Raw genomic sequence first — 57,671 nt, forward strand, 5'->3', positions numbered from 1 at the left:
GTTGGCCCGCTCGATCGGGTGGCCGCTCTCCGGGCAGACGAACGAGTCGTCGTGCCAGCGCTGGCCGGCGCTGAACCAGGTGACCTGCGGGCTGGTGCTCGCCGCCCAGACCACCATCGGGTCATCGGCGTTGGCGACCACCCGGATGTCGGGGTGGCCGGCGAGTGCCGCTTTCCACAGCTGCGCCATCATCGCCACCTCCTTCGCCCGGTCCAGCTGGTCGCGGGAGAGGTTGAGCAGCGCCACCACCCGGGGGTTCGTGGCGTCGATGACCTGAGCCAGGTAGTGCTCGTCGACCTCCAGCACGGCGAACGGGGTGTGCCCCTCCTTCGCCAGCGCCGAGGTGTGGCCGGTCGGCATGTTGGCGCCGAACGAGTTGGTGGCGACCCGGCCGAGATAACCGACAGCGGCCGCGGTGAGCCGCGTCGTGGTGGTCTTGCCGTTGGTGCCCGAGACGAGCGCCACGGCCCGGCCCGACGCGAGATGCTTGAGCAGGTCGGGGTCGATCTTGAGGCCGATCCAGCCACCGATCACCGAGCCGTCGCCGCGTCCCGCGGCCCTGGAGAGCGCCGCAGCGGTCTTCGACACGGAGGTCGCGACCTTGGCGATGAGAGGCAATTTCCCGTCCGTCACGCCAGCGAGGGTACCGGACGCGAAGGTTACGACCAGTTGCCAGACCATCAAGATCATCGCACGGTCGGTGTTTTGGCCGGTCCGGGCGTTTCGGTCATGTTGCGAGACGGGGCGAGACTATTTGTGTGTTCTGTTTCACCCGTAACCTTCTACCTTCTGTGCCCGAGTGACCGCATTGAGTAATGGCATTTGTCTCGCGGAGGTAACAAACTGGACATGACCGTTTATGCCAATTACTCAGGGTGACGATGCGCACGGTGACGATCACGCCCGGATTCAGGTAGCAAGGTTGGGCCGGGAGCAACCGCTCACCGGTCGCGCCGGACTGGTTCACGCCGAGCCCTGCCCCGTTCCGGACGGCGCGATCACCCCAAGCACGAAAGCATCAGGCATCAGGGGGCAGGGACGGGGAACCCAATATCGGTCCTCCCGCACCGCGGCATTCCGCGTGGTGCATTGGGGGACCTCGGGGTGAAGCCGCTTCGGCGGCCGGGCAACCTTCCCGCCCGAACCCGACAGCTAACCTCGCAGGCGTGCCGGAGGGAATTCTCTACCGTGCACGAACACAGTTCGCGCCGGGGCCGTCGCATGTCCGTCGGTACCGGCACTGTCGCACTGTCTCTGGGTCTCTGCCTCTGCGCCGGTCAGTTGGTGGCCACTTCGGCCGCTTCTGCCGCCGCTCCCACCCCGGTGGCCGCGGCCGCCGCGGTGAAGGTCACGCCCAAGCTGGCCGCTACCAAGGTCAGCACCCGGAGCCTGAAGTGGGGCTCCACCCTCAAGGTCACCGCCAAGGTGATCGACCCGCGTACCGGCAAGATCGCCAAGGGCACGGTCCGGCTCCAGGGCTACAGCAAGGGCGCCTGGCGGACGTGGGACACCGAGACCGTTCGCAACCAGAACGGGACGGTCACGCTCAGCGCGAAGCCCCAGGCGACCGCGTGGACCCGGACGATCTTCACCGGGAACGGCTTCAACCAGGTGACCACCAATAAGATCAAGGTCTCCGTGAAGGCCAGCGGCGCCAAGGTTCTCGCCGAGGCCAAGAAGCACAAGGGCGCGCTGTACAAGTTCGGCGCGTCCGGGCCGAAGCGTTTCGACTGCTCCGGCTTCACCAAGTACGTCTACAAGAAGGCAGCGGGCAAGAAGCTGCCGCACAAGGCGAACTCGCAGCAGCGGTACGGCAAGTCGGTCGCCAAGAGCAACAAGAGGGTCGGCGACCTGATCGTCTTCCGCAACGGGTCCTACGGCTACCACGCCGGGATCTACGCCGGAAACGGCTACGTGTACGACTCGCCGCACACCGGTGCCCGGGTCGGCAAGCACAAGATCTGGAACAAGAACTATGTGGTACGCCGCCTCGTCGCCTGATTCGGCGCGCGTGGCAAGCACGTAGTAAGCAAGCACGTAGTAAGCAAGCACGTAGTAAGCAAGCACGTAGTAAGCAAGCACGTAGTAAGCAAGCACGTAGTAAGTAGGACAGCGCACGTAGTAGGACATGAGCACAGCGCACCTAAGTAAGTAAGGTGTAGCGCGACGGTGTGGTGGCATCGTCCGCTGAGCAAGAATCGACGCCTGTGGGGCGTGACCCGAGTCCGGGTCACGCCCCACAGGCGTTCCTGCGTTCGGCGGTCCGCCGGCCCCACTTTCCTCCCCGCGACCCTCCCCGAGGCCCCCACTTTCCTCCCCGGCGGGCGAAAAACGGTCCGCGAAGCCCGGAATCGGCGGACTTTTCGGCCCTCGTGCGCCCGATGTCGGAAACCGGACCTCGTTGATCATGCTCTGACCCTCCACTGCGCCCCACCGCCCTTGAACTGGGCTTTCGTCCGCGAAAACGGCTCGCGAGCGTTCGCTTTCGGGTTGCAGGTGGAGGGAAGTGGAGTAGAGTGGAGCGCAGTGGCAGGGCAAGGAAGTTCACCGAGGCCTGCCGGCCCGAGTTGACAGGCGGACCGTCTCCACCGCGAAGGAGCGGGCGCCACGGCAAGGGGGGAAGGGCCGATGTTCCTCGGCACGCACACCCCGCGCCTCGACGAGAAGGGCCGGCTGATCCTTCCGGCGAAATTCCGTGATGAGCTGGCGGGAGGTGTCGTGATCACCAAGGGGCAGGAGCGCTGTCTTTATGTGTTCCCGATGCCGGAATTCCAGCGCATCGCCGGTCAGCTGCGTGAGGCGCCGGTGACGAACAAGGCCGCCCGGGCTTACAGCCGGGTGTTCTTCGCCAGCGCGCACGACGAGGTTCCCGACAAGCAGGGCCGGGTCACCATCCCGGCGCACTTGCGGGATTACGCGAGCCTCGGGCGCGACCTCGTGGTGATCGGAGCCAGCACCCGGGTCGAGATCTGGGACAAGCAGTCCTGGGACGACTACCTCTCGGCCAGCGAGGAAGACTTCGCTGACATCGAGGAGGGGGTGCTGCCCGGCGGACTGTAGGGCGTGGCACCTCGGTGGGCCGCCGGCGCGGCCCGGACGCCACTGCCGCCGTACTGCGAGATCTCCAGCCGCTCCCGCTCCTGGCGCCTCTTCCCCGGCGCCAGGCGCGTGTCCGGGGCCGGGCAAGTCCGGGCCGGGACATGAGCGGATGGGGATCTGGCGGTACGGATGGGCGGCCGGGCCGGTACGGCAGGGAAACAACCGGGTGAGACGCATCAAGTGGGGCAGTGGGGGTCGTCATGGGGGAGCCGCGGGGCATACACGTTCCGGTGCTGCTCGAGCGTTGCCTCGAGCTGCTCGGTCCCGCCCTCGCCCTGCCGGGTTGCGTCCACGTCGACTTCACGCTCGGGCTGGGCGGGCACGCCGAGGCGGTGCTGGAGCGGTTCCCTGACGTGGTCCTGATCGGACTCGACCGGGACACCGAGGCACTCGCGCACTCACGGCACCGGCTGGCCCGCTTCGAGGACCGCGTCCACCTGGTGCACGCGGTCTACCACGAGTTGCCGCGGGTGCTCGGCGAGCTCGGCATCCCGGCGATCCACAGCGGACTGTTCGACCTCGGGGTCTCCTCGTTGCAGCTGGACGAGGCGGATCGCGGCTTCGCGTACTCGCAGGACGCGCCGCTGGACATGCGGATGGACCAGTCCCGCGGCGCGACGGCCGAGGAGGTCGTCAACTCGTACGAGCCGGGTGAGCTGGTTCGGATCCTCCGGCAGTACGGCGAGGAGAAGTTCGCGCCGCGGGTCGTCTCGGCGATCGTGCGGGAGCGGGCGAAGGGCCGGATCACCTCGACGGCGCGGCTCGCCGAGCTGGTGAAGGACGCTATACCAGCCGCCGCGCGCCGAACGGGTGGAAATCCCGCAAAAAGGACGTTTCAGGCACTACGCATTGAGGTGAACGGCGAGCTCGAGGTCCTCGAGTCAGCGGTTCCGCATGCTTTGGACGCTCTGGCGCCCAAGGGGCGACTTGTGGTGATGAGTTATCAATCACTGGAGGACCGGATCGTCAAGCGCGCGCTCACCGCGAGGTCGCGCAGCACCGGGCCGATCGACCTGCCGGTCGAGCTGCCCGGAACCGGTCCGACGCTGCGGCTGCTCACCAGGGGATCCGAGCCGCCCAGCGAGGCGGAGGTGGCGGAGAACCCGAGGGCGGCCTCGGTGAAGCTCCGCGCGGTGGAACGGATCGGCGAAGAGCGGATCGGCGAAGAGCAGGGACAGGCGTTCAACCGGGCATCGGGGGCCGGCCGCGAACGGCCCCGGGTGTCGGGGCCCGCGCGGGAGGGGAAACCGGAGCAGCCCCGGGAGACAACGCGTGGGGGACGAGGGCGGTTACGCCCGGGGGCGACTCAGCAGGGGGAGGGATGAGCATGAGCGAGCGTTACGACGCGCCGCGGTCGGGGGGCCGAGCGGCGCAGTCGCGTAACACCGGGGGCGGCCGCGATGCGCAGAGCGGGGAAGCGGGCGCCCGGGGGACTGGTGCTCGGGGAAAGAGCGCTCGGGGAGCTGGTGCACAGGAGGCGAGCGCCCGGGGGACTGGCGCTCGGGTGACTGGCGCCCGGGGGGCGCGTCAGTCGGCGGGCCGGGCCGACACGCGCCGGTCAGGGATGCGGAGTGACGAGACCGGGCCGGTGGAGGGTACCGCCGCGCTGGCGCTCGAGGTCAGCGATCTGCGGGTCACCGCCGACACTCCGCGGCCGGGGGATCGGCCGAAGCTGTGGGTGGCGCCGCCGCTGCCGATCCGGGCACCGCGGGCGACCTTCGCCGCGGCCGTGATCGCCGTGGTGCTCATCGGTGTGCTCGGCATCCTCTTCATCAACACCAAGACGATGGAGCAGTCCTTCCGCCTGAACGCTCTGCGCAAGGAGAAGGCCGCTCTCGACAAGCAGCACCAGAGCCTGCAGCAGCAGCTCATCCAGGCGTCCAACCCGGGCAACCTGCATGCCGCGGCGCGCCGGCTCGGCCTGGTGATCGCGGACGCGCCCGCCATGATCCGGCTGCCGGACGGGAAGATCGTCCGCCCGCCGACGCCGGGTCGTGGCAAGGTCGCGGTGACCGCCCAGGATTACCTGAGTGCCACCGTGTCGCCGTCCGCGGGTACCGGGCAGTAGGCCGCCGTGGCGCCGCGAGCCGACGACGATCCGCGCCGGGGGACGACACCCCGGCGCGGTTCCGCGCGTGATCTGCCCGGAGAGCGCGACCGTCACGGAGAGCGCGACCGTCACGGAAAGCGTGATCTGCCCGGGCAGCGGGACCTTCCGGGGCAGCGTGATCTTCCCGAGCAGGGTGAGCAGGACGAGCGTGAGGACGGGGCGGGACGGCGTGGGCGGTCCAGCATCGGGGATGCACGTGCCTACACCCCGCGGGGCAGGACCGTCGCGGAGCGGGGGCGGCTGCCGCGGTCCGGGCGCACCACTGATCCGTTCCGGCCGGCACTGCAGGTCCTCGACGGCGGTGAGACCGGTCAGCGGTCCCGCGGGCGGGGCGGGCGCGGCGCGGAGCCGGCCGACGGCGCTGAGACGCGCAAGCAGAGCGAGAACAAGGACACCAGCGAGCGGACCCGAGGGCGGAGCGCGCCCGAGGAGCCTTCCAAGCCCTCATCGCGCACGCGAGAGCCGGACCGCGGGCGCCCTTCTGCCGCCGGTGACGGGAGGGGGACGTCTTTCCGGAAGGGTGGCGGCGCTTCTCGTACCGAAAAGGGATCAGACGGACCACGGCGGAGCGCAACCGGCCGCACGGACCGCAAGCCCGAAAGACAGCGGCCGGAACGACGGCCAATCCCCGCTGAGCCGCCGAAGCTCGCCAACAGCACGCGGCGTTTGCGTTTGGGGACCGTGCTGGCGCTGTCGCTGTTCGTGACGATCGGTGTGCGGCTGGTCGTGTTGCAGGTGGCCACCTCGCCGGCGGAGGCGCACAGCCTGATGGAGCTGCGCGAGAAGCGGCTGAGCACGGTGAAGCTACCGGCGCCGCGCGGCAGCATCCTGGACCGGGACGGCAACGTCCTCGCGCACAGTGTCGAGGCGCGCTATGTGTCGGCCGACCCGGAGAACGTCAGGCTCCAGCAGAACATCCCGGCCATCGCGAACCGGCTCGCGCCGCTGCTGACCGTCGCGCGGTCCGAGCTCGAAGCGAACATGAAGCGCAAGAAGGTGCTGGGTGGGTGGACGCAGTTCCGCTACCTGGCGCGTGGTGTCGACGTGGCCACCGCCGACGAGATCGAGGCGATGAACCTGCCGGGCATCAACACGCACAGCGATGAGCGGCGTGATGTGCCGGGCAAGGATCTGGCCGCGAACCTGATCGGTTTCACCGGCGACGACCACCACGGCCTGGAGGGCCTGGAGGCGCGCTACGACGACCTGCTGCACGGCACCGACGGCAAGCGGGTCTTCGAGATCGGCCGGGGCAACCTGAACGCGCCGATCCCCGGCGGGTACGAGCGGGAGACGGCCGCGAAGCCGGGCAACTCGCTGAAGCTGACCATCGACCGCAACCTGCAGTACAAGGTGCAGCAGATCCTCGACGCCGAGGCGGAGCAGCGCAACGCCGGCATCGCCGGTGCGGTGGTGCTCGACGCGAAGACCGGTGAGGTGCTGGCGCAGGCGAGCTATCCGGCCTACAGCGCGGCCGAGCCGGACAAGGCGGACGCGGAGGACCGGGCCGACGTGCCGACCAGCGTCGTCACCGACCCGGGGTCGACGCACAAGGCGTTCATCTTCGGTGCCGCGCTCCAGGAGGGGCTGATCACGCCCGAGTCGACGCTGACGATCGGGCCGGCCATCGAGCTGGGCGGTACGCCGTTCACGGACACCCACCCGCAGGACAAGGGCACCGAGATGACGATGCCCGGGCTGCTCGCGTACTCCTCCAACGTCGGCACCATCCTGATCGGGAAGATGCTCGGCAAGGAGAAGATCTACGAGTACCAGCAGAAGTTCGGGCTTGGTACGGCGACCGGGGTGGGCACGCTCTACGAGGCCGACGGTCAGCTGCTCAAGCCTGAGGACTGGAGCGGTTCGGCGCCGGGTTCGGTGCCGATCGGGCACAGCGTCTCGGCCACGCTGATGCAGATGGCCGCCGGGTACAACGCGATCGCCAACGACGGCACCTGGATCCAGCCGCACCTGGTCAAGGAGACCATCTCCGGCGAGACCGGCAAGGTGACCCCGGCCCCCGCGCCGGTGACGCGCAAGGTCCTCGATCCGGGTATCGCCGCGCAGCTGCGGACGATGATGGAGGCCGTGGTGGACGTCAAGGGCGGCACCGGTGGCGCGGCGGCGGTGGGCGGTTACCGGGTGGCGGGCAAGACCGGCACCGGCGCGATGCTCATCGACGGGCAGTACACCAGCCACAACGCCAGCTCCTTCGTCGGCATGGCACCGGCCGAGGACCCGCGGTTCGTGATCGCCGTGTCGATGGACGTCTCCAGCGGCGGCGGCGGTGTCGTGGCGGCACCCGCATTCAGCCAGATGATGTCCTACGCACTGCTTCACTACCGTGTGCCACCATCCGGTACGAAGCCGCCCAACTTCAAGATCCATCCATGAAGTCGAGCCGCATGGCGTTGACAGCAACCGGGGCGGCTAGGGGTAGGGTCTGACGCCGTGTCCGGCATTCCCCGCCCCGAGACCGTCGCGCCGTTCCCGTTGCAGCAGCTCGCCGAGTTGCTGCCGGCAGCGCAGGCGGGTGGTGACGCTGAGGTCACCGGGGCTACTCACAGTAGTGGCGCGGTTCGTCCTGGCGACCTGTACGCGGCTCTGCCCGGTGCCAACCGGCACGGCGCCGAGTTCATCGCGGACGCGGCGCGCTCCGGAGCGGCGGCGGTGCTCACCGATCCGGCCGGGCGGGAGGCGGCGCTCGCCGCGGGTCTGCCGGTGCTGATCGCTGACGACCCGCGGGCGGTGCTCGGCGCCGCGGCCGCCGCGATCTACGGCGAGCCGTCGCGGCGGCTGACGATGATCGGCATCACCGGTACGGCGGGCAAGACGTCGACGTCGTACCTGGTCGAGGCCGGGCTGCGCGCCGCCGGGCTGGTGACCGGGCTGGTCGGCACGGTGGAGACCCGGATCGGCGACCTGGTCGTGAAGAGCGTGCGGACCACACCGGAGGCGACCGACCTCCAGGCGATCCTGGCCGCGGGGCTGGAGCGCGGGGTGCGGGCGGTGGTCATGGAGGTCTCCAGCCACGCGCTGGTGATGGGCCGGGCCGACGGGATCCGGTTCGCGGCCGGTGGCTACACCAACTTCGGCCAGGACCACCTGGACTTCCACCCCACCACCGAGGACTACTTCGCGGCGAAGGCGCGGCTCTTCGACGGCCGGTCCGCCGCCGAGATCCTGAACTTCGACGACGCCGCAGTCATGCGCCTCGCCCGCGACGAGACGATCACCTTCTCGGCCCTCGGTGACGAGCGTGCGACCTGGTGGGCCTCGGACGTCGCGCCGGCCGCGTTCGGGCAGCGGTTCGTCGCGCACGGGCCGGACGGTGTCACCGTCGAGACCGGCGTCGCCCTGCCGGGCCTGCACAACGTGGCGAACGCGCTGCTCGCGCTGGCATTGCTGGTCGCCGTGGGCGTCGACCCGGCGGTCGCCGGGCGGGGCATCGCTGCCTGCCGCGGCGTACCGGGGCGGCTCGAGCAGGTCGAGGCGGCCGGTGACGTGCTGGGCGTCGTCGACTACGCGCACAAGCCCAACGCCATCGTGGCGGCGCTGGCCGCGCTGCGGGAGCTGGCAACGGCGCGCGGCGGGCGGCTGATCTGCGTGATCGGTGCCGGCGGCGACCGGGACCGGGGCAAACGGCCGCTGATGGGTGAGGCCGCCGCGCACGGTGCCGACCTGGTGATCATCACCGATGACAACCCCAGGACCGAAGACCCTTCTTCCGTACGGGCAGCCGTGCGCCTCGGCGCCGAAGAAGCGTCCCGGGGCGCTCTCTCGCCCGCCAAGGTCATCGAGGTGGGTGGCCGCCGGGCGGCGATCGACGAGGCGGTCCGGCTGGCCTCGGCCGGCGACGTGATCGCGGTTCTGGGCAAGGGCAACGAACAGGGCCAGGAGGTCGGCGGCGAGATCCTGCCGTTCGACGACCGCATCGAGCTGGCCGCAGCACTGGAGGGCCGACCATGATCCGCATGACGCTGGCGGAGATCGCCGAGATCACCGGCGGGCGGGTCGTCAACGCCGGCCCGGACGTGGCGGTCACCGGCGAAGTCGAGTACGACTCCCGCAAGGTCGGGCCCGGTGGGCTCTTCGTCGCGTTCGCCGGTGAGAAGGTGGACGGCCACGACTTCGCCGGTGCCGTGATCGAGGCCGGTGCGGCGGGCATCCTCGGCACCCGCGACACCGGGTCGCCGGGAGTTGTCGTCGCGTCGCCGCTCGAGGCGCTGGCGGCACTGGCCCGGGTGGTGCTCTCCCGGCTGGACAAGCTGACAGTCGTCGGGCTGACCGGGTCGTCGGGGAAGACCACGACCAAGGACTACATCGGGCAGCTGCTGTCCCGGGTCGGGCCGACCGTGGCGCCGGCCGGGTCGTTGAACAACGAGCTCGGATTCCCGTACACGGTGCTCCAAGCGACCACCGAGACCCGCTTCCTGGTGCTGGAGATGGGCGCCCGCGGTGTCGGCCACATCCGGTACCTGACCGATATCGCCCAGCCGCAGATCGGCGTGGTGCTCAACGTCGGCGCGGCGCACATCGGCGAGTTCGGTTCGGTGGAGGGCACGGCCCTCGCCAAGGGCGAGTTGGTCGAGGCGCTGCCCGCAGACGGGGTCGCGGTACTGAACGCGGACGATCCGCTGGTCGCCGCGATGGCCTCGCGCACCTCCGCCCGCGTCGTGCTCACCGGGGAGTCGGCGGCCGACGTGCGGGCGACCGGCGTCATCCTGGACCGTTCCGGCCGCGCGAGCTACGTGCTGCACGTCGGCGACCGGTCCGGGAACGTCGGGCTGGCGGTCGCCGGGCGGCACCAGGTGGCGAACACCCTGGCCGCCGCCGCGGTGGCCCTCGCCGCAGGCATGGACTTCGACGAGCTGACCACCGCCCTGAGCCACGTCGGCATCGTCTCCGGCCGCCGCATGGACGTCTTCGACCGGCCCGGCGGGGTGACGGTCATCGACGACTCCTACAACGCCAACCCGTCGTCGACCGAGGCCGCTCTCCGAGCCCTCGCCGCGATGGGTGAGGGGCGGCGTACCACCGCTGTACTCGGCTACATGGCCGAGCTCGGCGAGTTCGAGGTGTCCGGTCACGCCGAGGTGGGGCGGCTCGCCGCCGAACTCGGGGTGGACCGGCTGATCGCGGTAGCCGGGAACGCCCGGCCGATCCTGGACGGTGCCGCCGGCTTCACGGGGTGGCCGGGCACGGCGTACTTCGCCGCCGACCAGGCAGCCGCGATCGAGATTCTGCAGCAGGACCTGCGCGCCGACGACGTCGTGCTGGTCAAGGGTTCCCGGTACCGCACGTGGGACGTTGCCGACTGGCTGCGGCGTCCCGAGGAGGTTTAGCCCCGTGAGGGCAGTAATCGTCGCGGCCGCGGTCGCCTTTCTCATCTCGCTGTTCGGCACCCCGCTCGCCATCAGGGTCTTCTCGGCCCTCAAGGCGGGACAGCCGATCCGCTCCCTCGGACCTGCCAGCCACCAGGGCAAGAAGGGCACCCCGACGATGGGCGGGGTGGCGTTCATCATCGCCACCGTCTTCGCCTACGTGGCCGGGCACCTGGCACTGACCACGCTGCCGGACCGGCAGATCGCCCAGGAGAAGCCGACCATGACCGCCCTGGTCCTGCTCGGTGTCTTCGTCTTCTGTGGCGCCGTCGGCTTCCTCGACGACTTCCTCAAGGTCCGCAAGCGCAACTCCGACGGCCTCAGCGCCAAGGGCAAGCTGCTCGGCCAGCTGATCATCGGCACCGGGTTCGGCGTGGCCGCGCTTTACTTCCCGAGCACCAACGGCCAGACCGTGGTCAGCGAGAACATCTCGTTCATCCGCGACGTCAGCTGGCTCGACGTCGGCAAGGTCGGCTCGGTCATGGTGTTCGTCTTCGTCATCATGGCGATGTCCAACGGGGTGAACCTCACCGACGGTCTCGACGGTCTCGCCACCGGTGCGTCGATTCTGGTGCTCGGTGCCTACTCGCTGATCGGCTTCTGGCAGTACCGGCACTGGTGCGGTGACGACGACTATCGCACCACCAGCGCGCTTACCGAGCAGCATTGCTATCAGGTTCGAGATCCACTGGAGATCGCGATGATCGCGGCGGCGGCTGCTGCTGCCTGTGTCGGCTTTCTCTGGTGGAACACGAACCCGGCTCGGATCTTCATGGGGGACACGGGGGCGCTCGCGCTGGGCGGTTTGATCGGCGGGCTGGCGGTGGCTACGCGTACGACGCTGCTCTCGGTGATCATCGGTGGGCTCTTCGTCATCATCACGATGTCCGTTGTCATCCAGATCATTTCGTTCAAGACGACTGGTAAACGGGTTTTCCGCATGTCGCCGCTTCAGCATCATTTCGAGTTGGCGGGGTGGAGTGAGGTCAACATCGTGGTCCGGTTCTGGATCATCGCTGGGATTTGTGCGGCTATCGGGCTCGGGCTGTTCTACAGCGATCACCTGGCGGTAATGGGCTGACGGGCTCGGTGGGGGCGCGCCTTATCCGGCGCCCCCACTCCGTCCGCCCCCCGTCACCTCGCCCGCCCGGCCCGTGTCGCCCGGCCCGTGTCGCCCGGCCCGTGTCGCCCGGCCCGTGTCGCGCCGCTTCGGGGTCGCATTGCGCCCTTCCAGCGGATGTAGGCGCACACAGAGGCCGTCCGTGGGTGTCTACATCGCCTATGGCGACCATCAGCGCGCACACAACCTCAACGTGTGCGCCCACCACCCCCAGGCGCAGCCGCGAACGCTTGGACTGGCCGTCCACCGCCGAGATCTTGTGAAGTAGGGGCGCTGCGTTGCCGCCCAAGGCCACAAGATCGGGGCGCGCGGCGCAAGGGGGAGGGGCGCGGGCGCAAGGGGGAGGGGTGGGAGGTGGAAGTCTCGTGCGACACGCCATCGATGTGACGGGGTGGGATGTGGACGGCGGACGATGATGGGGGTATGGCGGACGACCGTACTTCCATGGCCCGCCCGTCACTGAGCCGGCAGCTGCTGCCGGCGGTGCACGGGTTGCTGGCGCGGCCCCTGTCGTCCTACTACCTGCTGATCGCGAGTTCCGGTCTGTTGCTGTTGATCGGGCTCACCATGGTGTTCTCGGCGACCAGTGTGGAGGCGTTCGCCGCACACGGTGACGCGTTCTCGGCGACGAGCAGTCAGGCGCTCTACGCGCTGCTCGGCCTCGTCGCCTTCTGGATCTGCCAGCGGCTGCCCGCGCTGACCCTGCGCACCCTCGGCAAGTATCTGCTGGGTGCGGCGATCGTCCTGCTGACGCTGCTGGCGGTGCTGAACGCATTGAGGTCGCTGAAGGTGCTGGACGACGAGGCCACGCTCGGGCCGCTCAAGGCGAACCTGAACTGGCTGATCGTCGGACCGGTCAGCGTGCAGCCGGGTGAGCTGGCCAAGCTGGGCATGGTGCTGTGGGGCGCCGACGTGATCGCCCGTAAGGGGCCGACCCTCGGCTACTGGCGTGAGCTGGCCATGCCGCTGTTCCCGGTGATCGGGCTGCTGTTCGTGCTGGTCGGCTACAACGACCTGGGCACCATGCTGGTGCTGCTGGCGCTGATCGTCGGGCTGCTCTGGGCGGCGGGGGTACGCCTGCGGGTGTTCACCGCGCTGGGTGTGCTCGGTCTGGCCGGTGTCGGCCTGCTGATCGCGGCGGCCTCGCGTGGTGCCGGCTCGGGTTCCGAGGACGCGCCGAACTATCGGCTGGAGCGGCTCACCAGCTTCCTCACCCCGCTGGACCAGTGTGACCCGGCGAAGGAGTGCTACCAGGCCATCCAGGGGCGGTCGGCGATCTTCGAGGGCGGCTGGTTCGGCGTCGGCCTGGGGGAGAGCGCGCTGAAGTGGGGCTGGGTGCCGGAGGCGGAGAACGACTTCATCTTCGCGATCGTCGCCGAGGAGCTGGGTGTTGTCGGGTGCGCGGTGGTGCTGGCGCTGCTGTCGGTGCTGGCGTACACCGGTTTCCGGATCGCGCGCCGGGTCAACGATCCGTTCCGCCGGCTCGCCGCTACGGCGATCACCACCTGGCTGGTCGCCCAGGCCGTGATCAACATGGGGGGCGTGGTCGGGCTGCTGCCCATCACCGGCCTGCCGCTGCCGTTCATCTCCGCAGGTGGCAGTGCCCTTGTCGTGACGCTGGCGGCGATCGGCATGCTGGCGTCGTTCGCCCGGGCGGAGCCGGAGGCGGCGCGAGCCCTGAACGCCCGTCCGACCCCGCGATGGGTACGACTAGTGTGGGCCCCGCTGCCGCCGCTCCCCCCGCCGCGGCGGCCGGCGAAGCCGCGCCCGCCCGCTCAGAAGAAGCCGGGAACCCGGGCATCCGCGGGCGGGGGAAAGAGCCGTCTCTAGCCCGTCTCAGGTGTCGGGCGGAGCGGTCGGAAGAGGAAGGAGACGGTGATGGGTCCGCTGCGGTCCGTCGTGCTCGCCGGAGGAGGCACCGGCGGTCACATCTACCCGCTGCTCGCCTTCGCCGACGCTCTGCGGCGCCACTTCCCCCAGATTCGGATCACGACGCTGGGCAGCCCCAAGGGCATGGAGAACCAGCTCATCCCGGCGGCCGGTTACGACCTGCGGGTCATTCCGGCGTTCCAGCTGCCCCGGTCGCTGAACCTGGATCTGCTGCGCACGCCGGACCGGATGTACCGGTCGGCGGCCGCGGCCGGTGAGATCATCGACGAGGTGCAGGCCGAGGTCGTGGTCGGGTTCGGTGGGTACGTGTCGGTGCCCGCCTATCTGGCGGCGTGGCGGCGCGAGATGCCGATCGTGATCCACGAGGTCAACGTGCCGCCGGGCGTCGCGAACCGGATGGGCATGAAGTTCACCAAGCGGATCGCCGTGGGCTTCCCGCACCAGTTGGAGCAGGCCGAGTCGCTGCGTAACGCGCGACTGGTGGGCGTACCGCTGCGGACCGGGATCACCCACATGGACCGGCCCGCGCTGCGGCCGCAGGCGCTCTACCACTTCGGGTTGCGCCCGGACCTGCCGGTGCTCTTCGTGTCCGGCGGTTCGTCCGGCGCCCGTACGATCAACCTGGCTGTCGCCGCGGCGGCGAAGCGACTGGCCCACGCCGGCATCCAGGTCCTGCACGTCCAGGGCGGGCGCAACGACCCGTTCGAGGTGCCGAAGGACCTGCCGGTGCCCTATGTCGTCGTGCCCTACCTGTCGGACATGCAACTTGGTTACGCTGCCGCCGACCTGATGCTCTGCCGGGGCGGTGCGATCACGGTCGCCGAGACCACGGCGCTGGGCATGCCCGCGGTGTATGTGCCGTACCCGTTCAGCAACCAGGAGCAGCGCCGCAACGCGCTGCCGGTGGTGGAGTCGGGCGGCGGCCTGCTCGTCGACAACAGCGAGCTGACCCCCGACTGGATCGAACGCAACATCATCCCGCTGGCGCGGGACCGGCAGCGGCTGGCCGCGATGGGCGCCTCGGCAGCCCGATACGGCCGCCGCGACGGTGACGAGGCGCTGCTGCGCTTCGTTCTGGAAGCGGTGGGCTGATGTCTGAACGCGGTGGGCCGACGCGTGGGCGTGGTGGGCTGATGTACGGACGCGGTGGGCCGACGCGTGGGCGTGGTGGGCTGATGTACGGACGCGGTGGGCTGATGTCGGGACGCGGTGAGCTGATGCTTTTTCTCGAGGGAGTGGATCTGTGAACACGGCGGAGCTGACGCCGGCCGGCGAGACGACCGCCGAGGACCTGGGCAGCGTGCACCTGATCGGGATCGGCGGTGTCGGCATGGCCGGCCTGGCCCGGCTCCTGCTGACCCGGGGCGTCCCGGTCTCCGGCAGTGAGCTGCGGGAGTGGCCCGCCCTGGCGGCGCTGCGGGCGCTCGGCGGCACCGTCCACATGGCGCACGTGCCGGAGAACCTGGACGGCGTCGACACCGTCGTCTACTCCACCGCGATCCCGAAGGACCACGTGGAGATGGTGGAGGCGCGCCGCCGCGGGCTGCGGGTGCTGCACCGCTCGGAGGCGCTCGCCGCCGCCATGACCAACCGGCAGACGATCGCGGTGGCCGGCACCCACGGCAAGACCACCACCACGTCGATCATGACGGTGATCCTGCAGCACGCGGGTCAGGACCCGTCGTTCGTGATCGGCGGCGAGATGTCGGCGGCCGGGTCCAACGGGCACCACGGCACCGGGCCGCATTTCGTGGCGGAGGCCGACGAGCACGACCGCTCGTTCCTGATCTACCGGCCGCACGTCGCGATCATCACCAACATCGAGGGCGACCACCTCAACAACTGGGGTGATCTGGAGACGCTGAAGGCGGGCTTCCTGGAGTTCGGGTCGCTTGCCGACGGGTTCGTGGTGACCTGCGCCGACGGTCCGGGCACCGACGAGCTGATCGCCGGGCTGCGTGCGGCGGGCAAGACCGTTTACACGTACGGCGAGTCGGCCGACTCGGATCTGCGGATCAGTGACATCGTCACCACTGTGAGCGGCGTGCGCTACCAGGCGGAGCTGAAGGGCAAGCCGCTCGGTGAGATCAAGCTGGCGCTGCCCGGCAAGCACATGGGGCTGAACAGCGCCGCGACCGTGCTGACCGCGCTCAAGCTGGGACTCCCGCTGGACAAGGTGGTCGAGGCCCTCGCGTCGTTCCCGGGGGTGCGCCGCCGGTTCGAGCGCAAGGGCATCGCCGCGGGGGTGCGGGTCTACGACGAGTACGCCTACCACCCGACCTCCGTCAAGGTCGCGCTGCGGACCCTGCGTGACGTTGCCGGTGACGGGCGGCTGCTCGTGGTGTTCCAGCCGTACCGGGTGTACCGCACGCGTGACCTGGAGGCCGAGCTCGCCGACGGGCTGGCGGTCGCCGACGAGGTGATCTGCATGGAGGTGTTCGGGCCGGGTGAGACCCGTGGCCCGGGCGAGGGCGGCCGGTCCCTGACGGCGGCGATCGACCTGCCCGCCGAGCACAAGGTGTTCGTGCCGGACTGGGAGGACGTGCCGGCCGAGGTGGTCCGGCGCAGCCGTCCCGGCGACGTGGTGGTGACCATGGGCGCTCCGCCGATCTCGCTGATGGGCGACGAGTTGCTGGGCGCGCTCGCCGAGGACGACCAGCACCCGGACCTGGCGAGGTAGAGCCGGTGGCGGGCGGGGGCACGCGCAACTGGCGGCTGGTGCGGGCCGACACGGACGCCGTACCGCCGTCGGCCCGGCGTTTCATGGCCCGGGCCCGGCAGCGCCGGCTGCGTGCCGCGCTGCCGTGGCTGGTGGCGGCCGGTGGGCTGCTGGTCGCCGGTGGCCTGGTCTGGCTGGTCTACGGCACCGCGGTGCTGGGTGTGCGCCAGGTCGACGTGGTCGGCGCCGAGCTGCTCAGCCCGGAACAGGTGCGCGAGGCGGCCGCTGTCCCCGCGCTGCGCCCGCTGGCCCGGGTGGATCTGGACGAGGTGAGCGCACGGGTGCGCGGGCTGGCACCGGTGGACCGGGTGGTGGTCAGCCGGAGCTGGCCGTCGACGCTCGTCGTCGAGGTGGTGGAGCGGACCCCGGTGGCCGCGGTGCCGGTGCGCGAGAAGTTCGAGCTGATCGACGACGAGGGTGTGCCGTTCCGGGTGGTGGCGAAGCAGCCGCGGAGCCTGCCGCTGGCCCGGGTCGCCACACCGGCGCCGGGCGACGAGAACACCGGTTCGGCGCTGACCGTGCTGAACGCTCTGAGCGACGAGCTGCGCGAGCAGCTGGTGGCGGTGACGGTGCTCTCGCCGGTGGAGATCCGGCTGGAGCTGCGCAAGGGACGCGTCGTGGTCTGGGGCGACGACACCCAGAGCCCGCAGAAGAGCAAGGTGGCCACCGCCCTGCTGTCACAGAAGGGCGAGGAGATCGACGTCAGTGCACCGTCCGTGGTGACCATTCGGTGATATTCGGGTCAACCGGACGATATGTCGCAAACGGAATTTAACGATCGAGGTTACGGGTCAGTCGGATACTCGCCACGTAAGCGGACGCGACACGCCGCCCCGGGTCTTTGGCTGCGGGCGCATGTCCGCATACGTTGCGTCGAGAGGTTCGAGTGGTTGACATAACTCTGAACCTCTAGTAGAGGGTGAGGGTTTCCTCGCCCTCCCTTGTACGGCAGCGGATGTCGAAGTGCGGTCTGCGGATCGCAGGGGCCGTCGACGTCCGCCAACCCTGGAAGGGAAGGCTGAGCCCGATGACACCTCCGCACAACTATCTTGCGGTCATCAAGGTCGTCGGCATCGGTGGTGGCGGCGTGAACGCCGTGAACCGCATGATCGAAGTTGGGCTCAAGGGCGTCGAGTTCATCGCGATCAACACCGATGCCCAGGCGCTTCTGATGAGCGATGCCGACGTCAAGCTCGACGTCGGCCGGGAACTGACCCGTGGACTGGGCGCCGGCGCCCAGCCCGAGGTCGGCAAGAACGCCGCCGAGGACCACCGCGACGAGATCGAAGAGGTGCTCAAGGGCGCCGACATGGTCTTCGTGACGTGCGGCGAGGGTGGCGGCACCGGCACCGGTGGCGCTCCCGTGGTGGCCAACATCGCCCGTAAGCTCGGCGCGCTCACCATCGGTGTGGTGACCCGGCCGTTCTCGTTCGAGGGCAAGCGGCGTCAGGTGCAGGCCGAGGCCGGCATCGACGAGCTGCGCAACCAGTGCGACACGCTCATCGTCATCCCGAACGACCGGCTGCTGGCTCTCGGCGACCGCGGCATCAGCATGATGGACGCGTTCCGCCAGGCCGACCAGGTGCTGCTCTCCGGTGTGCAGGGCATCACCGACCTGATCACCACGCCGGGTCTGATCAACCTCGACTTCGCCGACGTGAAGAGCGTGATGAGCGGCGCGGGCAGTGCGCTCATGGGCATCGGCAGCGCCCGCGGTGACAACCGCGCGGTCGAGGCGGCCGAGAAGGCGATCTCCAGCCCGCTGCTGGAGCAGAGCATGGACGGCGCTCGCGGCGTGCTGCTCTCCATCGCCGGCGGCTCGGACCTCGGGCTGTTCGAGATCAACGACGCGGCGCAGCTGGTGACCGATGCGGCCCACCCGGACGCCAACATCATCTTCGGTGCCGTGATCGACGACGCGCTCGGTGACGAGGTGCGGGTGACAGTGATCGCGGCGGGCTTCGACGGGGGTACGCCCTCCTACAAGCCGGCCGAGCCGGTGCGCAAGGTGCCGCAGCCGGCCACGGGTGGCACCACGTCGCCGGTCGCCCCGGCGGTCCCGGTGACCACGGCGACGCCCGCCACCACGCCACCGCCGCGGAGCCGGATGCTCTTCGACGACGTGGACGTTCCGGACTTCCTCAAGAACGGCTCCTGACGCGCTCTCCCGTACCCCCAGAAGGTTTTGATCTTGATCGACCCCGGACGGCGCGCCCAGCTCGCCGCCTCGCTGGAACAGGTGCGGGAGCGCATCAGCAGTGCTTGCGCGGCGGCCGGGCGGCCGCCGCAGAGCGTCACCCTGACCGCGGTGACCAAGACCTACCCGGCGAGTGACGTCCTGTTGCTCGCCGGGCTCGGCGTCACCGACGTCGGTGAGAACAAGGACCAGGAGGCGGCCGCCAAGGCTGCCGAGGTGCGCGCGGCGGGTGCGCGGTTGCGCTGGCACTTCGTGGGCCAGCTGCAGCGCAACAAGGTCAGATCAGTTGCGGGGTACGCCGACGTGGTCGAATCGGTCGACTCGGAACGCCTGGTCACGGCACTGGCCCGCGTGGCCGCCGATCGTGCCGTCCCGCTCGAGGTGCTGATCCAGATCAGCGTCGACGGTGACCCGGCCCGCGGCGGCGTGGTTGAAGATGATCTTTGGCGGGTATCCGACGCAGTGACCTCATCGGACAGTCTTCGGCTCGGCGGCGTGATGGCCGTCGCTCCGCGCGGCTGGTCGCCGGATCGCGCGTTCGCGCAGCTCGCAGTCCTGGCAGGGCGAATGAGCGAGCGTTACCCCGGTGCGACGACGATCTCCGCGGGCATGAGCGGGGACCTGGAAGCGGCCGTCCGGCACGGGGCGACACACGTACGGATCGGTACATCTTTACTCGGGATGCGAAACTCGCTGCGGTAGCCTTGCGGCGGGCAGCAAACTACACAGGTGTTGTTTTACGCGACGTGTTCCCCGCGGGTGCTCGGCGCGTCGACGACGCGGCGTCGCAGCGGGTCGGTGGTCCGAATCGGACCTGGTTTCCGGCTCGCAGAGGGGGAGCGCGGCACGCCGGAGGGGGCGCGGGCCGCAACAGCGGATGGAGAGGTGGGGGGCATGGACTCATCCCAGGGAGGGGCGGTATGAGCGGCGCGATGCGTAAGGCGGGCGTCTGGCTCGGCCTCGTCGAGGAGGACGACGACCGCGGGTACGAGGACCGCGGTTACCGGGAGAGCTCCTACCGTGGCCGGGACCGCGACCGTGATCGTGACCGGGATCGCGACCGTGACCGGGATCGCGACCGCTACTCCAGCAGCCGGTACGCGGACGAGTTCGCCGACGAGGACGAGGTCGAGGTCGAGGAGCGCCCCGTACCGCGAGCCCGCCCGGAGCGGTCCGAGCGCCGGCTCGGCGAGCGGATCTCGTCGGTCCGCGACGACCTGGACCGGGAGGAGAGCGACCACCTCGATCGGGCGAGCGTGCGCTCCATCACCCGGCCGTCGGCCGCGCCCGACCAGTCCGGCTCGCTGACGTACGGCACCAGGGAGAACCTCGCGCTGAAGCCGCAGCCCGCGGTGCACCAGCAGCCGGTGCACCAGCGCCAGGTCGAGGAGGAGCAGCGGTACCAGATCACCACGCTGCACCCGACGACCTACCGCGAGGCGCGCACCATCGGTGAGCACTTCCGCGACGGCGTTCCGGTCATCATCAATCTCACCGAGATGGATGAGTCGGATGCCCGCCGTCTGGTCGACTTCGCTGCCGGGCTGGCTTTCGGTCTGCGCGGTACGATCGAGCGCGTGACCAACCGGGTATTCCTGCTCTCACCGGCAAACGTCCAGGTCACCGCAGAGGACAAAGCCAAGATCGCTGAGGGCGGCTTCTTCACCCAGAGCTGATTGACCCGAACGAGGGATCCGCCTGACGTGCTGTCGATCGTGTTCCAGATTCTCTATGTGTTGCTGTACCTCTTCTTCGTCGTGCTGCTGGCCAGGTTCGTGCTGGGTGCGGTGCTCCAGTACGGACGGCGCTGGCAGCCGAGCCGGGGTGCTTCCGCCGGACTCGAATCGGTGTGGAGCGTCACGGATCCACCCCTCAAGGCGTTGAGGCGTGTGATCCCACCGCTGCGCATTGGTAACGTGAGTTTGGACCTGGCTTCCATCGTGCTGCTGGTTATCCTGTTCGTGCTCATGAACTTCGTGCTAACCCCGCTGATTCGTACTTACAGCTAGACAGCAGCCCCGCCCCAACCGCGGCCGCGACTGACCCGAGGAGTTTCGATGCCGCTGACCCCGGCCGACGTGCACAACGTCGCCTTCAAGAAGCCCCCGATCGGCAAACGGGGGTATGACGAGGAGGAGGTCGACGCCTTCCTGGACGAGGTGGAGCGCGAGCTCGCCCGTCTGATCGAGGAGAACAACGAGCTGCGTGCCCAGGTGGAGCGCGGCGGTCGGGGTGGCGCACCAGCCGGCCCGGGTGCCGATCCCCGCATGGCTGCCGAGCTCAACGACCTCAAAGCGCAGCTCGACCGGGTGCAGCGGGACAAGTCGGCGGCCGAGCAGGCCGCCCGGCAGATGCAGGCCGAGCTCGAGCAGGTCCGCGCCCAGGGCCCCGGCCCCGGTGCCGGCCCGACCGGTGCGGACGGCGAGCAGCAGGCTCTGCGCGTGCTGATGATGGCCCAGCGCACCGCCGACGACCACGTGTCGGATGCCCGCCGCGAGGCCGACAAGCTCCTGGCCGACGCCCGTTCGAAGGCGGAGGAGGTCACCCGCGAGGCGCGGGCCAAGGCCGACGCCCTCGAGCGCGACGCGCGCCAGCGGCACCAGGAGGCCATGGGCGGCCTGGACGCCAAGCGGACCGCGCTCCAGAAGCACATCGAGGAGCTGAAGCAGTTCGAGCGGGAGTACCGCACTCGGCTCAAGGCGTACCTCGAGAGCCAGCTGCGTGACCTGGACGGTCGTGGCCAGGGTCTGGAGGCCGAGATGGCCCGGGCCGACGCCAACCGTTCGGTGGGTGGTTCCGGTGGTCTCGCCGCGGCCGGCCTTGCCGGGTCGTACGGCGGCAGCCGTGCCAACTCCATCGAATCGGGTCGCTGACCGCAGCCCCGCACCGCGACGAGGATGAGCCATGATCGTTGCTAGTTTCCTGCTCATCCCCGTCGCGGTGCTGTTTCTCGCACTGGGTCTGATCAACGGCTCCAGCAGCCTGCTCATAGCTTCGATCGTGGTCAGCCTGCTGGCCGCGGTCGCCCTGGTGATCGGCGCTCGGCAGGCCGCCGCCGCCCGCCGCGACGTGGTCATCGACCCCGCCGGGCCGGCGCCCGAGCCCGCCGGACGGGCCGGCCCGATGCCCGAGCCCGCCGATCCGATGTACGAGCCCGCCGATCCGATGTACGAGCCCGCCGGTCCGATGCCGCAGTCGGCCGGGCGCTCCGCCCCGGAGGCGCCCGTTCGCGGTGACCGCCCCGAGCCCTTCGCGGACGATTCTGCCTCCGCCGTGCCGGGGTTCGCAGGCGATTCGGTGAGGTATGACGACGATCCCGGTCTCGCCGATCAGGTGGGTGCCGCGCACGCTCCGCCGGCCGCGGAACGGTCCCCGGCGGACGCCTACGGGGATGTGGACGAGGCCCGCGCGGCCGGTGCGCGGGACACGGCGGCCCATTTGGGTGACGAGCGGGAGCCGGTCGTGCCCGGTGCCGCAGACTACGCCCAAACTGACTCGGCACCTCATTCCGGCCAATCCGCTCCGGGCCAATCTGCTCCGGGCCCATCTGCTCCGGGCCAATCCGCTCCGGGCCCATCTGCTTCCGGCCAATCCGATTCCGGTGAGACCTCCGGGGATTACCGGCAGGCGTCGTCCACGATCGACGCGGCCCGCAGCGCCGGTGGCGAGGACCACCGCTGGCGCCGGCCCGCGGAGCCGTCGCCCGATGCTCCCGACGAGTTCGCCGAGCCGGACGACGACGATCCCGACGACGAGCCGCTGCCGCAGTCGGTCCGGCCCGCCGACGCGGTGCTGATCGCCCGGCTGGATCTCGAGGTGCTGGTGGTCGACGGGCGGCCGCGCTACCACCTGGCGGACTGCCCGCATCTGGTCGGCCGCCTGACCGAGCCGCTGCCGGCGAACGAGGCCGTCGAACTCGGCTTCAGCCCGTGCGGGTTGTGCCGTCCGGTGGACCGGCTGGTCGCCACCGTGGCGCATCGCTGATCGTGGCCGATCGGCGTTCCACTGCCGGTGACTCGGTTCCGGGTCCGGCGGCGTGACAAGTTGTCGGCGAACTTCACGTTCCGTATCCTTGCCACCCACAGGAGGGCGCGGCGGACTTTCAGCCGCGCCATTTGCGCAGCTGGGGGAAGATCTACGGCGGCGACCGTCCCACCGGGGTGAGCGGCACCGCGCGCCGCCGGACGGACACGGGGATTTGAGACAAGAGGGACAGCGGTAACGGCTCGCACCGGCCCTGCTCCCTCCCGACCGCTGATCGCCGCGCACGAGCGCGGCCGAGGGAGCGACGATGGCGAAGGCATCCGACACCCGGACCGGCACGACCGGCGGCTCGGCCGTCAGGCGCGACCGCAGCGACGCGGAGACCGAGGCGATCCACCGGGCTCTGGTCGCGCGGCTCGACGAACTTCAGTCCGAGTACGATCAATCGCTCAGCGAGATCACCGAGTTGCAGCGCGAGCGGTTCGCCGACTCGGCCGGGGACGACCAGGCCGACACCGGCACCAAGACGTTCGAGCGGGAGCAGGAGATCACGCTGGCCAACAACCTGCTCGAGCGGATCACACAGGTGGAACGCGCCATCGATCGGCTCGGGGCGGGCAACTACGGTTGGTGTGAGCGGTGCGGCAACCAGATTCCGGTCGAGCGACTGGCCGCGTTCCCGTCCGCGACGCTCTGTGTCTCTTGTAAGCAGTTGGAGGAACGACGCTGAACGCCGACGAGCCAGCGCCCGTGGAGCATGCTCCCCGGTTCGCGCCCCGTGCCGTGGTCGTGCTGGCCGCAACCGCGGTGATCGCCGTGGCGGTCGACCAGTGGACCAAGCACCTCTCCACGGAAAACCTGGAACCGGGTGAACCGGTCCGCATCCTCGGCGGGCTGATCCACCTGTCCCTGCTGCGCAACAGCGGGGCGGCGTTCAGCTTCGGTAGTTCGTACACCTGGGTCTTTCCGCTCATCACCCTGGTGGTGGTCGGCTGGATCGGGTGGATGGCCACCCGCCTGCGCTCGCTGCCCTGGGGGCTCGCGCTCGGCCTGGTGCTGGGCGGCGCGCTCGGCAACCTGATCGACCGGCTGTTCCGGGCGCCCGGCTTCCTGCACGGCCACGTGGTCGACATGATCAGCGTGTTCGGGCCGTACGGGGAGTATTTCGCGGTCTTCAACGTCGCCGACAGCTGCCTGAGCGTGGGTGTCGTGCTCGCGGTGCTGCTGGAGCTGACCGGGCGGCAGCGCGACGGCAGCCGCCTGCAGACCAAGAAGACCAAGCCGCAGCCGGCCGCCGGTAAGACCGAGGAGACAGCATGAGCGGGCAGAGATCCCTTCCGGTGCCGGACGGCCTCGACGGGATGCGGCTCGACCAGGCCGTGTCCCGCCTCTTCGGGCTGTCCCGGACCGCTGCCGCGACCCTCGTCGAGGCCGGTGACGCGCTGGTGGACGGCATACCGCGGCCCAAATCGGACAAGGTCTCCGCGGGCTCCTGGCTCGAGGTCACCCTGCCCGCACCGGTGTCGGCCCCGGTCCTCGTCGCGGAGCCGGTGCACGGCCTCGGCATCGTCTACAGCGACGACGACATCGTGGTGGTGGACAAGCCGGTCGGTGTCGCCGCGCACCCGAGCCCCGGCTGGACCGGCCCGACCGTCGTCGGTGGCCTGGCCGCGATGGGGCAGAACGTCGCCACCGGCGGCGCCGCCGAGCGGCAGGGCGTTGTGCACCGCCTCGACGTCGGCACCACCGGGCTCATGGTGGTGGCCAAGAGCGAGGTGGCCTACAGCGCGCTGAAGCGGGCGTTCAAGGAGCGCGAGGTCGAGAAGCGCTATCACGCAGTGGTCCAGGGGCACCTGGACCCGCTGCGCGGCACCATCGACGCGCCGATCGACAGGCACCCGACGGCCGACTACCGGTTCGCCGTCATGTCGGGCGGCAAGCCCAGCGTGACCCACTACGACACCCTCGAGGCGTTCCGCTCGGCGAGCCTGGTCGACGTGCGCCTGGAGACCGGGCGGACGCATCAGATCCGGGTGCACTTCTCGGCGATGCGGCACCCCTGCGCCGGCGACCTGACCTACGGCGCCGACCCCACCCTGGCGACCAGGCTCAAGCTGGAGCGCCAGTGGCTGCACGCCCGGGAACTCGCCTTCGTACACCCCCGGACGCACGATGAGGTTCGGTTCGTCAGCGACTACCCTGACGACCTGAAATACGCGCTGGACGTCCTGGAGGACGCCGGCTGACCGTCATGTGAATGGGTTGCCTGTGTTCTCCGCAGCGGAAAGGCGTAGCTCGCTCCGGTTGCAGATCATGACCGGAGTGGCGGTGGCGGCTACCGTCACCCTGGTGCTCGCCGTCGTCTGGGTGGACCGGGAGCTGCCGTCGGGGGAGGACCCCGGCGAGGTGGTCCGGGTCGGCGTGGTCGAGGGCCAGTCGGTCACCGGCTATCTGGAGAACTCGCGGCACGAGATGGCCGGGCTCACCGACCCCTCGGCGCCGGTGTCCGGCGAGACGTGGGCGCTGGTCAGCCTCCGGGCGTACGCGACGCCGGGCCGACTGGGTGTGCTGCTGTCCGACGCCGCGGTGGCGCAGGTCTACGCGCGGGTGCCGCTGGTGGACGCGCGGACCCAGGTGACCCGGATCCCGGTCTACGAGATGCCCGGCGACGTGAGTTCGGGGATGCTCGACGTCGCCCTCGCCCGGGATCAGGAGCAGGCGGAATACCTGAGGCTGAGCCGGGCGCTGGAGGGCTCCGGGCGTAACGAGGTGCGGCTGCGGGCGACGTATGAGGCGGCCGCTCGTACCGCGGCGCGGGAGGCGGCCGCTTTCCGGGCCGGGTGTGAGTGCGTCTTCGCCGCTGTGGTCCGGGCGACCCCGGAGGTGCTCGACCGGCTGGTGCGCCGGCATGGGGTGCGCTCGGTGGATCCGGCGCCGGAGGTGCGGCGCCTTGATCGTACGGAGTTCCGGCCCCCGCTGCCGGAGGAGGACGGGACCGTCCGGGCTGACCCTTCGGGGACTCCTGTGCCATCCACTGTGACGCCGGTTGCGATCGGGACGCCGTCGCCTATACCGTCGTCGATCGGTATCCATGTGACATCAACCTCACCCCAGTTTTCGGGCGCGAAGTCGTCCCCGGCCGTATTGCCTTCCGAGGAACCGCTTGCCGTACCCTCAGCACCGGACGCGAGTCCTGCTCGCGAAGGGTTCGGTGTGTCTTCAGAAGCATCCAGTGACGCATCCGGCCGTTAAGTTCTGCGTCTGCGAAACGTTCGGGTGGATGCACGTGCACGACCAGCGTGCCGCTATGTGATCAAGAACGACCGGAGGATGGGCGCTCGGTCGGTGGCCCGAATAGGGTTCTCATCCGTAGCCTGTCAGGGGCGAGGACGACGTCCTCGCCCGAACCTTGCCGGGCGACAACCGACGCCGAGTTCGTTCATCGGGTAGGCGCAGAAGGGACGAGCCGTGGACGGGACCGAGACCGGCTGGGGCCGGCCTGCGGAACCAGCCCCGCGCTGGCGGGCGCTGCTCGACCGTGCCCGGCATGGGAACCGCAGCGAGGAGCCGGAGGAGACCCCTCCGCAGCAACAGCAGAGGGACCAGCAACAACCGACCCGTGGATCGGCCTCTGTCGAGCGCCGCCCGTTCAACCCGCTGGACCCGCGATCGGCCCAGCAGGCCGCGGCGGAGCGCCGCGCGACCGAACGTCCCGCCGAGGCGCCGGCCGAGCGCGCGATGCCGCAGCGGCCGATCAACCCGCTCGACCCGCGCTGGCAGTCGCGCCGCGAGGCCGAGCAGCCGAACAGCTTCTTCGAACCGGGCGCGCGCGGTGCACCAGCACCCGGGCAGGCACCGGCGCAACCACCCGCTCCCGCACAGCCGCCCGCCCGAGACTACGGAGCGGGCGCGGGCTATGCCGCCCCGGCGCGTGAGTATCCGCCGAACGGGTACGCGCCCGGCAGCGGTTACCCGCAGCAGCCGAACGGTTATGCGCCGCCGGCCGCCAACGGTTATGCCGCCGGTGCCACCGCGTACCCGCCGGCTCCCGCCGCACCGGCCTATCCGCCGGCACCCGCCGTTCCGGCCGCGCCCCGCCTGCCCGCGATGCCGCCGGTCGCCCAGCCCGTGCAGCCGGTGACGCCCGTGCCGCCCGCGTCGGCGGCGTCGGTCTCCCCGTCCACCACGGGTGCCCGGATCGAGTGGCGGCAGAGCCGCAGCGACGACGGGATGGACCGCGCTGTCTCGGTGATGCGCCGCAAGCTCGGCAAGCCGCGGGTGCTGGCGTTCGCCAACCCCAAGGGCGGCGTGCACAAGACGACAGCCACCGTGCTCGCCGCGGCCACCATCGGCAGCGTGCGCGGCCGTGGCGTGCTCGCCTGGGACGACAACGAGCTGCGTGGCACCCTCGGCCTGCGGGCCGGGAGCGCGAGGCACGCGCGGACCATAAAACATCTCCTCGTCGACCTGATGCGGATCGAGAACCTGCACGGCGACGCGCTGCTCCAGGAGCTCGACGCCTACCTGCGGCACGCCTCCGACGGGTCCTACGACGTGCTCGCCGGTGAGGAGAACCCGCGGTTCGCCCAGCGGCTCGACCAGGGCACTGTCCAGCGGGTGATGGACCTGCTCCGGCGTACGCATGATGTGATCTGCGTCGACACCGGCAACAACGTGGAGAGCGTGAACTGGCAGACGGTCATGCGGACGGCCGACCAGCTGGTGATCACCACGGTGCCGCGCGAGGACGCCGCCTTCACCGCCGACTGGATGCTCGACGTGCTCGAGGAGAGCGGGATGGGCGAGATGGTGTCCAACGCCGTGACGCTGATCTCCTGCCCGTCGCCGGGTCACCTGCCGCTGCTCGAGGACTTCAAGAAGCACTTCGCCACACGGACGCGGGCCGTCGCCGTGGTCCCCTACGACCCGGCGCTCGAGGTCGGCTCGTCGATCGAGTACGCGGACCTGCAGAACGAGACACGCCAGGCGTGGCTGCGCGCGGCGTCGACGATGCTGGAGCCCTTCGCGGAGTAGGTTTTCGTCGTACGTCCGGGCTACGCTCTCGGCGCCGTCAACGGAAAAAGGGGGTTCCGGGTGTCTGACTCGTTCGTGCACCTACATGTGCACACCGAGTATTCGATGCTCGACGGGGCGGCCCGGATCAAGGAACTTCTGGCGGAGGCGAAACGGCTGGGCATGCCGGCCGCCGCCATCACCGACCACGGCAACATGCACGGCGCGTTCGACTTCTACACGCAGGCCAAGGCCGCGGGCGTGATCCCGGTGATCGGCGTCGAGGCCTATGTGGCGCCCGAGTCGCGGCTCACCAAGAGCCGGATCAAGTGGGGCCGTCCGGAGCAGAAGAGCGACGACATCTCCGGTAACGGTGCGTATACGCACATGACGATGTGGGCGCGCAACGCGGTCGGGCTGAAGAACCTGTTCCGGCTCAACTCGCGCGGCTCCATCGAGGGCCAGCTCGGTAAGTACCCGCGGATGGACTTCGACATCATCGCGGAGCACGCCGAGGGCATCATGGGCACCACCGGCTGCCCGTCCGGCGCCGTGCAGACCCGGCTGCGGCTCGGCCAGTTCGACGAGGCGCTCAAGTCCGCGGCGAAATATCAGGAAGCGCTCGGCAAGGACAACTACTTCCTCGAGATCATGGACCACGGCCTCTCCATCGAGAAGCGGGTCCGCGACGGCCTCCTGGAGATCGGCAAGAAGCTCGGCATCCCGCCGCTGGTCACCAACGACTCCCACTACGTGCACGAGGCTCAGTCCGAGGCGCACGACGTGCTGCTCTGCGTGCAGACCGGCAGCAACGTCGCCGACCCGAACAGGTTCCGCTTCGACGGCTCCGGATATTTCGTGAAGTCGGCCGACCAGATGCGCGCGGTGGACTCGTCCGAGGCGTGGCAGGACGGCTGCCGCAACACCCTGCTGGTGGCCGAGAGGGTGGACACCGAGGGGATGTTCACCTTCAAGAACCTGATGCCCCGCTTCCCGATCCCGGACGGTTACTCCGAGGAGGAGTATTTCCGGCACGTCGCGTTCGAGGGTCTGCGCAAGCGCTTCCCCGACGGCATCCCCGAGACGCACGTCAAGCAGGCGGAATATGAGCTGGGCGTCATCATCCAGATGGGCTTCCCGGCGTACTTCCTGGTGGTCGCCGACTTCATCCAGTGGGCGAAGAACAACGGCATCGCGGTCGGGCCGGGCCGCGGCTCGGCCGCCGGTTCGCTCGTGGCGTACGCGATGGGTATCACCGACCTCGACCCGCTGCCGCACGGCCTGATCTTCGAGCGGTTCCTCAACCCCGAGCGTGTCTCGATGCCCGATGTCGACATCGACTTCGACGAGCGCCGGCGCGGTGAGGTCATCCGTTATGTGACGGAGAAGTGGGGCGACGACAAGGTCGCTCAGATCGCCACCTTCGGCACGATCAAGGCGAAGGCCGCGATCAAGGACTCGGCCCGGGTGCTCGGTTACCCGTTCGCGGTCGGCGACCGGATCACCAAGGCCATGCCGCCGGACGTGATGGGCAAGGGCATCACCCTCGGTGGCATCTTCAACAAGGACGACAAGCGGTACAACGAGGCCGGTGAGATCCGCGGCCTCTACGAGACCGACCCGGACGTCAAGAAGGTGATCGACACCGCGCGCGGCATCGAGGGCCTGATCCGGCAGACGGGTGTGCACGCGGCGGGCGTCATCATGTCCGCCGAGCCGATCATCGATCACATCCCGCTCATGCGCCGGGCCACCGACGGTGTGATCATCACGCAGTTCGACTACCCGACCTGCGAGACGCTCGGCCTGCTGAAGATGGATTTCCTCGGCCTGCGAAACCTGACGATCCTCGACGACGCGGTCAAGAACATCGAGCTCAACCACGGCAAGGGCATGGACCTGCTGGCCCTGCCGCTGGACGACAAAGCGGCGTACGAGCTGCTGGCCCGCGGCGACACGCTAGGCGTCTTCCAGCTCGACGGTGGCCCGATGCGCTCGCTGCTGCGGCTGATGAAGCCGGACAACTTCGAGGACATCTCCGCGGTCCTGGCGCTCTACCGCCCCGGCCCGATGGGCGTCGACTCGCACACCAACTATGCGCTGCGCAAGAACGGCCTCCAGGAGATCACTTCGATCCACCCCGGCCTGGGTGACTCGCTCAAGGAGATCCTCGAACCGACGTACGGCCTGATCGTCTACCAGGAGCAGGTGCAGCGCGCCGCCCAGATCCTCGCCGGTTACACGCTCGGCCAGGCCGACCTGCTGCGCCGCGCCATGGGTAAGAAGAAGAAGGAGATCCTCGACAAGGAGTTCATCCCGTTCCGGGACGGCTGCCGGGCCAACGGATATCCCGACGACGCCATCCAGGCGGTGTGGGACGTCCTGGTGCCGTTCGCCGGCTACGCCTTCAACAAGGCACACTCCGCGGCGTACGGGCTGGTCTCCTACTGGACGGCGTATCTCAAAGCGCACTACCCCGCCGAGTACATGGCCGGTCTGCTCACCAGCGTCGGTGACGACAAGGACAAGATGGCCGTCTACCTGGCCGAGTGTCGCCGGATGGGCATCCAGGTGCTGCCGCCCGACGTGAACCAGTCCGCCGGCCCGTTCACCCCGGTCGGCAAGAACATCCGCTTCGGCCTCGGCGCGGTCCGCAACGTCGGCGGCAACGTCGTGGAGGCGGTCGTCCGCTGCCGGAAAGAAAAAGGCGACTATGCGGACTTCTACGACTTCCTGTCGAAGGTGGACGCGGTGGCCTGCAACAAGCGGACCATCGAATCGCTGATCAAGGCGGGCGCGTTCGACTCGATGCGGCACAGCCGTAAGGGCCTGCTGGCCGTGCACGCCGAGGCGATCGACGCGTACGCGGACGTCAAGCGCAACGAGGCGGCGGGCCAGTTCGACCTGTTCGGTGCGTTCGGCGACACCGTCGGCGGTTCGTCGGCCACGGTCGCGATGCCGACGATCGGCGACACCGAGTGGGACAAGCGCGACAAGCTGGCCTTCGAGCGGGAGATGCTCGGCCTCTACGTCTCCGACCACCCGCTCGCCGGCCTCGAGGTGATGCTGCAGAACGCCGCGGACACCAGCATCGCCGCGCTCAACGAGGACGGCTCGGTCCCGGACGGCCAGGTCGTCACGCTCGCCGGCATCCTCACCGGAGTCCAGCGGCGGATCACCAAGCAGGGGCGCGCGTGGGCGTCGGCGACCCTGGAGGACCTGGCGGGTGGCGTCGAGGCGCTGTTCTTCCCGAACACCTACGAGCTGGTCGGGCAGTACATCGCCGAGGACGCGATCGTGGTGGTCAAGGGCCGGATCGACAGGCGTGACGACCAGGCGCGGATCATGGCGATGGACATGTCGATCCCCGACGTCACGCACAACCCGGACAGCAAACCGGTCACCCTGACCATGCCGATCACCCGGTGCACGCCGCCGCTGGTCGACGAGCTCAAGGAGATCCTGGTGAGCCATCCGGGGGACACCGAGGTGCACGTCCACCTGCAGAACGGCAGCCGGACGACGGTGATGCGCCTCGGTGGCGTCCGCGTCGCGCCGACACCGGCGCTGCGTGCCGACCTGAAAACCATCCTCGGCCCTTCGGCCGTGGCCTGAGCGCCGCGGCGGATCTGGAAGGATCGTAGGGTGCACCCCAGTCACGAGCCGGCCGGGCCGTCCTACCTGCCTGATCCGCTGCCCGGCGACGCCGCGCCCGCACCGGGCCGGGACCAGCCGTGGCGGCTCGAGGGCGAGCGCCGCCCGTGGCGCCGGACCCTGGTGGTCACCGCCGGCGTTCTGGCGGTGATCAGCGCGCTCGGTGTGCCCTTCGGGCTGCTCTGGGCGTGGCTCGCCCCGGGCGTACCGGTGATCGACATCGGCGACAGCGGTGTGGTGGTCAACGACCCCTCGCCCGAGCAGTACATCGCTGCCGACGGCTGGTTCACCCTGCTCGGCCTCGCCTTCGGGGTGCTGGCGGCGGTCGCGGCCTGGCTGGTGCTGCGCCGCGATCGGGGCCCGTTCCTGCTGCTCGGCGTCGTGGCCGGCAGTGCCGTCGCCGGGCACTGGGTGGCTCCCGCGATCGGTGAGCTGATCGGGCGCGGCGATTACGAGCAGTGGCGTAACTCCGCGGCGCAGGGCGCCACGTACTTCGCGCCGCCCGAGGTGCACTCGCTCGGGCCGACACTGGTTCCGGCGTTCGCCGCGGCTATCGTGCTGACCCTGCTGGCCGGCTGGTCCAACGACCCGGACCTGGATCTGCCCGGTGCGCAGCCGGGCTACGGCGCCAACCATCCGGATGCCTACCCTGCCTACCCTGCCTACCCGGCCTATCCGTCCTACCCGGGGTACGACCCGGACGCGCCGGCGCCTGTGCCGCAGGGGACGCCCTATGTCGGTCCGGTCTCGCCCTACGGCGCGGGGCCGGAGCCGGATGGTGGGCGGTCCTCGGGGGAGCCGGTCGCTGGTGGTGCGTGGGCGACGGGTCCGTCAGCGGGTGGTAACGCCTATCCGGGCGGTGATGCCTCGCGGGACGATGATGAGGTCCCGGTGGCCATCGGCCATGGATATGCCGATGACGAGCAGCCCGCCGCTGACCAGGCGGCCGAGACCGCCCCGGACAAGGGCGGGTCCAGCACGGGCGGGCCTGTCGCGGGTGGGCCTGTCGCAGGTGGGCCTATCGCGGGCGGGCCTGTCGCGGGCGGGCCCATCGCGGGCGGGGCCTGGGCTACCGGGCCGACGACCGGGGGAAACGCGCGCCAGGACGAGGAGAACCCGGGCCGGAGTTGAGCCCCGCGGGAAGGCGCTAGTTGGGGCTGGCTGGGCGTGCCAGGTCGGAGAGTGGCACCGGTACGGCCCGTACCCGGGCGAGCAGGCCCGCCTCCCGGTTGAGCAGCCGCAGCTCGGCCCGCAGCCGGCTCGCGGTGTCGGGCATGGCGAGCAGGAGCTGGCGCTCCTCGACGGTCAGCTGGGCAGTGGCGGCGACCAGATGGGACAGCACGGTGGGGTCGTCCGGCACCTGGTCGAGCATCTCGCTGTTGGGGCGGAGAAGGTCGAGGTAGGTGCGGAAGGCGGTCAGCACGCGCGGCGCGAGCAGCTGGGCGATCTCGCCAGCCTCCTCTTCCTCGGGCAGCCAGCGGACCTGCGCGGTGAGGTACGGCTCGGAGCCCTGATCCACGCTGACGACGCTGAACCGCCGCCGGCCGACCGTCATGATGTCGAAGCGGCCGTCCGGCAGCTCGGTGACGTGCCGGAGTTCGGCGGTGCAGCCGACGTCGTACAGATCGGCGGCGCTCACCGCCGGGGCCGCCGGGACCGGGTCGTCGTCGCCCGGCTCGGGTGCCACCTCGCTGCCGTGCTTGAGGGTGACCACGCCGAACTCGTGCGGTGTCTCACCCGACTGCGCCACCAGCTCCCGCACGAGGGTGCGATAACGCTCCTCGAAGATGTGCAGGGGCAGCACCAGACCGGGAAAGAGCACCGTGCTCAGCGGGAAGACCGGCAGCCGATCGCTCACGCGTTCAGCCTAGTCATAGCCTGACCTTGGTCAACCCGGCGCGGCGGCGCGAGTACGCCGGGTGTCCGCCGATCATGATCGATATCACCGGGAACGGTGTCTCACGTCTCAACGCCTGGGCCCGGGAGTTGCGGTCGATAACCCGGTTCCGTGGCCGCCTAGACTGGGCGTGTGCTGAATCGGATCGACCTGCGCGGCTCCCGCCGGGACCCGCGAGGACTGCTGCCCCGTGCCCAGCTCGACGTCTCCGTGGCGGTCGAGCGGATCCGCCCGGTCGTCGAGGCGGTGCATCAGCATGGTTTCAGCGCGATCCGGGAGGCGACGGAGCGGTTCGACGGTGTCCGGCTGGAGCGCCTGCGGGTGCCGGCCGAGGCGATCGCGGCCGCCGCCGAGACGCTCGAGCCCGAGGTTCGTGCCGCGCTGCTCGAGGTGATCAAGCGGGCCCGCACGGTGCACTCCGACCAGCGGCGCACCGACGTGACCACCCAGGTGGTGGACGGCGGCACGGTCACCGAGCGGTGGATCCCGGTGCGCCGGGTCGGTCTCTACGTGCCGGGTGGCCTGGCGGTCTACCCGTCCACCGTGGTCATGAACGTGGTGCCCGCCCAGGTGGCGGGGGTCGAGGGGCTGGTCGTGGCGTCGCCGCCGCAGACCTCCAACAACGGCCTTCCGGATTCGCGGGTGCTGGCCGCCTGTGCGTTGCTCGGCGTCGACGAGGTCTACGCGGTCGGTGGTGCTCAGGCGATCGCGATGCTGGGATATGGGTCGGACGGTGCCGACGAGACCGACCGGTGCGAGCCGGTTGATGTCATCACCGGGCCGGGCAACATCTGGGTCACCGCGGCCAAGCGGCTGCTGCGCGGCACCGTCGGCATCGACGCGGAGGCCGGCCCGACCGAGATCGCCGTTCTGGCCGACGAGACCGCCGACCCGCGGCACGTCGCCGCCGACCTGGTCAGCCAGGCCGAGCACGACCCGCTCGCCGCGAGCGTCCTGGTCACCGACTCGGAGTCGCTCGCCGAGGCGGTCGAGATCGAGCTGGAGAAGCAGGTCGCGGCCACCCGGCACGAGGAGCGGGTGCGCACCGCGCTGACCGGCGACCAGTCGGGTGTCGTGCTCGTCGACGACCTGGAGCAGGGTCTCGCTGTCGTCGACGCCTATGCCGCGGAGCACCTGGAGATCCAGACGCGGAACGCGCGGGAGTGGGCCATGCGGGTCCGCAACGCCGGTGCGATCTTCGTGGGTGCCTGGGCGCCGGTGTCACTCGGTGACTACGCGGCCGGGTCGAACCACGTGCTGCCCACCGGCGGCTGTGCCCGCCACTCGTCCGGCCTGTCGGTGCAGTCGTTCCTGCGTGGCATCCACGTCGTGGAATACACCGAGGAGGCGCTGCGCGACGTCGCGGGCCACGTGGTTGCCCTGGCGAACGCGGAGGATCTGCCCGCACACGGTGATGCTGTAAAAGTTCGCTTTCAGTCCGATTCAGGGTGGCGGGCGGGGCGGTTGGACGGGTTCGGCGGATGACCACCATCGACGATCTTCCGATCCGGGACGACCTGCGCGGCCAGACGCCCTACGGCGCACCGCAACTCGACGTCGCGGTCCGGCTGAACACCAACGAGCACGCGTTCGCGGTGCCCGAGGTGGTGGTCGAGGCCATGGCGAAGATGCTGCAGGACGAGCTCGCCGACCTGAACCGCTACCCCGATCGGGACGCCGTCGCCCTGCGCACCGACCTCGCCGCCTACCTGGGTCACGGGCTCACGCACCACGGTGTGTGGGCGGCCAACGGCTCCAACGAGGTGCAGCAGCAACTGCTCCAGGCGTTCGGCGGGCCGGGGCGGACGGCGCTGGGCTTCGGCCCGTCCTATTCGATGCACCCGCTGCTTGCGGCCGGTACCGGCACCCGCTGGATCGGCTCGCTGCGCGACCCGGACTTCGGCCTGCGTCCGGAGGCGGCGATCGCCGAGATCGAGAAGCACGACCCGGACATGGTCTTCCTCTGCTCGCCGAACAACCCGACCGGCACGGCCCTGGACCCGTCGGTGATCGACGCGGTGCTCGGTGCGGCGCGGGGCATGGTGCTCGTCGACGAGGCGTACTTCGAATATGCCCGCAGCGGCACCCGCAGCGCGATCGAGCTGCTGCCGGGGCACCCGCGCCTGGTGGTGACCCGGACCATGAGCAAGGCGTTCGGGTTCGCCGGCGGGCGGCTGGGCTATCTCGCCGCTGATCCGGCAGTGGTCGACGCGGTCCAGCTGGTGCGCCTGCCGTACCACTTGAGCGCCCTGACCCAGGCCGCCGCACGGGCCGCGATCTCGCAGAGCGCCGCGCTGCTGGCAGGCGTCGAGGAGATCAAGGTGCAGCGCGACCGCATCGTCGCCACGCTGCGAGCGAGGGGTGTGCGGGTCGCCGACTCCGACGCCAACTTCGCGCTGTTCGAGGCCGGCGGGGATCAGAGGGCCGCGTGGCAGGCGTTCCTCGACCGGGGCGTGCTGATCCGTGACGTGGGCCTGGCCGGCTGGCTGCGGGTGACCGCCGGCACCGAATCCGAGACCACCGCATTCCTGAACGCCGCCGAGGAGATTCTGTCGTGAGCCGCTCTGCGCGGATCGAGCGCGTGACCAACGAGACCAAGGTGCTGATCGAGATCGATCTCGATGGCACCGGACAGGGCGACCTGAGCACGGGTGTGGGCTTCTACGACCACATGCTCAACCAGCTCGCCAAGCACGGCGGATTCGACCTCACGGTGCGGACCGAGGGCGACCTCGAGATCGACTCGCACCACACCATGGAGGACACCGCGATCGCGCTCGGCGAGGCCTTCTCGAGGGCGCTCGGCGACAAACGGGGCATTCGACGGTACGGGTCGGCCACGATCCCGATGGACGAGGTGCTGGTCCGGGCCGCCGTCGACCTGTCCGGCCGGCCGTATGTGGTGCACGACGAGCCGCTGCTCACGCCGTACATCGGCCCGGTCTACGCGACGAGCATGACCCGCCACATCTTCGAGGCGTTCGGCCACGCGGCCAAGGTGACCCTGCACGTGGACGTGCTGCGCGCCTGCCGGCCCGGCGGCCACCCGGACGCACACCACGTGGTGGAGGCCCAGTTCAAGGCCTTCTCGCGGGCGCTGCGCGAGGCCGTCGAGATCGACCCGCGCAACGCCGGTGCGCTGCCCTCCACCAAGGGGATGCTGTGATCTCCCTGGTGCTGTTCGCGCTCGCGGGCATCCTGGTCGGCGGCGTGGTCCAGCTGGTCAAGTCGGACGCCACCAAGTTCAGCGTCGGCCTCACCGCGGTGCTGGCGCTGCTCGCCACGGCCGGCGGGTTCGCCTGGTGGCCGTCCGGGGAGGCGTAGTGGGTGCGAACGTGGTGATCCTCGACTACGGGTCGGGGAACCTGCGCTCGGCGGAGCGGGCGGTCGCGCGTACCGGTGCGGACGTGACGGTGACCAGCGACCTGGAGGCGGCGGCTGCCGCGGACGGGCTCGTGGTGCCCGGCGTCGGTGCCTACGCGGCGTGCATGGCCGGAATCGATCAGCTCGGTGCCGGCCCGGTGATCGCCGATCGGGTGGCGGCCGGCAAACCGGTGCTCGGCATCTGCGTCGGCATGCAGATCCTGTTCGACTCGGGAGTGGAGCACGGCGTGGAGACCAAGGGCCTCGGGCTGCTGCCCGGCTCGGTCACCAAACTCTCCGCCGAGCGGATCCCGCACATGGGCTGGAACACGGTGAGCGTCGCCGGGGGTTCGAGGTTGCTGGCGGATCTGGCTATCGGATCCCGGTTCTACTTCGTCCACTCGTACGCCGCCCAAGATCTTGATTTGCTGGTGCAAGCCGGTGCCCAGGTGACGAGCGCGAGTCATGATCTGCCGTTCGCGGCAGTGGTCGAAGCGGGTGCGCTCAGCGCCGCGCAGTTCCACCCGGAGAAATCGGCGGACGCGGGGTTTGCGCTGCTCAGCAACTGGGTCGCCGGGCTTGAGTAAGGAACGTCAGCGGCGCCGGGCCGAACGGCTCGCCGTCCTCGAGCGTGACAAGGCCGTGCGGGCCCGGAAGGTCGCCCGCAGGCAGCGCCGCCGAGCCCTGGTCACGTCGCTGAAACCGCGCTTCGGCAAGTCGGGCCGGCTCTATCACCGCAGCCTGCGCCAGCGGATCGGCATCGTGGTCGGCACGGTGCTGGCGGTGGCGGCGGTCTGGCTGCTGATCCCGGATCTCGCTCTTCGCATCATCCTCACCGCCATGCTCGTCCTCGCGGTGCCGGCCCTCGTCGTCGTGGTGTTCGGCCGCCGTGCCTAGTCTTGATTCGCTCTCCAAGGGAGAAAGATGACCCTCCAACTGCTGCCCGCCGTCGACGTCGCCGACGGTCAGGCCGTCCGCCTGGTGCAGGGCGCCGCCGGTTCCGAGACCGCCTACGGCGACCCGCTGGAGGCCGCTCTGGCCTGGCAGAACGACGGCGCCGAGTGGATCCACCTGGTCGACCTGGACGCGGCGTTCGGCCGGGGGTCCAACGCGGAACTGCTCGCCGGTGTGGTGAGCCGCCTCGACGTGAAGGTCGAGCTCTCCGGCGGCATCCGCGACGACGAGTCGCTGACCCGGGCTCTCGCCACCGGCGCGCAGCGGGTCAACATCGGCACGGCCGCCCTGGAGGACCCGGAGTGGTGCGACCGGATCTGCGGCGAGTACGGCGACCGGGTGGCGATCGGGCTGGACGTGCGCGGCCGTACCCTGTCGGCCCGCGGCTGGACCCGCGACGGCGGTGACCTCTACGAGGTGCTGGCCCGGCTCGACAAGGCCGGCGCGTCGCGGTATGTCGTCACCGACATCACCAAGGACGGCACCATGCGCGGCCCGAACCTGGAGCTGCTGCGGGAGGTCTGCGCCGCCACCGACAAGCCGATCATCGCCAGCGGTGGTGTCTCCACCCTGGACGACCTGCGCGCGCTCGCCACTCTGGAGCCGGTCGGGGTGGAGGGTGTGATCGCCGGCAAGGCGCTCTACGCCGGCGCGTTCACCGTGCGCGAGGCGCTCGACGTGCTCTCCTGACTCCTTCGCCACGCTTCACGCACTGCCTCCTCGGCGGCCCGGATGGCGGGCCGGGCCGCTGACGAGTCACGCCAGGCGACCACGACGCGCCGGGTGGGTGTCGGCGTCACCTTGACCAGGCGGACGCCCTCCGGCAGCGCGGGCCGGGCCAGCCGGGGCAGCAGCGCGATCCCCAGCCCGGCCGCGATCAGCGTCAGCTGGGTCTCGAACTCGCCGACCTGGAAGTCCGGCACCAGGCCAGGCAGCCTCCGGACCAGGTGCTCGTAGCAGATCTCGCCCGCCCGGACCGCGATCCAGCGCTCGTTGCGGGCCGCCTCCAGCGTGGTCGTGCCGGTGAGCCGGTGCCCGCTCGGCACGATCAGGTCGGCGTGGTCGGCGCCCAGCTCCACCCGGGAGATCCCCTCGGGGTAGCGCAGCGCAACCTCCGGCCAGTCGTCGAGCAGGGCCAGGTCGACGTGGCCGCGGCGGAGCATCTCCAGGCCCTCGTGCGGGTCGACCTCGATCAGGCCGATGCTGAGTTTCGGGTGGGCCGCGGCGAGGCGGTGCAGGGCGAACGGCATCAGGGCGCGGCACGCGGTGGCGAAGGAGGCCACGGTGAGGCGGCCGGTGACCGTGTCGCGGTGTGCGGCGAGCGCCGCCTCGGCCTCGTCGACGCCGGCCAGCACTCGCTCGGCGTGACCGGCGAGGACGCGGCCGGCCTCGGTGAGCCGCAGCCGCCTGCCGTCCTTCTCGACGAGGGTGGCGCCCGTCTCGCGCTCCAGTTTGGAGATCTGCTGGGAGATCGCCGACGGCGTGCAGTGCAGGGCCTGGCCCGCGGCGAGCACCGTACCGTAGCTGGCCACCGCATGCAGGGCCCGCAGCCGGCCCAGGTCAATCATGTAGCGATGCTACATCCTGGATGTAGGTTGTTTTGCTGGTGCTTAACGGTCGGCGGCGCGAGGCTGAACGCCATGAGACCGCGTGACCTAGCCATCGCCGTCGCCGTGGCGGCCGTCTGGGGCGTCAACTTCGTCGCCATCGACGCCGGCCTGGACCACTTTCCGCCGCTGCTGTTCTCCGCACTGCGCTTCGGCCTGGCGGCCTTCCCCGCGGTGCTGTTCGCCGGCCGCCCCCAGGTGCCGTGGCGATGGGTCGTGATCGTCGCCCTGGTGCTCGGCGTCGTCAAGTTCTCGCTGCTCTTCGGCGGGATGGCGGCCGGGATGCCGGCCGGCCTCAGCTCGCTGGTCCTGCAGAGCCAGGCGATCTTCACGATGATCCTCGCGACCCTCTTCCTGCGGGAGCGCCCGCGCCCGGTGCAGATCGCCGGGCTCGTCGTGGCCACCGCCGGAGTGCTCGTGGTGGCCACCCGGATGGGCGCCAATTTGCCTGCCTTCCTGCTCGTCGTCGCCGCGGCCGCGACCTGGGGCGTCTCCAACATCGCCACCCGCAAGGCCTCACCACCGGACGCCCTGCGTTTCATGGTCTGGGTCAGCGCGCTGGCGACCGGCCCGCTCATCGTCCTCACCCTGGTGGTCGACGGTCCGGCCGCCGACCTCGCCGCGCTGCGCGCGATCGACACCGAGGCGGTCCTGGCGCTGCTCTACATCGCGCTGATCTCCACTCTCGCCGGCTTCGCCGGATGGGGATATCTCATGCAGACGTACGGGGCAGCCACCGTCGCGCCGTTCTCCATGCTGGTCCCGTTCTTCGGCATCGCCTCGGCAGCTCTCGTCCTCGGCGAACCCGTCTACGCGGTCGACGTCATCGGCGGGGTCCTCGTCATCGGCGGCGTGCTCCTGGGCCTGGTCAGGTCACGCCCGGCCGTGCTCGTTAGGGTTGAGGCATGACGGTCGCGGTACGAGTGATCCCCTGCCTGGACGTGGACGCCGGACGGGTGGTGAAAGGCGTCAACTTCGTCGACCTGCGGGATGCGGGCGACCCCGTCGAGCTGGCGTCGGCGTACGACGCGGCGGGTGCCGACGAGCTGACCTTCCTCGACGTGACGGCCTCCTCCGACGACCGGGGCACGATGCTCGACGTCGTCCGGCGTACCGCTGAGACGGTCTTCATCCCCCTGACCGTCGGCGGCGGCGTGCGTTCGGTGGAGAATGTGGACGTGCTCCTGCGCGCCGGTGCCGACAAGGTCGGGGTGAACACGGCGGCGATCGCCCGTCCCGAGCTGATCAGCGAGATCGCCGAGCGGTTCGGCAACCAGGTGCTCGTGCTCTCGCTGGACGTGCGCCGCTCGGATTCCCAGCCGAGCGGCTGGGAGGTCACCACGCACGGTGGACGCCGCAGCGCCGGGCTGGACGCTGTCGAGTGGGCCGCCCGGGTGGCCGAGCTGGGCGCCGGTGAGATCCTGCTGAACTCGATGGACGCGGACGGCACCAAGGCCGGCTTCGACCTGGAGCTGATCCGGGCCGTGCGTGCCGTGGTGGACATCCCGGTGATCGCGAGCGGTGGCGCGGGCGCGGTGGAGCACTTCCCGCCGGCGGTCGAGGCGGGGGCGGACGCGGTGCTGGCAGCGAGCGTGTTCCACTTCGGAGACCTGACCATCGGTGAGGTCAAGGACAGCCTCCGGGCGGCGGGAAATCCGGTCCGCTGAGGTCTGTCCGCGCTATCTGCCGTCTGCGAGCCGGTGGCTGTACTCGCGGACGGCAGCCGCGTAGGTCGGCTCGTCCAGGGACCAGTCGGCGTAACCGGGCTCGGCGGCCCGGTTCAGCTGCGATTGCAAGGTCATCACGGCTGACGAGAGGCCACTGAACGGGCGGGTCCGCCACAGCTGCTCACCGGCCGGGGCGACCTCGATCATGTCGTCCTCGACTGTGATCAGCCCGGCACCGGCGAGGCGGCGGATCGCCTCCTCCAGCTCGTCGCGGCTGGGGACGCTGTGGTGCAGGAAGTCGGCCGCGGCCAGCAGGTCGGCAAGGGTCGCACCGGTCACCGGGAGGGCGGCGTGCAGCGCCCGATCGCGTTCCAGTCGCTCGGCGATGACCGCGGAGACGAAGATCCAAGCGTCGTTCCAGTGCCAGCCGCCGACCCCCATATCGTCATGATGCCGTGCCGTCGGCGTACCCGGAAGCGAATGTGTCCGGATGATCACTGCCTTGTGACCCGGGCGGCGGATCAGTGCGCGGGCGACGGCTCCGGAGAAACATCAGAGACCTTTTCCCGTACGGTCAGCGGCGGCAGGAACAGGTGGACGAGCGGGCCGATGGCCAGGGCATATGCGATGGTCCCGATGCCAACGGTGCCACCCAGCAGGAAACCCACCCCCAGCACGAACAACTCGATCCCGGTACGGATCACCCGGATCGACAGCCTCGGAAACCGGCCGGCCAGTCCGGTCATCAGACCGTCACGCGGGCCCGGGCCCATCCGGCTGCCGATGTAGAGCGCTGTCGCGAAGCCGTTGAGCAGGATCCCGCCGACCAGGAAGCCGATCCGGCTGGGCATGGACTCGCCGGCCGGGAGAAGCCTCAGCGCCGCGTCCGCCGCGAAGCCGACCACCACCAGATTGGCCACCGTGCCGAAGCCGGGGCGCTGGCGCAGCGGGATCCAGAGCAACAGCACCGGGATACCGACCAGCAGCACGACCCATCCGAACGTGATCCCACTGACCTTGGAAACGCCCTGGTGGAAGACGTCCCACGGGTTGAGGCCGAGGTTGGACTCCACCATCAGCGCCATGCTGACGCCGTAGAGGATGAGGCCCACAAAGAGCTGGGGGACACGACGGAACAGGTTCATGCTGCCACTCTCCATGCCAATTCACCGGTGCTAAAGTGCCAATTCTCGGGAGGTGGCTATGACGACGTCGGTGCGCGGGGACCAATTGGCCCGGTTGCTGGGGCAGTGGCACGCGCTGCCGGGGCGCCGTCGCAGCCCCGACTACGCGGCTCTGGCCGGGGCGGTGCGGGGTTTGCTGTCCGATGGGCGGCTGGCTCTCGGCGTACGGCTGCCGGCTGAACGGGAGCTCGCCGAATCACTCGCGGTCAGCCGTACGACGGTGTCGGCGGCGTACCGCGCGCTCCGCGAGACCGGCCACCTGACCAGCCGGCGCGGCGCCGGAAGCTGGACCACCCTGCCGCACGGCCACCGGGTGGCGACCTCCGGCCTGTGGACCGCCGACGACGACCTCGACATGATCGACATGGGAGTGGCTGCGTCGGCCGCTCCGGTCGAGCTCGTGCCCGCGGCCCGCGCCGCCGCCGACGATCTGCCGCGTTACCTGGGCAGCGCCGGCTATCACCCGACCGGCCTGGCGGAGCTGCGCGCCGCGGTCGCCGAGAACTACACCGCGCGGGGCGTGCCCACCTCCGCCGAGCAGATTCTGATCACCAGCGGCACCCAGCAGGCCCTCGACCTCGTGTTGCGGCTCTCGGTGCCGGCCGGGGCGCCGGTCCTGGTCGAGACGCCCACCTATCCCAACGCGCTCGCCGCGCTCGCCGCCCGGCGCGCCCGGATCAGCACGCACGGCCTGGACATCGCCACCGGGTGGGACGGCGAGATGCTGCTGGGCGCGGTGCGCCAGACAAGACCCAGGCTGACGTACGTCATTCCCGAATTCCACAATCCGACAGGCCACCTGATGCCCGCCGACCTGCGCGAACGCCTCGTGGCGACGGCACACTCGGCAGGCACCGAACTGGTCGTGGACGAGTCCTTCGTCGACCTGCCCCTCGACGACCCCAACATGCCGCCACCCGTCGCGGTCTTCGACAGGCACTCCCGCGTCACCTCGATCGGCGGCATGAGCAAGGCCTACTGGGGCGGCCTGCGGATCGGCTGGGTACGCGCCTCGGCCCCGCTCGTGCAACGGCTCGCCGCCATCCGGGTCGGTGTCGACATGGCGAGTCCGGTTCTGGAGCAGCTGGTCGCGGTCCACCTGCTGCGCCTCGCCCCGGAGATCGTCGCGGCTCGGCGAGCGCAGTTGCGTTTCCGCCGGGACGCGCTGGTGGCGGCGTTGCGGGAGATGCTGCCGGAGTGGCGGTTCTTCGTGCCGGGGGGCGGCGTGATGCTGTGGGCCGAGCTGGACGGGCCGATCTCCAGCGCGCTGGCGCGGGCGGCCGAGGATGTGGGGGTGCGGCTGGCGCCGGGGCCGCGGTTCGGGTTGGACGGGACTCTGGAGCGCTTCCTGCGCCTGCCCTTCACGCTCGCCGCCGACGATCTGAGCGAGGCGGTCCGGCGGATCGCCTCGGTTCGCCACGATCTCGACCACACGCCCCGCCCGACGTGGCGCTCCCCAGCCGTCATCGCCTGACAAAACGCCACAGTGCGCGCCGCTTGCCGCCCACGGCCCCGCTCGAGGTGGACGGGCGCGCACGGAAGCGTCACCGTGTGCGCCGCTTGCCGCCCGGGTGCCGCTCAGGGTGGATGGGCGCACACGTAAGCCGATCGTGGGCTTCTGCTGCTGCCCTGGGCTGTGTGGAAGCGCACGCAAGTCGACTGTGTGCGCCTACATGCTGCTCGGGGTGGTTGCTCGGGGTGGTTGCTCGGGGTGGTCGCCCGCGGAAGTGAAGGACGGCGCCAAGTCGAAATGCGCTGAAATGCCGCGGCCGGCGTCCCGCGGGAGAGCGGGGCGCCGGCCGGGGAAGAGGATCAGATCTGGGCGAGGGATCCCGCGTACATCGTGTCGATCTGCTCGGCGAAGTTGGATTCGACGCTGCGGCGCTTGATCTTCATGGACGGGGTGATCTCGCCGTTCTCGATGCTGAGGTCGCGGGGGAGGATGACGAACTTCTTCACCGTCTCCCAGCGGTTCAGCTTGGCGTTGAGCTCGGCGATGTAGGCCTCGACCAGCGCGTGGGTCTCCTTCGCCGCGACGATCTCCGCGTAGCTCTTGCCGGCGAGCGGGCCCGCGGCGGCCCACGTCGTGATGGCCTCCTCGTCGAGGGCGATCAGCATCGTGACGAAGTTGCGGTTCTGGCCGACGACGACCGCCTGAGACGTGTACGGGCAGACGGCCTTGAAGGCGCCCTCGATCGCCGACGGGGCGATGAACTTGCCGCCGGACGTCTTGACCAGGTCCTTCTTGCGGTCGGTGATCTTCAGATAGCCGGCGCTGTCGAGCTCGCCGATGTCGCCGGTACGCAGGAAGCCGTCCTCGGTGAACGCCTCAGCCGTGGCGTCCGCGGAGTTGTGGTAGCCCCGCATGATCGGCGCCCCCCGCAGCAGCACCTCACCGTCGGAGTCGATGCGCACCTCGAGGTCACCGAGCGCCTGCCCGACCGTACCGATTTTGAGCTTGCCGCGACGGTTGACGAAGTTGGCGGCGCAGGCCTCGGTCATGCCGTAACCCTCGAGGATCGGCAGGTTCGCCGCCGCGAAGAACTCGGAGATGTCCCGGCTGAGCGCTGCCGAGCCGCTGACCAGCACCTTGATGTTGCCGCCGAGCTTGGCCTGGAGCTTGCTGAACACCAGTTTCTCAGCGAGCGAGTACTGAACGGCGAGGCCCGCCGGCACCGGCTTGCCGGCCTGCTGGAAGGCGACCCGCTTCTTGCCGGTGGCGACCGCCCACTTGAAGATCTTGGGCTTGAGGCCGCTGCCGGACTGACCGCTGGTGACGGTCTTGTTGTAGACCTTCTCGAAGATGCGCGGCGGGGCGCACATCAGCGTCGGCTTGATCACCGCGAGCAGGTCGATCAGCTTGTCGACCCGGCCGTCGACGTAGGTCGGGACGCCGACGTGCAGGATGCCGCAGAGCAGCGTCTTGCCGAAGGCGTGCGACATCGGCAGCCAGAGGTAGTGCAGGTCGTCGGGGGAGAAGAGACCCAGGCTCTCCTGCGCCACGCCCTCCCAGGTCCAGCCCTTGTGCAGCAGCACGACACCCTTGGGGCGGCCGGTGGTGCCGGAGGTGTAGATCAGGGTCGCGACGTTCTCCGGGCCGAGCTGGGCGACGACGTCGTCGATCATGCCCGGGTTGCGGGAGAGCGCGTCGGTGCCGAGTCTCTCCAGGTCGGCGAGGGTGATCTGCGGCGGGGTCGCGCCGGCGTCGGCGGGGCCGTCGATCAGCACCACCTTGGTCACCGAGGTCGCCGCGCCGGAGATCTTGAGTGCCTGCTGCGCGTTCTCCGCGATGAGAACCTTGGACCCGGAGTCGGACACGATGAACGCGGTGTCCTCGGGCTCGGTGGTCGGGTAGACCGTGGTGGCCGCACCGCCCGCGACGTTGATGCCGAGGTCGGCGAGGATCCACTCGAGCCTGGTGTTGGACAGGATCGCGACCCGGTCCTCCAGGCCGATGCCGAGCTCGCGCAGGCCGGCACCGATCGCCTTGGTGCGCTCGCCGACCTGTCGCCAGGTGAGCCACTCGGGGCCGGTGTCGGTTGAGTTGGGCGCCGCGAGCGCCCGGGCGTCCGGGGTTTTCGCCACGCGCTGGAAGAGCATGTCCGGAATTGACCGGTAGGGAACCTCGAGAGCCATATCGGGCGCCGCCTTCAGCCTGAACGGGGTGTTAAGTAACGTGAGTGTTACCGGAGGGTAATGCGCGTCCGGCATCAGGGCTAGAGTGCTGATTGGTGAACCTTTTTCAACCTGGCATCGAGCCCGACGGCGCGGCGCCGTTGATCGGTGCCATGTGCTTGATCGGTGCAATGTGCTGCCGGCCTCGCCACGTTGAAAAAAGTTCAAAACGAACCGAGCAACCTCAATCCTAGTCAGCCGGGGTGCCGGGACCGGACAGCCGTCCGGCTGAGAACAGGCTGAGAATAAGTCGCGTGGATCTGGTCATCGAGATCGAGCCGGGCGCCGGCGAGAAAACCGCGGCGGTCTACCGGGCGTTGCGCGCGGCCATCGTGGACGGCCGGGTGCCCTCCGGCCACCGGCTTCCCGCGACCCGGGTCCTCGCCGCCGACCTGGGTGTCTCCCGGGGCAGCGTGGCCGGCGCCTACGAGCGGCTGACCGCCGAGGGCTACCTGACGGCGCGGGTCGGTGCCGGCACGTTCGTCGCGGCGGCGCCCGCCAGCCGCCGGGCGCCGAGACCGGCGACCGATCCGCTGCGCCCGCGCTCCGGCTGGACGTTCACCCCGCTGCGGACCAGCGGGGAGGAGCCGGCACCGAGGTACGACTTCCGTACCGGCATCCCGGACGCGCACCTCTTCCCGTTCGACACCTGGCGGCGGCTGGTCGTCGCCGAGCTGCGCCTGCGGGCGAACGGCCCCGGTACGTACGCCGAACCCTCCGGCCACAGTGCGCTGCGTACCGCGATAGCCCGCTATCTCGGGTACGCCCGTTCACTGCGGACCACCGCCGAGGACGTGGTCGTCACCAACGGCACCCAGCACGCGCTCGACCTGATCGGCCGGGTGTTCCTGCGCCCCGGCGACGTGGTCGCGGTGGAGGAGCCCGGATATCCACCGGCCCGCCGGCTCTTCACCTCGCTCGGTGCCCGGGTGACCGGGATACCCGTCGACGACGAGGGGCTCGTCGTCGCGGAGTTGCCGCCGAACACCCGGCTGGTCTACGTGACGCCGTCGCACCAGTTCCCGCTGGGCCGCGTGATGAGCCTGGCCCGGCGCCAGGAGCTGCTCGAGTGGGCGCGGAACCGGCGGGTGGCGATCGTCGAGGACGACTACGACAGCGAGTTCCGGTTCTCGGCCCGGCCGCTCGAACCGCTCCGCACGCTGGACCGGTCCGGGCGGGTGCTCTACGTCGGAACGTTCTCCAAGAGCATGCTGCCCGCGGTGCGTACCGGATTCGTCCTGGTACCGCCGGGGCTGCGGCCCGCGGTGGTGGCGGCGCGGCAGATCGGCGACGGGTACGGGCAGGTGGCGGTGCAGGCGGCGCTGGCCCGTTTCATCGACGACGGCCAGCTGGCGCGGCACGTGCGGCGGGCCGGGCGGGCGTACGCCGACCGGCACGCCCGCATCGTCGCCCAGCTGGAGCGGATGCCGTTGCTGGAGGTGGTCCCGTCGGCCGCGGGGTTGCACGTGACGGCGCTGCTGCGCCCCGGCGCCGCCGACCCGCTGCGTGTGGTGACAGCGGCCCGGCGGGCGGGGCTGGCCGTGGAGAACCTGGCCGATTACGCGGCGGAGGGCCCGCCGTCACGAGCAGGACTGGTGTTCGGGTTCGGCGCTGTCGACCCGGACCTCATCGAGGACGGGCTTGCGTGCCTGCAGCCCCTGGTAGAGCAGGGCGCCCGCCGCGATGCCGAGGCTCAGTAGGGCGGGTGCGCCGTTGAGCCACAGCAGTGCCACCACCGCCACGAACGCCACCCCGGCGATCACCTTAGGCAGGCCGGACGGGAGCAGGCGGAGCGCGGCGGCCGTACCGAGGACGTAGACCAGGGTGAAGCAGCCGGTGACCAGGAGGGTGGCGGTGTGCAGTCCGAGCGGCAGCAGCGCGGAGCCGATGCTCGCCACGAAGATGAACGTCAGCGACCGGCGCTGGGTGCCGAACACCGTTGACGGCAGGGCCTTCTCGGCGGCGAGGGCGGCACCGAGCCGGCTCGAACCGGCGTAGTACGCGTTGATCGCCCCGAGCGTGAGGATCACCGCCGCGATCGCGGTCAGCAGGCGGACCGGGCCACCGACGCCGATGGCGAGCAGGTCGGAGAGCGGTGCGCGGCTGCCGGCCAGGGCGGGTCCGAGCGCCAGCACGCTGACCGCCGCGACGGCGAGGTAGAGGACGCCGACCACGGCGACCGCGACGAGCGTGGCCCGCGGCACGTCGCGGCGCGGGTTGCGGTACTCGGCGGAGAGGGAGGAGAGCGCCTCCCATCCGGCGAAGCCCCACACCAGCATGGCCGCGGCGGCGCCGATGCCGGTCCAGCCGTGCGGTGCGAACGGCGTGAGGTTGTCCCAGCGGGCGTGCGGCAGCGCGGCGATCACCGTGGCCACGAGCAGGACCGCGAGGGTCGCGGTGAGGACCAGCTGCACCCGGCCGGAGATCTGAAGACCGAACCAGTTCATTCCGTACGCGATACCGATCAGCGCGAGAAAGGTGACGAACTCGGTGGTCCGGCCGCCGCCGACGACGTCCGCCACGTACCCGCCGGTGAACGCGGCGGCGACCGGCGCACCGAGCGGTACCGCGAAGTAGAAGCACCAGCCGACGGCCGCCGCGATCCGCGGCCCGAACGCCATCCGGGCGTAGGTGGAGACACCGCCGGCGCCCGGGTAACGGGCGCCGAGGGCCGCGAAGGTCCAGGCCAGCGGCGCGGAGAGGATGATCAGGGCGAGCCAGGCGACCAGGGCGGCCGGGCCCGCGGCGTCGGCGGCGAGGGCGGGCAGGGAGATCAGGCCGGTGCCCAGGACGGCGCCGACGGAGAGTGCGGTGCCCTGGGCGACGGACAGGCCGGAGCGAGGGTTCATAGATCGAACCTAGTTCCGGATTGGAGGTCGGTTCGATCCAATTACGGCCCGAACGGATGGGCCAATCTCAGACACCGAGGCGGGCTGTGCGCAAGCGCTCCGCGAGGGCCGGATCCCCGGTGATCTCAACCCGGGCGGCACGCTGGCGCCCGAAGAAGAAGACCGCGAGCTCACCGGCGTCCCCGGAGATCCGCACCTGCGGCTCGTCGCCGGCCCGCAGCGGCGCGAAGCCGGTCGCCGTCACCTCCGCGGAGATCTTGAGGCGGCGCAGCGAGGTCCGCGAGATCAGCTTCACCGTACGCCACAGGGACGCCTGCTCCTCCTGGTCGAGGGCGCGGGGCTCCCAGCCGGGAACGGCGCGGCGCACATCCTCGTGGTGGATGAAGAACTCGAGCGTGTTCGTCAGCGGCTCGACCAGCGGATTGCTGACCGGGCTCCACACCGGCGGCCGGCGCACCTGGTCGATCAGCTCCGGGTAGGGGAGCGCGGCGCGGGCCAGGCGCACCTTCTCGCCGTACGCCGCGAGCGGGGGAATGATCATCCCGGCGGCCGAGTCCGGCCGGCGGTCCCGGACCACGAGGTGCGCGGCCAGGTCCCGCGTGGTCCACCCGGTGCAGAGCGTCGGCGCGTCCGGACCCGTGCTGAGCAGCAGATCGGCGAGAAGCTCCCGCTCGCGGCGGGCATAGTTGGTCATCTGTCGATCGTAGGTGATGCCCGGCCGGTGTAATCGTGGCCACAATGTAAACAGGTGGGGCACGGAGGCTCGGTTGGGCAGGATAGACCGGTAAGGCCGGTAACCCCGGCGCACACTTACCAGTCGGGTAGGAAATTGAGCGGCAGAGCCTCCAACGACGTGCTGGGACGTGGTCTGCGGGTGCTCGGCCACGCGATCCGGACGGAGCCTCGGCTCTTCGTCATCAGCGCGATCGGCAGCAGCTTCTTCGGACTCCTGATCATCGCCAACTCGTACGTCGTCGGTTATGTGATCGGCCACGTCGTGGTGCCGGCGTTCGCGGCAGGCCGGGTGGGCAACGGCCAGCTCGCGCTGATCGTCGCCGTGCTCCTGGGTATCAGCGGGCTGCGCGTCGCGAGCATCTTCGCGCGGCGCCTCGGCGCCGGATTCATGCAGTTCCGCCTCCAGGCGCGGTACCGGCGGGCGGTGACCCGGCGCTATCTCTCGCTGCCGCCGGCCTGGCACCAGCGGCACGCCACCGGCACCCTGCTCTCCAACGCGAGCTCCGACGTCGAGGCCGCGTTCGCCCCGATCGCACCGATGCCGTTCGCGGTCGGCACGATCGTGATGATCGTGGCGGCGGTGATCTCGCTCTTCGTCACCGACTGGGTGCTGGCGATGGTCGGCGTCGCGCTCTTCCCCGCCCTGTTCGCGCTGAACCTGGCCTATTCGCGCCGGATGTCGCCCCGGCAGATCCACGCGCAGCGGATGCGCGCCAAGGTCAGCGCGGTCGCGCACGAGAGCTTCGACGGCGCGCTGGTGGTCAAGACGATGGGCCGGGAGGCGGACGAGTCGCGCCGATTCGGCGTGTTCGTCACCGAGCTGCGCGACGCGCTGATCTCGGTCGGCCGGCTGCGCGGCATCTTCGACCCGCTGATGGACAGCCTGCCCAGCATCGGCACGCTGGCCGTGCTGCTGCTCGGCACCTGGCGGTTGCAGCAGGGCGCGGTGAGCGTCGCCGAGCTGGTCAGCGTCGCGTTCCTGTTCACCGTGCTGGCCTTCCCGGTGCGCGCGATCGGGTGGGTGGTCGGCGAGCTGCCGCGCAGCGTCGCCGGATGGGAGCGGGTCCAGGCCGTGCTGTCGGCCGAGGGGGATCTTTCGTACGGTGAAAGCGCCCTGCCGGACGCGGGCCCGGCGGAGTTGCGATTCGAGCAGGTCGACTACCGCTACGCGGCGGGTCCGACCGTCCTGCACGACGTCACCTTCACCGTTCCGGCCGGGAAGACAGTGGCCCTGGTCGGCGCCACCGGTTCCGGCAAGTCGACGATCGCCGCCCTCGCCACCCGCCTGGTCGACCCGGAGGCCGGCAGCGTCGCGATCGACGGCGTGAAGCTGCCCGACCTGGCCGGCGCCGCCCTGGCCGAGGCCACCGCACTGGTACCGCAGATCCCGTTCGTGTTCGACGACACGGTGCGCGGCAACGTCGCCCTGGACCGCCCGCGGGCCGGCGACGACGAGGTGTGGGCGGCGCTGCGGCTGGCCCAGGCGGACCGGTTCGTCGGCGAGCTGCCCGACCAGCTCGACACCGCTGTCGGCGAGCGGGGCACCTCGCTCTCCGGCGGCCAGCGGCAGCGGATCACGCTCGCCCGGGCCCTGGCCGGCCGGCCGCGCCTGCTGGTGCTCGACGACGCCACCAGCGCTGTCGACCCGCGGGTCGAGGCCGCCATCCTGGACGCCCTGCGGCACGCGGGAACGTCGATCCTGGTGGTGGCATACCGGCGGGCCACGATCGCGCTCGCCGACGAGGTGGTCTTCCTCCAGCAGGGCCGGGTCGTCGCCACCGGTACGCACACCGAGCTGATGGCCACACAGCCGGGTTATCTGGACCTGGTGACGGCGTACGAGAAGGACGAACGATGAGCGAAGGTACCGTCGCGACCATCCGGCGCGGGCTCGCTCTCTCGCCGGAGCTGCGCACCGGGCTGGCCGGCACGATCGGGCTGGCACTGCTCCAGATGGCCGGCCGGGTCGCCGTGCCGATCGCCATCCAGCAGGGCATCGACCGGGGCATCCGCGGCCCCGGCGGCCCGGACCCGCAGGTCGTCCTGGTGATCGTGGCGTTGACCCTGGTCGCCCTGTCGATCTCCACGCTCTGCGGTTACCTGATGACCCGGCGGCTGTTCACGGTCAGCGAGACCGCGCTCGGCGGGCTGCGGTCACGGACCTTCCGGCACATCCACGACCTGTCGATGCTGCACCAGCAGTCCGAGCGGCGCGGCTCGATGGTGTCCCGGGTGACCGGTGACGTCGACCAGATCTCCCAGTTCCTCCAGACCGGCGGGGTGCAGCTGCTGCTCGCCAGCGGACAGCTGATCGTCTCGACGGTCGTCATGTTCGTCTACTCGTGGCAGCTCACCATGGTGGTGCTGCTCGCGTTCGGTCCCGCGGTCGCCGTGATCCGGCTCTTCCAGAAGCGGCTGGCGGCCGTCTACAAGGCGGTCCGCGAGCGCACCGGCGTGATGCTCGGCGCGGTCGCCGAGAGCGTGGTCGGCGCCACCGTGATCCGGTCGTACGGCGTGGCCTCCCGGACCGAGGACCGGCTGGACACCGCGATCGAGGATCTGCGTACGGCGCAGCAGCGGGCCATGCGTACCAGCGTGACCAGCTTCTCCAGCGGCGAGATCGGTGCCGGCCTGGCCCTGGCCGGCGTCGTGGTTGTGGGCACGATGCTCGGCCTGGACGGCGAGATCACGGTGGGCCGGCTCACCGCTTTCCTGTTCCTGGTGACGCTCTTCATCCAGCCGGTGCAGATCGCCACCGACATGCTCAACGAGGCGCAGAACGCGGTGGCCGGCTGGCGGCGCATCCTCGACGTGCTGGACGTGGACCCGGACGTGGCCGACCCGGACGACCGCGGTGTCGAGCTGCCGGCCGGCCCGCTCTCGGTCCGCTTCCAGGACGTCTCGTTCCGCTATCCGGGCGGTCCGGTCGTCCTCTCCGGCGTGGACCTGGAGATCCCGGCACGGACCAAGGTCGCCGTGGTGGGGGAGACCGGCAGCGGCAAGACCACCTTCGCGAAGCTGCTCACCCGGCTGATGGACCCGGCGGAGGGTGCCGTGCTGCTGGGCGGGGTGCCGCTGACCGAGGTGCGGTTCTCGTCGCTGCGCTCGCGGGTGGTGATGGTGCCGCAGGACGGCTTCCTCTTCGACGCCACGGTCGCCGAGAACATCCGGTTCGCCGAGCCGGAGCTGACCGACGAGGCGCTGGGACGCGCGTTCACCGAGCTGGGGCTCGCGGACTGGGTGGACGGCCTGCCGGAGGGTGTGAACACGCCGGTGGGTGAGCGCGGGGAGGCGCTCAGCGTGGGTGAGCGGCAGCTGGTGGCACTGGTACGGGCGTACGTGGCCGATCCGGATCTGCTGGTGCTGGACGAGGCGACGAGTGCGGTGGACCCGGCGACCGAGGTGCGGCTGCAGCACGCGCTCGACCTGGTGACGCGGGGGCGCACCACGGTGGCGATCGCCCACCGGCTCTCCACCGCCGAGGCCGCGGACGAGGTGATCGTCGTGGAAGCGGGCCGCGTCGTGCAACGCGGCCCGCATTCCCGGCTCGTCGCCGAGGAGGGTTCGATCTACGCCAAGCTCTACGCCAGCTGGTTGGAACAGACACGCTGACCGGGATCGATCCCCGGTGAGATGAGCGCGTCGCTCGCAGCGGCCGTGTGTGGGTCCGCGGCCTGGTGCCGGTCCACGGTGGCCGTGTTTCGATCCACGGCGGCCGTTTGCCGGTCCACGTGCGACCGCTGCGAGAGGCCCGCCATCTCAGCGATTCAGGAGCTTGTGCGTCACCGGGCGTAGTACTCGACGACCAGCTGCTCGTCGCAGAGCACCGGGATCTCGGAACGCTGCGGCGCGCGGATCACCGTGGTGCGCAGCTCTTCGAGCACCGTCGACAGGTACGGCGCGGTCGGCCCGTCGAGGTGCGTGCCGGTCGCCGCGATCTGGAACGGCGGCTTCGGCCGGCTGGTCTCCTTGACCTCGATGACCTGGCCGGGCTTCAGCTTGTAGCCGGGGCGGTCGACCTTCTTGCCGTCCACGGTGAAGTGACCGTGGACCACGAGCTGGCGGGCCTGGTAGATGGTCCGGGTGAAACCGGCCCGGAACACCGTGGCGTCGAGGCGGCGCTCGAGCAGCGTGACCATGGTCTCGCCGGTCTTGCCCTCGGCCTTGTGCGCGGCGTCGAAGGCGGCCCGCATCTGGACCTCGCTGATGTTGTACTGGTGGCGCAGCCGCTGCTTCTCCAGCAGCCGGACCTGGTAGTCCGAGCTCTTGCGGCGTCCCCGGCCGTGCACGCCGGGCGGGAACGGGCGCCGCTCGAAGTACTTGACGCACTTACGCGTGAGCGGGATGCCGAGGGCTCGTGAGAGCTTCGCCTTGGGTCGGGAGTTGTTCAACTGGGATCTCCTGTTACGGTAAGCCTTGCCTAACTTAGGTAAGCCTAACCGGTGCCCGGAGGTGCTCGTCATGCAACCCAGTCCCGCCGAGATCGCGCGGACGCTTTCCGCTGGTCACCTGCCCGCCGTGGCCCACATCGCCTGCCGTCCCGGTCCTGTTCCGGTCCGCCACGTGACAGACGCGCAGGGACGGGTGCTGCTTCTCGTGCCGGCCGAGGGCACCGTCGCCACCGCGCTGCGCCCGCAGGACGGCAACGACGACACCGCACTGGTCCTCGACATCCGCGACGTCCCCCCGATGGCCTCCTCGCCGTCGCTCGGACGGGTCTGGGTCTCCGGCTGGGCGGTGCGGCTGACCGGCGAGGACGCGCGTTCCGCGGCGCTGGACTACGCCGACACCGACGCCTGCGGCGACCTGCTCGACATCGGCGAGGGCCAGGCGCTGTACCGGATGGACGTCGCCGAGGTCCGCTACGAGCGCCACGAGCACCTCGTCGAGATCGATCCGGAGGACTTCGCCGAGGCCGCACCGGACCCGCTGCGGACCGTCGAGTTCGACCTGATCGCCGACCTGCACGACCACCACGTGGCCGAGATGGGCGCCTACGTGCAGCGCCAGCTGGGCCCGGCCGCCCGCGCCGGCGAGGAGCCGAAGGTGGTCCGACTGGACCGGTACGGCTTCCTGGTCCGGATGGGCGGCCGCAGCGCCCGGCTCGCCTTCCCGCGCCCGGTCACCGACCGGCACGACCTGGCCCACCTGCTGCACCCGATCCTCTGCCGCCGCTGCGCGACCCAGGAGGAAACGGCCGCCTGAGCCGTCTCGCCGCCGGGCGGGCGCCACGCGCGGCTTCTCTCGCCGCCGGGCGGGCGCCACGCGCGGCTTCTCTCGCCGTCGGGCACCACGTGCGAGGAGGCCGTTGCCCGAGCGATCGGGCCCATGAACAGACGGGATCCCAGCGACCACCTTCTGCCGCCGTCAGGTCGCGGGATCCCGTCTTTGTGCTCTGCCGGCCGGTGCCGCGGTCGGCAGAGCACAACCACACCACGAACGGCAGCGGGCCGCACCTCGGGAAGAGGCGCGGCCCGCCGTCGTAGGCATTCAGCGTCGTGCGTCTACAGCATCGTGCGTCTACAGCATCGAGCGTCTACCGCATCGAGCGTCTACAGAGACAGGATGCGGTCCAGGAACTCCCGGTAGCCGCGCATGGCCATCCGCATGCTTTCGGTGTCCGGGGTGCCGGTGCCCCGCAGCGGGTCCAGTTCGTCCCGCTCGGCCAGCAGCACCTCGGTCAGTTCGTTGACCGCGTCGGTGAGCAGGTCGTGCGCCCGGGTCAGTGCGGTCACCGGGTCGTCGACGAACTCCGCCTTGACCTCGTGCCAGGCCGCCCGGAAGTGGCGGGCCGCGTCGTCGTCCCAGACGGTCCGGGTGATCTGCGGTTCTTCGACATCCAGATCGGGGACCAGGGCCGCCGGCTCCTCCTCCTCGCGGGAGGCCCGGCGCCCGGACCGGCGTACCGGTTCCACGTCCTCCAGGCTGGCCGAGCGGCGCGGTGGCTGCTGCGGCTCCTGCTCCTCCCGGGCACGGCGGCCGGCGCCGCCGACCGCGAGGCCGGTCACGCCGCTGTCCATCGTGAGCGGCGGGAAGGCCTGGAAGTCGGGCGGCGGCGGGATCGAGCCGGAGTGTGGCGAGGCCGGGTTCACCGAGGCGACACCGAGGGCGTCACCCGAGCGGCCGAGGCTGTATCCGGTCGGGCTGAAACCGAAGGCACCGTCGGCTGACGAGGGCAGACCCGCGTAGCCGCCGTTCTCCGTAAGGTCCGAGCCGAGCGATTCGGAACCACGCGATTCAGAACCGCGAGCCTCGGAACCACGGGTGTCGGAACCACGTGCCTCAGATCCACGTGCCTCAGATCCACGCGATTCGGAACCGCGAGGGTCGGATCCACGCGTTTCGGAGGTACGTGATTCGGCACCGCGCGCCTCGGGACCACGGTCGACGGCCTGGTCCGGCGGCGTCCGGGTGGCCGGGATCTGCACGGCCGGCAGCGACGCTCCGGACTGCGAACCCGGAAGCTGCGAGCCGGGAGGCTGCGAGCCGGGAAGCTGCGAACCCGGAAGGTGCGAGCCGGGAAGCTGCGAGCCGGGAAGCTGCGAGCCCGGGAGCTGCATACCGGGGATCTGCACGCCCGGGAGCTGAGCGGGGGAGACCGGTGCGATGGCGGCCGGATCGGCGGGGGCGGCCTGGCCGGGTAGCCCGGAGACCGGGCTGGGGTTGGCTGCCGGGTGGTCCGGCGTGAAGTCGGCGAGCCCGTACGTACCGGGGGCGAACCCGGGCGACACCGGGGCGCCGGAGACCGGTCCGGCCGAGGCCGGCGCGACCGGGTTCGACGGCACCTGTGCCCATCCGGCGACCGGTCGCGGGCTCTCCGGACCCTGGGCCGGAGACTCCTCACCCGTGTCACCGCGCAGGCCGGGCTGAGCCGGGACGGCCTTGCCGTCCAGGCCCGGCGCCTCGCCGGTCTGCGGGTAACCGGGCGCTCCTGCCCGTCCGTTCATGTCCTCACGTCCGTTCTCGTCGCTAGGGCCCGCCGTCACGGCGGCGTCCTGGTCGTCGGCCTCCCGCGGAGTCTCCGCCGCGGGATCCTTCGCCGGTGTCGCACCGGCCGGCTGCGCGCCGGCAGGCTGGTCGGCGACCGTCGAACCGCCCGAGCCGGCGGCCTGCGAGTCGCCGTTCCCGGCAGCTCGCTGGTCGCCGTCTCCGGCGGCCCGGGAGTCACCGGGGTCGGCGGCCTCCGTCGCCTCGGACCCCGGTCCACCCGGTTGGTCGTCGTCGCCGGAGCGCCCGTTGACGTCTTCGGACTCGGTGCTGTTGCGACCGAACAGGAACCGTCCGGTACCGCCCAGTCGCCCGCCGAGGCCGAATCCACCGAAGGTGCCTTCGCGACCCGTGGGAGCGTCGCCGGTCTCCGGCTCCTGGGACTTTACGTCCTGAGCGGGACCCTGCTCCTCGTCCGGAGGGACTGAGTGATCAGTATCGCCGTGCCTTGACCGGGCCGGTGTGCCGGAGAACGGACGGCCGCCGGCCGGGTCGCGCGGTGCCCCCGGTGTGGCCCGGCCCGCGGCCCGGTTCAGGCCGAACGGGTCGGAGGAGGTGGATTTGTCACCGTTCTGGCCCAGCCCGTGACCGCCGGGACCGCCGGGACCGCCGGGACCGCCGGGAGGGCGGGCGGCGGAGGCGACCGGTGCGGCCGGCCGAACATTGGCCGGCGCAACTTTGGTCGGCCGGACGTTGAAGGTCCCGGGCGGCGGGGAGATGGGTAGCAGGGAGGTCGGTGAGTCGAGGGCGTTCATCATCCGGCGGGAGCCGAGCGCGACCATCTCCGCCTCAGCCATCTCCGCCTCAGCGATCTCTGCCTCAGCGATCGCCGCCTCCGCCTTCTCCGCCTCCGTGTCGCCGGACGGGTGTTCCGCCGGGGTGTCCGCATCCGGGCGCACCTGCCAGAACCGGGCGAGCCCGGCCGAGGGCCGGGGGTTGTCGGGGCTGGACGTCGGCTCCATCTCGGTTTCACCACTCCCGTCGCGAGTCGCGCCCGCCGGGGCTGCCGTCACCTGCGCAGACACACCGAGCGGCGGGCGATGAGGCAGTCAGCCACGTACCGCGCTCCGGCGACCGTACCGCTCCGGAGTGTCCGGCACATCCCCGGTTACCGGATCGTGGGCCTTCTGCGGGTCGTTACGGCACCCGGAACCGATGGGGGACAATCCTGACCGTGCCCGAAACAGAGACCACCCTGGACCCGGCGATCGCCGGCCGCCTCAAGCGCTCCGCCGACGGCCTCGTCGCGGCGATCGTGCAGGAGCACGGCACCGGCGACGTCCTGATGCTCGCCTGGATGGACGACGAGGCGCTGCACCGCACCCTCGCCACCGGCCGGGCCACCTACTGGTCCCGCAGCCGCGGGGAGTACTGGGTGAAGGGCGCCACCTCCGGCCACTTCCAGCACGTCAGGAAGGTGTCGCTGGACTGCGACGGCGACGCCCTGCTGGTCACCGTCGATCAGATCGGCGCGGCCTGCCACACCGGAACGCACACCTGCTTCACCGATGACCTTTCCGTCAGCGGCGACCCTTCTGTCAGCGGCGACCCTTCTGTCAGCGGCGGCCTTACCGTCGCCGGTG

At 70.5% G+C, this 57,671-nt stretch carries 50 protein-coding genes and 1 riboswitch (2 of these 51 cut by a window edge); of the genes, 40 read left to right on the plus strand and 10 right to left on the minus strand.

Annotation, left to right across the window (positions count from 1 at the left end; all coding sequences use genetic code 11):
• On the minus strand, positions 1 to 618 hold the 5' portion of the coding sequence (locus ACFQV6_RS28935) for a MurT ligase domain-containing protein (protein ID WP_378030844.1). It extends 603 nt beyond the left edge of the window; the window shows 618 of its 1,221 coding nt (coding positions 1–618); the start codon lies at positions 616 to 618; the stop codon falls past the left edge of the window.
• 388 nt (positions 619 to 1,006) lie between these two features.
• Positions 1,007 to 1,182, plus strand: a riboswitch (cyclic di-AMP (ydaO/yuaA leader).
• Between the two features lie 39 nt (positions 1,183 to 1,221).
• Here ACFQV6_RS28935 and ACFQV6_RS28940 point away from each other — a divergent pair.
• The 25 genes from ACFQV6_RS28940 (at position 1,222) to ACFQV6_RS29060 (ending at position 32,301) form a co-directional block, all read left to right on the plus strand.
• On the plus strand, positions 1,222 to 2,001 hold the full coding sequence (locus ACFQV6_RS28940) for a C40 family peptidase (protein WP_378030767.1): 780 nt from the start codon (positions 1,222 to 1,224) through the stop codon (positions 1,999 to 2,001).
• Between the two features lie 627 nt (positions 2,002 to 2,628).
• A complete protein-coding gene (gene mraZ / locus ACFQV6_RS28945) occupies positions 2,629 to 3,060 on the plus strand; it encodes a division/cell wall cluster transcriptional repressor MraZ (protein ID WP_364227124.1) in 432 nt (143 codons plus the stop codon).
• A 239-nt stretch (positions 3,061 to 3,299) separates the two neighbouring features.
• Entirely contained in the window at positions 3,300 to 4,424 is a 1,125-nt protein-coding gene (gene rsmH / locus ACFQV6_RS28950; protein ID WP_378030768.1) for a 16S rRNA (cytosine(1402)-N(4))-methyltransferase RsmH, read from the plus strand.
• 239 nt (positions 4,425 to 4,663) lie between these two features.
• A complete protein-coding gene (locus ACFQV6_RS28955; RefSeq protein WP_378030769.1) occupies positions 4,664 to 5,167 on the plus strand; it encodes a hypothetical protein in 504 nt (167 codons plus the stop codon).
• A 126-nt stretch (positions 5,168 to 5,293) separates the two neighbouring features.
• On the plus strand, positions 5,294 to 7,603 hold the full coding sequence (locus ACFQV6_RS28960; protein WP_378030845.1) for a penicillin-binding transpeptidase domain-containing protein: 2,310 nt from the start codon (positions 5,294 to 5,296) through the stop codon (positions 7,601 to 7,603).
• A gap of 57 nt (positions 7,604 to 7,660) precedes the next feature.
• A complete protein-coding gene (locus tag ACFQV6_RS28965; RefSeq protein ID WP_378030770.1) occupies positions 7,661 to 9,178 on the plus strand; it encodes a UDP-N-acetylmuramoyl-L-alanyl-D-glutamate--2,6-diaminopimelate ligase in 1,518 nt (505 codons plus the stop codon).
• Positions 9,175 to 10,554 (plus strand): UDP-N-acetylmuramoyl-tripeptide--D-alanyl-D-alanine ligase, encoded by a 1,380-nt coding sequence (gene murF, locus ACFQV6_RS28970; RefSeq protein WP_378030771.1) that lies wholly within the window; start codon positions 9,175 to 9,177, stop codon positions 10,552 to 10,554. Before ACFQV6_RS28965 ends, murF begins: the two co-directional genes overlap by 4 nt.
• Positions 10,555 to 10,558: 4 nt before the next feature.
• On the plus strand, positions 10,559 to 11,674 hold the full coding sequence (gene mraY / locus ACFQV6_RS28975; RefSeq protein WP_378030772.1) for a phospho-N-acetylmuramoyl-pentapeptide-transferase: 1,116 nt from the start codon (positions 10,559 to 10,561) through the stop codon (positions 11,672 to 11,674).
• A gap of 462 nt (positions 11,675 to 12,136) precedes the next feature.
• Positions 12,137 to 13,543 (plus strand): FtsW/RodA/SpoVE family cell cycle protein, encoded by a 1,407-nt coding sequence (locus tag ACFQV6_RS28980; RefSeq protein WP_378030773.1) that lies wholly within the window; start codon positions 12,137 to 12,139, stop codon positions 13,541 to 13,543.
• Positions 13,544 to 13,591: 48 nt separating this feature from the next.
• Positions 13,592 to 14,695, plus strand: coding sequence for an undecaprenyldiphospho-muramoylpentapeptide beta-N-acetylglucosaminyltransferase (gene murG, locus ACFQV6_RS28985; protein WP_378030774.1), 1,104 nt, complete (start codon positions 13,592 to 13,594; stop codon positions 14,693 to 14,695).
• Between the two features lie 151 nt (positions 14,696 to 14,846).
• Positions 14,847 to 16,283, plus strand: coding sequence for a UDP-N-acetylmuramate--L-alanine ligase (gene murC / locus ACFQV6_RS28990; RefSeq protein WP_378030775.1), 1,437 nt, complete (start codon positions 14,847 to 14,849; stop codon positions 16,281 to 16,283).
• A 5-nt stretch (positions 16,284 to 16,288) separates the two neighbouring features.
• Positions 16,289 to 17,056: a cell division protein FtsQ/DivIB gene (locus tag ACFQV6_RS28995; RefSeq protein ID WP_378030776.1), complete on the plus strand. Its 768-nt coding sequence runs from the start codon at positions 16,289 to 16,291 to the stop codon at positions 17,054 to 17,056.
• Positions 17,057 to 17,349: 293 nt separating this feature from the next.
• A complete protein-coding gene (ftsZ, locus tag ACFQV6_RS29000; protein ID WP_378030777.1) occupies positions 17,350 to 18,480 on the plus strand; it encodes a cell division protein FtsZ in 1,131 nt (376 codons plus the stop codon).
• A 30-nt stretch (positions 18,481 to 18,510) separates the two neighbouring features.
• The gene (locus ACFQV6_RS29005) at positions 18,511 to 19,221 is read left to right on the plus strand and encodes a YggS family pyridoxal phosphate-dependent enzyme (protein ID WP_378030846.1); all 711 of its coding nucleotides are present in this window, start codon (positions 18,511 to 18,513) and stop codon (positions 19,219 to 19,221) included.
• 218 nt (positions 19,222 to 19,439) lie between these two features.
• Positions 19,440 to 20,195: a cell division protein SepF gene (locus ACFQV6_RS29010; RefSeq protein ID WP_378030778.1), complete on the plus strand. Its 756-nt coding sequence runs from the start codon at positions 19,440 to 19,442 to the stop codon at positions 20,193 to 20,195.
• Positions 20,196 to 20,222: 27 nt separating this feature from the next.
• Positions 20,223 to 20,528: a YggT family protein gene (locus ACFQV6_RS29015; protein WP_378030779.1), complete on the plus strand. Its 306-nt coding sequence runs from the start codon at positions 20,223 to 20,225 to the stop codon at positions 20,526 to 20,528.
• A 48-nt stretch (positions 20,529 to 20,576) separates the two neighbouring features.
• A complete protein-coding gene (locus tag ACFQV6_RS29020) occupies positions 20,577 to 21,392 on the plus strand; it encodes a DivIVA domain-containing protein (RefSeq protein ID WP_378030780.1) in 816 nt (271 codons plus the stop codon).
• A gap of 31 nt (positions 21,393 to 21,423) precedes the next feature.
• On the plus strand, positions 21,424 to 22,503 hold the full coding sequence (locus ACFQV6_RS29025) for a hypothetical protein (RefSeq protein WP_378030781.1): 1,080 nt from the start codon (positions 21,424 to 21,426) through the stop codon (positions 22,501 to 22,503).
• Between the two features lie 307 nt (positions 22,504 to 22,810).
• Entirely contained in the window at positions 22,811 to 23,233 is a 423-nt protein-coding gene (locus tag ACFQV6_RS29030; RefSeq protein ID WP_378030782.1) for a TraR/DksA family transcriptional regulator, read from the plus strand.
• The gene (lspA, locus tag ACFQV6_RS29035) at positions 23,230 to 23,823 is read left to right on the plus strand and encodes a signal peptidase II (RefSeq protein ID WP_378030847.1); all 594 of its coding nucleotides are present in this window, start codon (positions 23,230 to 23,232) and stop codon (positions 23,821 to 23,823) included. The genes ACFQV6_RS29030 and lspA overlap by 4 nt, the downstream gene beginning before the upstream one ends.
• Positions 23,820 to 24,749, plus strand: a complete 930-nt coding sequence (locus ACFQV6_RS29040; RefSeq protein ID WP_378030783.1) for an RluA family pseudouridine synthase — start codon at positions 23,820 to 23,822, stop codon at positions 24,747 to 24,749. Before lspA ends, ACFQV6_RS29040 begins: the two co-directional genes overlap by 4 nt.
• A gap of 67 nt (positions 24,750 to 24,816) precedes the next feature.
• Positions 24,817 to 25,755 (plus strand): hypothetical protein, encoded by a 939-nt coding sequence (locus ACFQV6_RS29045; protein ID WP_378030784.1) that lies wholly within the window; start codon positions 24,817 to 24,819, stop codon positions 25,753 to 25,755.
• 216 nt (positions 25,756 to 25,971) lie between these two features.
• Positions 25,972 to 27,537, plus strand: a complete 1,566-nt coding sequence (locus ACFQV6_RS29050) for a MinD/ParA family protein (RefSeq protein ID WP_378030785.1) — start codon at positions 25,972 to 25,974, stop codon at positions 27,535 to 27,537.
• A 60-nt stretch (positions 27,538 to 27,597) separates the two neighbouring features.
• Complete coding sequence (dnaE, locus tag ACFQV6_RS29055; RefSeq protein WP_378030786.1) at positions 27,598 to 31,131, plus strand: DNA polymerase III subunit alpha; 3,534 nt, start codon at positions 27,598 to 27,600, stop codon at positions 31,129 to 31,131.
• Positions 31,132 to 31,161: 30 nt separating this feature from the next.
• A complete protein-coding gene (locus ACFQV6_RS29060) occupies positions 31,162 to 32,301 on the plus strand; it encodes a hypothetical protein (protein ID WP_378030787.1) in 1,140 nt (379 codons plus the stop codon).
• 16 nt (positions 32,302 to 32,317) lie between these two features.
• Here ACFQV6_RS29060 and ACFQV6_RS29065 read toward each other — a convergent pair whose 3' ends face one another.
• Entirely contained in the window at positions 32,318 to 33,028 is a 711-nt protein-coding gene (locus tag ACFQV6_RS29065; protein ID WP_378030788.1) for an LON peptidase substrate-binding domain-containing protein, read from the minus strand.
• A 171-nt stretch (positions 33,029 to 33,199) separates the two neighbouring features.
• Between ACFQV6_RS29065 and hisD the strand changes: the two genes are divergently transcribed.
• Genes hisD through priA form a run of 7 tightly spaced genes read left to right on the plus strand, consistent with a single transcriptional unit; the run spans position 33,200 to position 38,074 of the window.
• A complete protein-coding gene (hisD, locus tag ACFQV6_RS29070) occupies positions 33,200 to 34,552 on the plus strand; it encodes a histidinol dehydrogenase (protein WP_378030789.1) in 1,353 nt (450 codons plus the stop codon).
• Entirely contained in the window at positions 34,549 to 35,625 is a 1,077-nt protein-coding gene (locus ACFQV6_RS29075) for a histidinol-phosphate transaminase (protein WP_378030790.1), read from the plus strand. The genes hisD and ACFQV6_RS29075 overlap by 4 nt, the downstream gene beginning before the upstream one ends.
• Complete coding sequence (hisB, locus tag ACFQV6_RS29080) at positions 35,622 to 36,233, plus strand: imidazoleglycerol-phosphate dehydratase HisB (RefSeq protein WP_378030791.1); 612 nt, start codon at positions 35,622 to 35,624, stop codon at positions 36,231 to 36,233. Before ACFQV6_RS29075 ends, hisB begins: the two co-directional genes overlap by 4 nt.
• Entirely contained in the window at positions 36,230 to 36,391 is a 162-nt protein-coding gene (locus ACFQV6_RS29085) for a hypothetical protein (protein WP_378030792.1), read from the plus strand. Before hisB ends, ACFQV6_RS29085 begins: the two co-directional genes overlap by 4 nt.
• Positions 36,391 to 37,017, plus strand: coding sequence for an imidazole glycerol phosphate synthase subunit HisH (gene hisH, locus ACFQV6_RS29090; protein WP_378030793.1), 627 nt, complete (start codon positions 36,391 to 36,393; stop codon positions 37,015 to 37,017). The genes ACFQV6_RS29085 and hisH overlap by 1 nt, the downstream gene beginning before the upstream one ends.
• Positions 37,010 to 37,327 carry a hypothetical protein gene (locus ACFQV6_RS29095; protein WP_378030794.1) on the plus strand — a complete coding sequence of 106 codons (318 nt, stop codon included), beginning with the start codon at positions 37,010 to 37,012 and terminating at the stop codon, positions 37,325 to 37,327. Before hisH ends, ACFQV6_RS29095 begins: the two co-directional genes overlap by 8 nt.
• Before the next feature lie 27 nt (positions 37,328 to 37,354).
• Positions 37,355 to 38,074 (plus strand): bifunctional 1-(5-phosphoribosyl)-5-((5-phosphoribosylamino)methylideneamino)imidazole-4-carboxamide isomerase/phosphoribosylanthranilate isomerase PriA, encoded by a 720-nt coding sequence (gene priA, locus ACFQV6_RS29100; RefSeq protein WP_378030795.1) that lies wholly within the window; start codon positions 37,355 to 37,357, stop codon positions 38,072 to 38,074.
• On the opposite strand, the gene ACFQV6_RS29105 is transcribed toward priA, so the two are convergent.
• Positions 38,026 to 38,952 (minus strand): LysR substrate-binding domain-containing protein, encoded by a 927-nt coding sequence (locus ACFQV6_RS29105; RefSeq protein WP_378030796.1) that lies wholly within the window; start codon positions 38,950 to 38,952, stop codon positions 38,026 to 38,028. The two genes, priA and ACFQV6_RS29105, sit on opposite strands and share 49 nt — an antisense overlap.
• 72 nt (positions 38,953 to 39,024) lie before the next feature.
• Between ACFQV6_RS29105 and ACFQV6_RS29110 the strand changes: the two genes are divergently transcribed.
• Both ACFQV6_RS29110 and hisF read left to right on the plus strand, forming a co-directional pair.
• Positions 39,025 to 39,900: an EamA family transporter gene (locus ACFQV6_RS29110; protein WP_378030797.1), complete on the plus strand. Its 876-nt coding sequence runs from the start codon at positions 39,025 to 39,027 to the stop codon at positions 39,898 to 39,900.
• Positions 39,897 to 40,658, plus strand: a complete 762-nt coding sequence (hisF, locus tag ACFQV6_RS29115) for an imidazole glycerol phosphate synthase subunit HisF (protein WP_378030798.1) — start codon at positions 39,897 to 39,899, stop codon at positions 40,656 to 40,658. The genes ACFQV6_RS29110 and hisF overlap by 4 nt, the downstream gene beginning before the upstream one ends.
• Before the next feature lie 12 nt (positions 40,659 to 40,670).
• Here hisF and ACFQV6_RS29120 read toward each other — a convergent pair whose 3' ends face one another.
• Both ACFQV6_RS29120 and ACFQV6_RS29125 read right to left on the minus strand, forming a co-directional pair.
• Positions 40,671 to 41,099 carry a hypothetical protein gene (locus ACFQV6_RS29120; protein ID WP_378030799.1) on the minus strand — a complete coding sequence of 143 codons (429 nt, stop codon included), beginning with the start codon at positions 41,097 to 41,099 and terminating at the stop codon, positions 40,671 to 40,673.
• 80 nt (positions 41,100 to 41,179) lie between these two features.
• On the minus strand, positions 41,180 to 41,803 hold the full coding sequence (locus ACFQV6_RS29125; protein ID WP_378030800.1) for a YitT family protein: 624 nt from the start codon (positions 41,801 to 41,803) through the stop codon (positions 41,180 to 41,182).
• Between the two features lie 58 nt (positions 41,804 to 41,861).
• Here ACFQV6_RS29125 and ACFQV6_RS29130 point away from each other — a divergent pair, with 58 nt between their 5' ends.
• Positions 41,862 to 43,316 carry a PLP-dependent aminotransferase family protein gene (locus ACFQV6_RS29130; RefSeq protein ID WP_378030801.1) on the plus strand — a complete coding sequence of 485 codons (1,455 nt, stop codon included), beginning with the start codon at positions 41,862 to 41,864 and terminating at the stop codon, positions 43,314 to 43,316.
• A 338-nt stretch (positions 43,317 to 43,654) separates the two neighbouring features.
• Here the strand turns inward: ACFQV6_RS29130 and ACFQV6_RS29135 are convergent, their stop codons facing one another.
• Positions 43,655 to 45,478, minus strand: coding sequence for an AMP-dependent synthetase/ligase (locus tag ACFQV6_RS29135; protein ID WP_378030802.1), 1,824 nt, complete (start codon positions 45,476 to 45,478; stop codon positions 43,655 to 43,657).
• 293 nt (positions 45,479 to 45,771) lie between these two features.
• On the opposite strand from ACFQV6_RS29135, the gene ACFQV6_RS29140 reads away from it, so the two are divergent.
• Entirely contained in the window at positions 45,772 to 47,217 is a 1,446-nt protein-coding gene (locus tag ACFQV6_RS29140) for a PLP-dependent aminotransferase family protein (RefSeq protein WP_378030803.1), read from the plus strand.
• Here ACFQV6_RS29140 and ACFQV6_RS29145 read toward each other — a convergent pair.
• Together ACFQV6_RS29145 and ACFQV6_RS29150 are read right to left on the minus strand one after the other, a co-directional pair.
• Positions 47,098 to 48,366 carry an APC family permease gene (locus tag ACFQV6_RS29145; RefSeq protein WP_378030804.1) on the minus strand — a complete coding sequence of 423 codons (1,269 nt, stop codon included), beginning with the start codon at positions 48,364 to 48,366 and terminating at the stop codon, positions 47,098 to 47,100. The genes ACFQV6_RS29140 and ACFQV6_RS29145 overlap by 120 nt on opposite strands.
• A 67-nt stretch (positions 48,367 to 48,433) precedes the next feature.
• Entirely contained in the window at positions 48,434 to 49,060 is a 627-nt protein-coding gene (locus tag ACFQV6_RS29150) for a TIGR03085 family metal-binding protein (protein ID WP_378030805.1), read from the minus strand.
• Positions 49,061 to 49,195: 135 nt separating this feature from the next.
• Between ACFQV6_RS29150 and ACFQV6_RS29155 the strand changes: the two genes are divergently transcribed.
• Both ACFQV6_RS29155 and ACFQV6_RS29160 read left to right on the plus strand, forming a co-directional pair.
• Complete coding sequence (locus ACFQV6_RS29155) at positions 49,196 to 50,959, plus strand: ABC transporter ATP-binding protein (protein WP_378030806.1); 1,764 nt, start codon at positions 49,196 to 49,198, stop codon at positions 50,957 to 50,959.
• Positions 50,956 to 52,713, plus strand: coding sequence for an ABC transporter ATP-binding protein (locus tag ACFQV6_RS29160; protein WP_378030807.1), 1,758 nt, complete (start codon positions 50,956 to 50,958; stop codon positions 52,711 to 52,713). The genes ACFQV6_RS29155 and ACFQV6_RS29160 overlap by 4 nt, the downstream gene beginning before the upstream one ends.
• A gap of 170 nt (positions 52,714 to 52,883) precedes the next feature.
• Here ACFQV6_RS29160 and rpsD read toward each other — a convergent pair whose 3' ends face one another.
• Positions 52,884 to 53,492 (minus strand): 30S ribosomal protein S4, encoded by a 609-nt coding sequence (gene rpsD, locus ACFQV6_RS29165; RefSeq protein ID WP_378030808.1) that lies wholly within the window; start codon positions 53,490 to 53,492, stop codon positions 52,884 to 52,886.
• Between the two features lie 70 nt (positions 53,493 to 53,562).
• On the opposite strand from rpsD, the gene ACFQV6_RS29170 reads away from it, so the two are divergent.
• Positions 53,563 to 54,306, plus strand: coding sequence for a DUF2470 domain-containing protein (locus ACFQV6_RS29170; RefSeq protein ID WP_378030809.1), 744 nt, complete (start codon positions 53,563 to 53,565; stop codon positions 54,304 to 54,306).
• 347 nt (positions 54,307 to 54,653) lie between these two features.
• On the opposite strand, the gene ACFQV6_RS29175 is transcribed toward ACFQV6_RS29170, so the two are convergent.
• Positions 54,654 to 57,050 (minus strand): hypothetical protein, encoded by a 2,397-nt coding sequence (locus ACFQV6_RS29175; RefSeq protein WP_378030810.1) that lies wholly within the window; start codon positions 57,048 to 57,050, stop codon positions 54,654 to 54,656.
• Between the two features lie 212 nt (positions 57,051 to 57,262).
• Here ACFQV6_RS29175 and hisI point away from each other — a divergent pair, with 212 nt between their 5' ends.
• A protein-coding gene (gene hisI / locus ACFQV6_RS29180; RefSeq protein ID WP_378030811.1) for a phosphoribosyl-AMP cyclohydrolase crosses the window boundary here: on the plus strand, positions 57,263 to 57,671 show its 5' portion. It continues 20 nt past the right edge of the window; 409 of the gene's 429 nt are visible here — the first part of the coding sequence; it begins with the start codon at positions 57,263 to 57,265; the stop codon falls past the right edge of the window.

This window comes from Actinoplanes sp. GCM10030250 (genome assembly GCF_042666575.1).
Classification (GTDB): Bacteria; Actinomycetota; Actinomycetes; order Mycobacteriales; family Micromonosporaceae; genus Actinoplanes.

Bases quoted from the DNA above. Each gene is read 5' to 3' on its own strand.
- ftsZ (WP_378030777.1), top strand. From the start codon at position 17,350: ATGACACCTCCGCACAACTATCTTGCGGTCATCAAGGTCGTCGGCATC.
- ACFQV6_RS29030 (WP_378030782.1), top strand. From the start codon at position 22,811: ATGGCGAAGGCATCCGACACCCGGACCGGCACGACCGGCGGCTCGGCC.
- ACFQV6_RS29040 (WP_378030783.1), top strand. From the start codon at position 23,820: ATGAGCGGGCAGAGATCCCTTCCGGTGCCGGACGGCCTCGACGGGATG.
- ACFQV6_RS29125 (WP_378030800.1), bottom strand. From the start codon at position 41,803: ATGAACCTGTTCCGTCGTGTCCCCCAGCTCTTTGTGGGCCTCATCCTC.
- ACFQV6_RS29010 (WP_378030778.1), top strand. From the start codon at position 19,440: ATGAGCGGCGCGATGCGTAAGGCGGGCGTCTGGCTCGGCCTCGTCGAG.
- ACFQV6_RS28955 (WP_378030769.1), top strand. From the start codon at position 4,664: ATGCGGAGTGACGAGACCGGGCCGGTGGAGGGTACCGCCGCGCTGGCG.
- hisF (WP_378030798.1), top strand. From the start codon at position 39,897: ATGACGGTCGCGGTACGAGTGATCCCCTGCCTGGACGTGGACGCCGGA.
- ACFQV6_RS29175 (WP_378030810.1), bottom strand. From the start codon at position 57,050: ATGGAGCCGACGTCCAGCCCCGACAACCCCCGGCCCTCGGCCGGGCTC.
- murG (WP_378030774.1), top strand. From the start codon at position 13,592: ATGGGTCCGCTGCGGTCCGTCGTGCTCGCCGGAGGAGGCACCGGCGGT.
- ACFQV6_RS29110 (WP_378030797.1), top strand. From the start codon at position 39,025: ATGAGACCGCGTGACCTAGCCATCGCCGTCGCCGTGGCGGCCGTCTGG.
- ACFQV6_RS29145 (WP_378030804.1), bottom strand. From the start codon at position 48,366: ATGAACCCTCGCTCCGGCCTGTCCGTCGCCCAGGGCACCGCACTCTCC.
- ACFQV6_RS29170 (WP_378030809.1), top strand. From the start codon at position 53,563: ATGCAACCCAGTCCCGCCGAGATCGCGCGGACGCTTTCCGCTGGTCAC.
- rsmH (WP_378030768.1), top strand. From the start codon at position 3,300: ATGGGGGAGCCGCGGGGCATACACGTTCCGGTGCTGCTCGAGCGTTGC.
- ACFQV6_RS28940 (WP_378030767.1), top strand. From the start codon at position 1,222: ATGTCCGTCGGTACCGGCACTGTCGCACTGTCTCTGGGTCTCTGCCTC.
- ACFQV6_RS29105 (WP_378030796.1), bottom strand. From the start codon at position 38,952: ATGATTGACCTGGGCCGGCTGCGGGCCCTGCATGCGGTGGCCAGCTAC.
- ACFQV6_RS29075 (WP_378030790.1), top strand. From the start codon at position 34,549: ATGACCACCATCGACGATCTTCCGATCCGGGACGACCTGCGCGGCCAG.
- priA (WP_378030795.1), top strand. From the start codon at position 37,355: ATGACCCTCCAACTGCTGCCCGCCGTCGACGTCGCCGACGGTCAGGCC.
- ACFQV6_RS29130 (WP_378030801.1), top strand. From the start codon at position 41,862: ATGACGACGTCGGTGCGCGGGGACCAATTGGCCCGGTTGCTGGGGCAG.
- ACFQV6_RS29045 (WP_378030784.1), top strand. From the start codon at position 24,817: ATGACCGGAGTGGCGGTGGCGGCTACCGTCACCCTGGTGCTCGCCGTC.
- ACFQV6_RS29020 (WP_378030780.1), top strand. From the start codon at position 20,577: ATGCCGCTGACCCCGGCCGACGTGCACAACGTCGCCTTCAAGAAGCCC.
- ACFQV6_RS29120 (WP_378030799.1), bottom strand. From the start codon at position 41,099: ATGGGGGTCGGCGGCTGGCACTGGAACGACGCTTGGATCTTCGTCTCC.
- ACFQV6_RS29135 (WP_378030802.1), bottom strand. From the start codon at position 45,478: ATGGCTCTCGAGGTTCCCTACCGGTCAATTCCGGACATGCTCTTCCAG.
- ACFQV6_RS29150 (WP_378030805.1), bottom strand. From the start codon at position 49,060: ATGACCAACTATGCCCGCCGCGAGCGGGAGCTTCTCGCCGATCTGCTG.
- murF (WP_378030771.1), top strand. From the start codon at position 9,175: ATGATCCGCATGACGCTGGCGGAGATCGCCGAGATCACCGGCGGGCGG.
- ACFQV6_RS29160 (WP_378030807.1), top strand. From the start codon at position 50,956: ATGAGCGAAGGTACCGTCGCGACCATCCGGCGCGGGCTCGCTCTCTCG.
- mraZ (WP_364227124.1), top strand. From the start codon at position 2,629: ATGTTCCTCGGCACGCACACCCCGCGCCTCGACGAGAAGGGCCGGCTG.
- ACFQV6_RS28980 (WP_378030773.1), top strand. From the start codon at position 12,137: ATGGCGGACGACCGTACTTCCATGGCCCGCCCGTCACTGAGCCGGCAG.
- ACFQV6_RS29025 (WP_378030781.1), top strand. From the start codon at position 21,424: ATGATCGTTGCTAGTTTCCTGCTCATCCCCGTCGCGGTGCTGTTTCTC.